The organism is Pelagovum pacificum, assembly GCF_016134045.1.
GTDB lineage: Bacteria > Pseudomonadota > Alphaproteobacteria > Rhodobacterales > Rhodobacteraceae > Oceanicola > Oceanicola pacificus_A.
Window position 1 is genome coordinate 828303 of the sequence record NZ_CP065915.1, and the last position, 55942, is coordinate 884244.

Below are 55942 nucleotides of genomic sequence, written 5' to 3' on the forward strand. Positions count from 1 at the left end.
CAGCTTCTTCAGCTCGGCCGCCGAGCAGCCAGGCAGGGTGCAGGACCAGTCGCCGTCGTTCACCGTGACCGCGCCCCGCGCGATCGGGTTGAGCCCGTTCAGCGCCCGAAGCAGTGTCGACTTGCCCGACCCGGAGAGGCCCATGAGCACGAGGATCTCGCCTTCCTCGATGGCGAGCGAACAATCGTGCACGCCGAGCACCTGTTCCGTCCGCGACTGGATCGTCGCCCGGTCGAGCCCCTCGTCCATCAGCGGCAGCGCCTTGTCGGGCTTGTTGCCGAAGACGATGGAGACCTTGTCGATGAGAACCGCGATATTGGTCATTTGCGGCTCCCCGCGTTGAGCATCCGGTCGAGCACGATGGCGACGACCACGATCACGAAGCCGGATTCGAAGCCGAGCGACGTGTTCACCGTGTTCAGCGCCCGGATCACCGGAACGCCGAGGCCGTCGGCACCGACGAGGGCGGCGATCACCACCATCGACAGCGACAGCATGATGGTCTGGTTCAGCCCCGCCATGATCTGCGGGAAGGCATAGGGCAGCTCCACCTTGCGCAGTGTCTGGCCGGGCGTCGCACCGAAGGCGCGGGCGGCTTCGAGCAGGGCAGGCGGCGTGGAGGAGATGCCGAGGTAGGTCAGCCGGATCGGAGCGGGCACGACGAAGATGACCGTCGCGATCAGGCCCGGCACCATGCCGATGCCGAAGAAGACGATGGCCGGGATCAGGTAGACGAAGGTCGGCAGCGTCTGCATCAGGTCGAGGACGGGCCGCATCCATGTGTAGAGCTTCGGGCGGTGGGCGGCGAGGATGCCGACCGGCACACCGATGCTCATGCAGACGAGGCAGGCGGCGAGGACGAGCGTCAGGCTCTCGGCGGTTTCCTCCCAGTAGCCCTGGTCGAGCACGAAGAGAAAGCCGACGGCGACCAGCAGGCAGGTCTTCCAGTTGCGCTGCAGCGCCCAGGTGATCGCCACGAAGGCGGCGATGACGAGGAAACGGTGCTGCGGCTCGTCCCAGAAGGGCAGGTAGGGTTCGAAGGATCGCCCGCTCATCCAGTTCACGCCCGGCGGGCGCATCAGGATCGACAGGATCAGGTCGATGATGAATTCGGTGACCGCGGCGAACCCGTCGAGGAACGCGCCGGCGGTGTTGCGGATGTAGTCGAACGCGGCGGCGAGCGTGTCGCCGACGGGGAGCTGTTCATCGGTCGCGCCGACGAGGCGTTGCGGCAGCCAGGTGATGAACCACCAGATGGCCGGGACCAGCCAGAGCAGGAAATCCCAGAGCGTGACGACGCACCATGCGACGGCCTGGTAGAGCGCGTTCAGGATCGTTCCCATGCGGTCGGGCCTCGGGTCTTCGGATCGGGAAGGATGGGTAGGATGGGTCGGTGACCCATCCTACAGTGACGGCATCAGCCTTCGAGCGCGGCGCTCACGGCTTCGACGGCGTCGCCGCCGTCCATCGTGGTCACGCCGTCGAGCCATGCGGTCCAGGCATCCGGGTTGGCGGCGAGCCATTCGGAGGCGGCGTCCGCCGGGTCGGCCCCGTCGTCGAGGATCGCGCCCATGATCTCGTTCTCCATCTCCAGCGAGAAGGAGAGGTTGTTCAGCAGCGTGCCGACGTTCGGGCACTCCTCGGCAAAGCCGGCGGTCGTGTTGGTGTAGACCGTCGCGCCGCCGAGGTCGGGGCCGAAGTAGTCGTCACCGCCCGTCAGGTAGGTGAGATCGTAGTTGGCGTTCATCGGGTGGGGCTCCCACGCGAGGAAGACGATCGGCTCGTCGCTGCCCGAGGCGCGGCCGACCTGCGCCAGCATGCCCTGCTCGGAGCTTTCGCGGACTTCGAAGTCGGACAGGCCGAAGGCGTCGGCCTCGATCATGTCCATGATCAGGCGGTTGCCGTCGTTGCCCGGCTCGATGCCGTAGATCGTCGCGTCCAGGGCGTCGATGTTGTCGACGATGTCGGCGAAATCGGCGATTCCCATCTCGGCGCCCGCGGCGTTGGTCGCCAGCGTGTACTTTGCGCCTTCGAGGTTGGCGCGCACGGTGTCGACCGTTCCGGCGTCGCGGTAGGGGGCGATGTCGCCTTCCATCGTCGGCATCCAGTTGCCGAGGAACACGTCCACGTCGCCCTCGGCGAGGCCGGTGTAGGTCACCGGCACGGACAGCACCTTGATCTCCGTGTCGTAGCCGAGTGCCTCGAGAACGGTGGTCGTGGCCGCAGTCGTCGCCGTGATGTCGGTCCAGCCGACGTCGGAGAAGATCACCGTTTCGCAGTCGGCGGCCGCCGCTCCGGCAGTCGCGATCGCAAGGGCGCATGTGGTGGTCAGCAGTTTCATTCCAGTCTCCCTGGTATCCCGCCGGCGAGGGCGGGTGTGGTGGATTTCGCCATTCGGCGAGTTATTGATTGACGGGTCAATTAGGCTCATCCTACGGTGCCTTGGCAACCCAAATCACCGACATGGATCACCAAGATGCCCGCTGAGCCCAAAAGGCGCGCACAACTCGTCGAGGCCACAATCAGCGAGATCGGGGCCAACGGCACTCTCAATATCACCGTAAGCCAGATTGCCAAACGTGCAGGAGTCTCTTCCGCGCTGGCATTCCACTACTTCGGTGACAAGGAGCAGATCTTCCTCGCCGCGATGCGCTACATCCTCACGCTCTACGGGGCGGAGGTGCGCGGCGCGCTCGCGGTGGCGGACGGTCCGCGCCAGCGGCTCGAGAGCCTCGTGCGGGCCAGCTTCTCGCCCTCGAACTTCCGGCGGGATGCGATCGCGGCGTGGCTGAACTTCTACGTGCTCGCCCAGACCTCGCCCGAGGCGCGGCGGCTGCTGTCGATCTACCAGCGGCGGCTGCAGTCGAATCTCGTCCACAACCTGCGGCCACTGGCCGGCGATGACGCCGCCGGGGTCGCACAGCGGATCGGCGGGCTGATCGACGGGCTCTACCTGCGCTTCGCGCTCGACACCGAGGCGACCGACGGGGCGAGCGCCGCAGCCCATGTCCTCCACGCAATCGACCGGGAAATCGGACACTCCAATTGACCTCTCCCAATATCCTCATCCTCATGGTGGACCAGCTGAACGGGACGCTGTTCCCCGACGGCCCCGCCGACTTCCTGCACGCCCCGAACCTCAAGAAGCTGGCGGAGCGCTCCACCCGATTCCGCAATTGCTACACCGCCTCGCCGCTCTGTGCGCCGGGCCGGGCGAGCTTCATGTCCGGGCAGCTGCCGTCGGTGAGCCGGGTCTACGACAACGCGGCGGAGTTCTCCTCCGACATTCCGACCTACGCGCACCACCTGCGCCGCGCGGGCTACTACACGTGCCTGTCGGGCAAGATGCACTTCGTCGGTCCCGACCAGATGCACGGCTTCGAGGAGCGGCTGACGACCGATATCTACCCCGCCGACTTCGGCTGGACGCCGGACTACCGCAAGCCGGGCGAGCGGATCGACTGGTGGTATCACAACATGGGATCGGTCACCGGGGCTGGGGTCGCCGAGATCTCCAACCAGATGGAGTACGACGACGAGGTCGCTTACAACGCCACGCACAAGCTCTACGATCTCGCCCGCGCCAAGGACCACCGGCCCTGGTGCCTGACGGTCAGCTTCACGCATCCGCACGATCCCTATGTCGCGCGCAAGAAGTTCTGGGATCTCTACGAGGATTGCGAACATCTGCAGCCCGAGATCGGCCCGATCCCCTACGAGCAGCAGGACAACCATTCCAAGCGTATCTTCGACGCGAACGACTGGAAGAGCTACGACATCTCGGACGAGGACGTGCGCCGGTCGCGCCGGGCCTACTTCGCTAACATCTCTTACCTCGACGAGAAGGTGGGCGAGATCCTCAACGTGCTGGAGCGCACCCGGCAGGAGGCGGTGATCCTCTTCGTGTCCGACCACGGCGACATGCTGGGTGAGCGGGGACTGTGGTTCAAGATGAGCTTCTACGAAGGCTCCGCCCGCGTGCCGATGATGATCTCCGCCCCGTCGATGGAGCCGGGACTGGTGACGGAGCCTGTCTCCAACATCGACGTCTGCCCGACGCTCTGCGACCTCGCCGGCGTGTCGATGGAGGAAGTCGCGCCCTGGACCACCGGCATCAGCCTGTTGCCCTACGGGCGGGGCGAAGTGCGCACCGCGCCTGTCGCACTGGAATACGCGGCAGAGGCCTCCTACGCGCCGATGATCTCGTTGCGCTCGGGCAAGTGGAAGCTGAACCTCTGCAAGCTGGACCCGGACCAGCTGTTCGACCTCGAAGCCGATCCGCATGAACTGGATAACCTCGCCGAGGATCCCGACCATGCGGAGGTGCTGGCCGAGCTGAAGGCCGAGGCCGACCGCCGCTGGGACCTCGACCGGTTCGACGCCGACGTCCGGCAGAGCCAGGCCCGCCGCTGGGTCGTCTACGAGGCGCTGCGCAACGGCAGCTACTACCCGTGGGACTTCCAGCCGCTCCAGAAGGCGTCAGAGCGGTACATGCGCAACCACATGGACCTGAACGTGGTGGAGGAGAACGCCCGCTTTCCGCGCGGCGAATAACCGGCCTCCACCGGGAGCCGCGGCCGGGGAGGGGCCGCGGTTCGATACCAGAACCTATCGCGCGGGGGACCGCCCCGGCGCACCGAAGAACCGAAGGATCGACATGCCCCTGCCCAAGGACACGCAACCGAAAGCCAGCCACTACATCAACGGCGCCTATGTCGAGGACACGGGCGGCACGCCGTTCGACGTGATCTATCCCGGCACCGGCGAAGTGATCGGCAAAGTCCATGCCGCAACGCCTGCCGTGATCGACGCCGCGCTCGAGGCCGCCCGCGCCGCGCAACCCGCGTGGGCCGCCATGTCGGGCACCGAGCGGGGCCGCATCCTGCGCCGCGCCGCCGACATCATTCGCGAGCGCAACCACGAGCTGTCGGTGCTGGAGACCTGCGATACCGGCAAGCCGCTGTCGGAGACGCTGGTCGCCGATGCGACCTCGGCGGCGGATGCGCTCGAATATTTCGGCGGGCTGGCGGGCACTCTGACCGGCGAGCATATCCAGCTGCCCGACGGTGATTTCGTCTACACCCGGCGCGAGGCGCTTGGCGTCTGCGTCGGCCTCGGCGCGTGGAACTACCCGACCCAGATCGCCGCGTGGAAGGGTGCGCCCGCGCTCGCCTGCGGGAACGCGATGATCTTCAAGCCGTCCGAGACGACGCCGCTATGCGCCCTGAAGGTCGCCGAGATCCTGACCGAGGCCGGCGCGCCTCCGGGCATCTTCAACGTGGTGCAGGGCATGGGCGAGGTCGGCTCCGCGCTCGTCACCGATCCGCGCGTCGCTAAGGTGTCGCTCACCGGCTCCGTGCCGACCGGTCGCAAGGTCTATGCCGCCGCCGCCGACGGGATGAAATACGTGACGATGGAACTTGGCGGCAAATCCCCCCTCGTCATCTTCGACGATGCCGACCTCGAAAGCGCAGTGTCCGCCGCGATCAACGGCAACTTCTATTCCACGGGTCAGATCTGCTCCAACGGGACTCGGGTCTTCGTCCAAAAGGGCATCAAGGAGAAGTTCCTCGCCCGGTTGGCAGAGCGCACGGCCAGTGCCACTCTCGGCGATCCGCTGGACGAGGCGACCAACCTCGGCCCGATGGTCAGCGCCGCGCAGCGCGAGATCGTGCTGCGCTACATCGAGACCGGCAAGGCGGAGGGCGCCCGGATGGTCTTCGGCGGCAAGGCGATCGAGGGCGACGGTTTCTGGATCGAGCCCGCAATTTTCGCCGACGTGACGGACGACATGGCGATCGCGCGGGAAGAGATCTTCGGCCCCGTTATGTCGGTCCTCGACTTCGACACGGAAGAAGAAGTCCTCGCCCGCGCCAACGATACCGAATTCGGGCTGTCCGCCGGGGTCTTCACTCGCGACATCACGCGCGCTCACCGGATGGCCGCGGGCTTCCGCGCCGGCTCGACCTGGATCAACACCTACAACCTGACGCCGGTCGAGGCGCCGTTCGGCGGATCCAAGATGTCCGGCGTCGGGCGTGAGAACTCCAGGGCGGCGATCGAGCACTTTTCGGAACGCAAGTCGGTCTATGTCTCGATGAATCCGACGGAGGCGCCCTTCTGATGGAAGCCGACTACGTCATCGTCGGGGCCGGGTCGGCCGGCTGCGCCATGGCCTACCGCCTGTCGGAGGCCGGCAAGTCGGTCATCGTGATCGAGTTCGGCGGCAGCGACGCCGGGCCGTTCATCCAGATGCCGGCCGCGCTGTCCTTTCCGATGAACATGCCGCGCTATGACTGGGGCTACTCGACCGAGCCCGAGCCGCACTTGGGCGGGCGCAAGCTGGTTGTGCCGCGCGGCAAGGTGATCGGCGGGTCGTCCTCGATCAATGGCATGATCTACGTGCGCGGCCATGCAAAGGACTACGACCACTGGGCCGGGCAGGGCGCCGATGGCTGGGGCTATGCCGACGTGCTGCCCTACTTCCAGCGGATGGAGCACTGGCACGACGGCGGCCACGGCGGCGACCCTGAGTGGCGCGGCACCGACGGTCCGCTGCATGTCACACGCGGGCCCCGGAAGAACCCGCTCACCCGCGCGTTCGTCGAGGCGGGCCGGCAGGCCGGCTATCAGGTCACCGGCGACTACAACGGCGAGCAGCAGGAGGGCTTCGGCCCCTTCGACTCGACCATCTGGCGCGGGCGCCGCTGGTCCGCCGCGAGCGCCTACCTCCGCCCCGCGCTGAAACGCGAGACCTGCACCCTCGTGCGGGGCCTCGCCCGCCGAGTGGTGATCGAGGAAGGCCGCGCCGTCGGCGTGGAACTCGACCGGGGCGGCCAGCGCGAGGTGATCCGCGCGCGGGCCGAGGTGATCCTTTCGGCCTCCTCGCTGAACTCACCGAAACTGTTGATGCTGTCAGGGATCGGTCCGGCCGCGCACCTCGCCGAGCATGGGATCGACGTGGTCGCCGACCGGCCCGGAGTCGGTCAGAACCTTCAGGACCATCTCGAGCTCTACATCCAGCAGGCCGCGACGAAGCCGGTCAGCCTCTACCGCTACTGGAACCTGTTCGGAAAGGCCGCGATCGGGGCGCAGTGGCTGTTCACCAAGACCGGCCTCGGCGCGTCGAACCAGTTCGAAAGCGCGGGTTTCATCCGCAGCCGCGCCGGCGTGGAATATCCCGATATCCAGTTTCATTTCCTGCCGATCGCCGTGCGCTACGACGGCAAGACGGCGGCAGAGGGCCACGGGTTCCAGGCCCACGTCGGGCCGATGCGCTCCGTCTCGCGGGGCGAGGTGACGCTGCGCTCCGGCAAACCGGAGGACGCGCCACGGATCGTCTTCAACTACATGTCCGACCCGTCCGACTGGGAGGACTTCCGCACCTGCATCCGCCTGACCCGCGAGATCCTCGCGCAGCCCGCCTTCGACGATTTCCGCGGCAAGGAGATCCAGCCCGGCGCGGACGCGCAGAGCGACGATGCGCTTGATGACTTCATCCGCGAACATGTGGAGAGTGCCTATCACCCCTGCGGCACTTGCCGGATGGGTCGAGCCGACGATCCGACGGCGGTCGTGGACCCGGAATGCCGGGTGATCGGCGTGGATGGCCTGCGGGTCGCGGACAGCTCGATCTTCCCGCGCATCACCAACGGCAACCTCAACGCGCCGTCGATCATGACGGGCGAGAAAGCGGCCGATCACGTGCTCGGAGGTCCGATGCTGGCACCATCGAACCGGCAGCCGTGGATCCATCCCGACTGGCAGACCAGCCAGCGATAAAGTGCCGGGAACGCGCCGACGGGCGGTGTCTCCCTTCTGAGTAGTGTAATGGAAGGCCCGCGCGGGACCGCCCTGGCGCGGGCCTTCGCGTGTCTGAAACAGACGCATTGACAAGTCCGACAATTTTGCTCAACTAATCATGTTCCGGGTCGGGACAGGTTGCGGAAAGGGACGGGAAGCCCGGCGCCGCAATCGGGCCAACCCGATCCGGGACACTTCACGCGACGCAGCCGGCATGGCCTGTCGCATCGGGCGCCGCACGACGGTCGCGAGGGGAGCACGGAGATGTCGGAGCAGCCTAGGCAACAGCGTGGCGGTGCGCCGGTCGGGTTCATGGACGAGCTGTCGGGGATCGAGGCGGGCGCCGTCGTCTGCCTGCGCCGCTGGTTCGACGGGCCCGAAGCCCGCGCCGGCGTCCGCGCCGACTTCGCCCGGATGCTCGGCACCGGGCACGGCAGCGCGGCGGCCAGTGCGCTCGAGGACATCTGCACGCTCTGCGCGCGGTTCGGCCGCAGACCCCTGATGCGTCATCACGCGACCTGCCGCTGCCTCGGCGCGGACGAAGCCTGCTTCGCCAACTTCATCGCCCTCGCCGCCGACGGCGACCGGGAGGACGCCATGCTCGTCGCGACCCTGCTGGTGCGCGCCGATATCGCGCCCTGCCTCGTCACGCTGGCCGAGAGTCTCGGCCTCGCCCTGCGGCGGCTGGACCGGACACCGTCGGTCCCCGAACCGGCATCCGACACGATTCACTGAAAGGACCCCTATGAAACTTCTGACCACCGCCGCGACCGCGCTTTGCCTGCCGCTGACCGCCGTTGCGCAGGAGGCGCCCTCGGAGGACGCCGTCCTCGCAACCTACGCCGACATCGCCCACGCGGCCTATTCCGACAGCCTCGTCACCGCGATGACACTGCAGGAGGCGGTGACTGCTCTGGTCGAGACGCCATCGGCCGAGACACTGCAGGCGGCGAAAGAGGCGTGGCTCGCGTCCCGCGTGCCCTACCAGCAGACCGAGGTCTTCCGCTTCGGCAACCCGATCGTCGATGATTGGGAAGGCAAGGTGAACGCCTGGCCGCTGGACGAAGGCCTGATCGACTACGTCGACGCCTCCTACGGCGGTCCGACGGACGAGAACGCCTTCGCGACGCTGAACGTCATCGCCAACCCGACGTTCGAACTGTCGGGCGAAGAGGTCGACGCCACCGAGATCTCGCCCACCCTGATCGAGAGCGTCCTGCAGGAGGCGGACGGGGTCGAGGCGAACGTCGCCTCCGGTTACCACGCAATCGAGTTCCTGCTCTGGGGGCAGGACCTGAACGGCCATGCTCCCGGTGCCGGCGCCCGGTCCTGGACCGACTTCGCCTCGGGCGAGGAATGCACCAACGACAATTGCGACCGCCGTGGCGCGTACCTCGTCGCCGCGACCGAGCTTCTGGTAGCCGACCTCGACTGGATGAAGGCCCAGTGGGCCGAGAGCGGCGAAGCCCGCCGCGCGCTTGGCGACGAAGGCATGGGGCTCGACGCGATCCTCACCGGCATGGGGTCGCTCTCTTACGGCGAACAGGCGGGCGAACGCATGCGCCTCGGCATCATGCTGAACGATCCCGAGGAAGAGCATGACTGCTTCTCCGACAACACGCACAACAGCCACTATTACGACGGGCTCGGCGTGCAGAACGTCTACCTCGGCGAATACCAGCGGGTCGACGGCTCCGTCGTCTCCGGCGCGTCGCTCTCCGACCTCGTCGCGGCGACCGATCCGGCGCTCGATACCGAGATGCAGGCCAAGCTTGCCCACACGATGCGTGAGCTGGGCCAGATCAAGCTCGCCGCCGAGGCCGGCTTCGCCTATGACCAGATGCTCGAGCGTGGCAATGCCGAGGGCGAGGCGCTAATCATGGGCGGCGTCGAGGCGCTGATCGACCAGACACGGACGATCGAGCGTGTCGTCGCGGCGCTCGGCACCGAGGGGATCGAGTTCGAGGGCTCCGACAGCCTCGACGACCCCGACGCCGTCTTTCAGTAAAGAGACCCGGCCGGGCGGGGGCGCTTCCGAGCTCTCTCGCCTGGCCTCAAATACCTCTCGGGGGTGAATGGGCCGAAGGCCCAGAGGGGGCAGACAGCCCCCTGATCCGCCCGACCGGAAGGGAGGGCTCCCAGGGCGCACCGCAGGTGCACCGCCGGAGAACGGGCCACAGCCCTTGTCCCGGTCACTGCGGCGGACCATCTGTCCGGGTCAGACACCCAGACGGACGAAAAGGCCCGAGATGGCGAAGACGAAACTGCCGAGCCCCTGCATCGATGTCTGCAAGTTCCGACGCGAAGGGCACTGCATCGGCTGCTCCATGACGAAGGGGCAGAAGAAGATGTTCAAATCGCTCAAGAAGCCGGAGTTCCAGGAGGAGTTCCTGCGGATGCTCGTCCACCAGCAGTCCGACATGGGCCGCTACACTCACTGGACACCGGCCTACCTGAAGAAGCTCAAGAAAAAGACCGGCAGGACGGTCCTGCCGGTCTGATCGTCACGTCGCTTGTGGCACGCTCAGACGAGGTGGGCGCGCAGCATCCAGGCGAATTTCTCGTGGGTCTGGCCGCGCGCGATGGCGAGGTCCTCGGTCAGCGTGTCGCCGTGATCGGCGGCGATCGCACCGGCGCCGCCAATGGTGGCCGCGAGCGTTTCCTGCGCTTCGAGCAGTGCCTTGATCATCACCTGCGCATCGAGGCCGTCGGACTCGGCATATTCGGACACCTTGGAGCGCTTCAGCATACCGGCGAGCGTCCCTTCGGCGTGGCCGCCAAGTGCGCGGATCCGTTCGGCGAGGTCGTCCTGCGCTATGAAGTGATCTTCGTAGATGGTCTGGAACAGCGCGTGCAGCGGGCCGAAGGCCATGCCGGTCACGTTCCAGTGGAAATTCTGGGCGAGCATCGTCGCGACGGCGGTTTCTGCAACGCTCTGGTTCAGGGCTTCGCAGATCGCGCTCTTGGCATCGGGGCCCAGGTCGACAGCAGTCTGTGTCATGACATCTATCCTCTGATCGTCGGCAAGGATGATTGTCAGGGGGGCCGCCGCCTTGCCGTCAGCCGGTCCCCATGTCGTCTGGGATTAGATTTAGAATAATTCTAAAACTTGTCAACGGCCCCCGCGGCAGAGCGCACAAGAAAGGCGATGTTGCGGCGGACATGAACCGGGACGCGCGAGCGGAGGAGGAATTCGAAGCTGTCGTCGTCCTCGGCCCGGATGGCGCGGAACAGGGCGACCAGCCATTGTTCATCGAAACTCGTCTCCTCGGTCCCCGGCCGGTGGAGGCGGGGCCGGTGCGGCAGCGCCTGCGCGAGGGTCCGCATCAGGACGCGTGCATGCGCCTCGGGGGCGCGTTCGCGGCTGATGGCAAGCGTGGCACAGGCCTCGAACAGGTCTGTGCGCGGCGCGGCCCGGCAGGCGAGGGCGGCGAGCCGCAGGTGTGCGAGGAACTCGCCCGACTCGCCGGCCGGCCGCTGAACGGGTGGCGGTGCGGTGTCGAAGCTGCGGAGAGCAATCGCCGTCATCAGTGCGCGCTTTCGTCTCAACGGAGACCCGAGGTTGGGGTCTTTATTCCTGACTTTATTTATAAGATAAGGGCGCCGAGCGCAATGCAGCAGGGACGCGGATGCGGCTGTTTCTTCCAACCATCACCGGGCTGATCGTCGCAGGTGCCGCCATCGCCGGTCCGTTCGATGAACCGCACCTCGACATCGTGCCCCGCACGGAGGCGGAGCAGGACCGCATTGATCAGGTCACGGCGCCGCCCACGGACTTCTCGCAACCGCAGTCTTTCGAAGTGAACAGCGCCGGTGCGACGACCGTGCGGGCGCGCGACAACGCCGATGCCTTCTCGCAGCCGTCGGCGAATATCGGCTTCGATGGCGAACTGGACTTCAAGGTCGGCAACGGGCTGTTCCGCAAGCTGTGGGTTTCCGCGCCGTCGTCGACACTGGCCTCCGACGGGCTCGGGCCGCTCTACAATGCGCGGTCGTGCCAGCGCTGCCACCTGAAGGACGGGCGCGGGCATCCGCCGGAGGGGCCGAGAGACAATGCGATTTCCATGTTCCTGAGGGTCTCGGTCGAGGGGCCGACGCCTGAGGACATGGCCGAGATCGAGGATTACCTCGGCACCGCGCCCGATCCGACCTATGGCACGCAGCTGCAGGACCACGCCCTCGCCGGGATCCCGGCAGAAGGGCAGATGCGGATCACTTACGAGGAGATCCCGGTCGAGCTGTCGGGCGGTGAGTCGGCCAGCCTGCGCGCGCCGACCTATGATGTGGTCGACCTCGGCTACGGGCCACTGGCGGAGGGGGCGATGCTCTCACCCAGGGTCGCGCCGCAGATGATCGGTCTTGGTCTGCTGGAAGCCATTCCGGCTGCCGACATCCTCGCCAATGTCGATCCCGAGGACGAGGACGGGGACGGCATTTCGGGCCGGGCCAACATCGTCTGGTCCGGCGAGTTCGGAATGCCGATGCTCGGCCGGTTCGGGCTGAAGGCCGGCATGGCGACCATCCGCGAACAATCGGCCGGCGCCTTCGCCGGAGACATCGGCATCTCCAACCCGCTGTTTCCCGATCCTTTCGGGGAGTGCTCCACGATCCAGGACGCCTGCCGCACAGCGCCCCATGGCGACGGCGATGACCGCGAGTTCGAGATCGATCAGACGGGGCTCGACCTCGTCACCTTCTATTCCCGCAACCTCGCCGTGCCCGCCCGGCGCGACGTCGACGACCGCGAGGTCCTTCGCGGCAAGGAGGTGTTCTTCCAGACCGGCTGTTCAGGCTGCCACCAGCCATCCTTCGTGACGCACCGCCTTGCCGGCGACCCGGTGCCGGCACAGAGCTTCCAGCTGATCTGGCCCTACACCGACATGCTGCTGCACGACATGGGCGAGGGGCTGGCGGACAACCGCCCCGAGGCCCGTGCGACGGGGCGCGAGTGGCGCACGCCTCCGCTCTGGGGCATCGGGCTGACCGAACAGGTGTCGGGCCACAGCTATTTCCTGCATGACGGTCGGGCGCGCTCCCTGCTCGAAGCGGTGCTCTGGCACGGTGGCGAAGCAGAAGCGCAACGTGACATGGTCGTCTCGATGACGCCCGAGGACCGCGCGGCCCTCATCCGATTCCTGGAGAGCCTATGATCCGTTCCCTCGCCCTGATCCTGTTCGCCACGCCCCTCGCCGCGGAAGTGCCGCTGCAACGTATCGTGGAGGACCATATTCTGCCCGGCTACGAGGCGCTCGCGACAGAGAGCGCTACGCTCGCCGACGTGGCAGAGGAGCATTGCGCCCCCGACGATGCCGTGCTGCGGGAGGCCTACAACGACGCCTTCGATGCCTGGATCGCCGTAAGCCACTTGCGCTTCGGTCCGTCCGAAGTCGGCGATCGGGCCTTCTCGCTCGCCTTCTGGCCCGACAGCCGGGGCGCGACCCCCTCCGCGCTGAACGGGCTGATTGCCGATGCCGATCCGGTGGTGGAGACGGAGGAGGGGTTCGCCGACGTTTCCGTCGCGGCGCGGGGCTTCTACGCGATGGAATTCCTGCTTTATGACGAAACGCTCTCGACCGCGGGCGACCCCGACTATCACTGCGCACTGGTCCAGGCCGTGGCGCGCGACATCGCCTCGGTCAGTGCGACCATCCGGCAGGACTGGACCGACGGCTACGGCACATTGATCGCGACGGCTGGAGAGAACGACACATACCGTTCCACCGAGGAAGCGGCGCAGGAGCTGTTCAAGGCGGTCAACTTCGGGCTGGAGTTCACGTCCGACACCCGGCTGGGCCGCCCGATGGGAACCTTCGACCGCCCCCGCCCGGCGCGGGCCGAGGCGTGGCGTTCGGGCCGGTCGCTACGACACGTCCGCATCTCGCTCGATGCAAATCGCGAACTTGCGCTGATGCTGGCAGCGGACGCGCCGGAAACGCAGGCGAACCTCGACGTCGCGCTGACCCGCGCGATCGAGAGGGCCGATGCGCTCGACGATCCGATCTTCGCCGGTGTCGAGGACCCGCAGGGCCGCTTCGCCATCGAGGCGCTGCAGACCGATATCCAGACCGCGCGGCGAGTGGTGTCGACCGAACTCGGCCCGGTGCTCGGCGTGGCGGCCGGGTTCAATTCGCTGGACGGGGACTGACATGACCACTCGGCGCGGATTTCTCGCCGGCCTCGCGGCCGCTGCCTCCTTTCCCCGGCCCACTTGGGCAGACGCGGGCAGCCCGGCCTACCTTGCCGCGGCGCAGGTGCCGGACGGCAGCTACCGCCTGTTCGGCCTGACGGCTGCGGGGGAGCGCCTGTTCGACCTGCCGCTGCCCGACCGGGGCCATGCCGCCGCTGCGCATCCGACCCGGCCGGAGGCAGTGGCCTTCGCTCGGCGTCCCGGCACCTTCGCGCTCGTGATCGACTGCGCCACAGGCACGGAAAAGGCGCGGCTCGAAAGCCCGGAGGGCCGGCACTTCTACGGCCACGGCGCCTTCTCTTCGGACGGTCACACGCTTTTCACGCCAGAGAACGACTACGAGGCGGGGCAGGGGGTGATCGGCGTGTGGGACACGCGCGCCGACTACACCCGCATTGATGAGTTCCCCTCGGGCGGGGTCGGCCCGCACGACGCGCGGCTGATGCCGGACCATGAGACGCTGGTCGTCGCCAACGGCGGCATCGACACCCATCCCGACAGCGGGCGCACCAAGCTGAACATTCCCCTGATGGAGCCGAACCTGACCTACGTGACGCTCGACGGTCGCATCTTGGAGCAGGTCGAACTGGACCGCGCGCTGCACAAGAATTCCATCCGCCACCTCGCCGTCTCACCGGACGGGCAGGTCGCCTTCGCGATGCAGTGGCAGGGCGATGTCGCCGACAATCCGCCGCTCGTCGGGTTGCACCGACGTGGCGAGGCGGCGCGGCTGCTGATCGCACCGGACGAGGCGCATCGCCGGATGGAAGGTTACGCCGGCAGCGTCGCGCTGTCGGGCGGCGTTGTCGCCATCACGTCGCCGCGCGGCGGACTGGCGCAGCGGTTCGATGCAGAGACGGGCGCATTTCTCGGCCAGCATGCGAGCGCGGATGTCTGCGGAGTCAGCGCCGCCGGGACCGGCTTCGCACTGACCACGGGCACTGGTCTGGTCGAAGGGATCGACGCCGACCGGACCGCATGGCAGGCGCGGCATGATTGCCGATGGGACAACCACCTCGTCGCGATCTGAACCGACCGACAGGCGAACAGGAAAAACCCCGGCCATCTTTCGATGACCGGGGTCTTTTAGTGTCAGCGACGGGTGCACCGTCGGCTCTCCGTCCTGTCAGGCGACCTTGAGGTCAGGCCGTTCCGACGAGTTTTCGGCGGAGAAGAACATGTCGTGGAGCGCCTTGATGGCGCGATCCATCTTCTCGCGTTCGACCACGAACTGGCAGTCGACCCGACGGGAGGTCTGCTGCGCGGCAATCACGTCGATGTCCTGCTCGTCCAGAGCGCGGAGACCGCGTGACAGCACGCGCAGACCCGTAAGATCGCGGCCGATGACCGAGACGAGCGAGAGCGCTCGCTCGGTCACCGTGGCCGAGGGGTAGAGGCCCTCGAGCTCTTCCACGACCCGCCTCACCTTGTCTCGCGTGGCGGAGACAAAGTGGGTGATAGTGTTCGCGTTCGACGACTTGGACACGATCCAGAGGTTGTGCTTGCTCAGCACCTCGAGGATGCGGGCGTCGTAGCCCTTCACCCCGACCATGTCCTGTTCGTACAATTCGATCGAGAAGATGTTCAGCCCGGTGACGATCTCGACACCCGGCGCGTCGGCCGGCTGGTCGTCGATCAGCGTGCCCGGATCTTCGGGTTCGAACGCGTTGGCGACGCGCAGCGGGACACCCGCCTGGCGCAGGGTCTTCGCCGCAGAGGGGTGGATCGCTTCCATCCCCATGTTCGACAGCTGGTCCGCCACGTCGTAATTCGTCCGGCCGAGCTTCACCACGTTCTCCGCGCCGACCGCCTTGGGATCGGCGGAGGACAGGTGGAACTCCTTGTGGATCACCGCTTCGGACGCTTGTGTGTGCGCCGCGATGCGGGAGAAGGTGACCTCGGAATAGCCGCGGTCGAATTCCTTCATGAGACCTTCGGAACACTGGGCGTAACCGGTGACGATCGGCAGCTCCTCGGAGAAGTCGATGTCGTCGAGGCCGGCCGCGATACGCTCTTCCAGCGTATGCTCCGCCTCGTCGCGCCAGCCGGTCAGGTCCACGAAGCGCGCGGCGACGCCGCGGCGCTGCAGCAGCAGCGAAGTGACGAAGGCGGAGTGCGCCTCGCCCAGCCCCGACAGGAGCTCGCGGATGACCATCAGTTGCGTCGACATCCGGAAGTGCCCGTACGAGCAGATCCTCTGGATGTCGAACAGGCAGGACCGCGCGCCCTCGATGCGTTCGCGGACGAAGTCGTCGGCGAGCTGCATGTCGGCCTTGTGCTCCAGCACGTCGGCATGGATGCGGCGCATCTCCTGGCTGACGGTGTTGAGCGCGTCGAGCCAGCCGTGATCGTCGTCGTCGTTGATGAAAAGGGCATAGACTCCTTGTTCACCCGACTTCTTGTGCTCGAGGAGGAGGTTCGTGATGCCACCGAAGGCGGAGACCACGAACACGCGGTTATAGATGTCGGCCTTGGCACGGTCCCCGATGAACATCGGGTCGAGCAGGTCGTGAACCTTGCTCATGGTCGTGCCACCGATCTTTTCGACGGAATGGTTCTTGGAACTCATGTGTGTCGTGACCGGGAGGATCTCCCTCCCGGATCCCTTAGCTGTCTTCGAGGGCGTAGGAGCCGTCTTCGCGGTGAACTTCCTTGCCGGTGACCGGCGGGTTGAAGCAGCAGGCCATGACCAGCTCTTCTTCCGCACGCAGCGTGTGCTTGTCGTGCTCGTTCAGCGCATACATGACGCCCGGCTTGATCTCGTGGGTCTCACCGGTGGCAAGGTCCGTGATCGAGCCCTTGCCCTGCATGCAATAGACGCTCTCGTAATGGTTCTTGTAGTGGAACGTATGTTCCGAACCGGGCTCGAGGAACGTGATGTGGAACGAGAAGCCCATCCCGTCATCAGCCAGCAGCATCCGCACGGAGGACCACTGGGCGTCGTTCACCACGCGGTCGCGTTCGTTCTTGATGATCTCGTTGAAGTCTCGGACGATCATGGGGTTACTCCGCTGCAATGCTGTTGTTGGACGTCACTTCGGACGCGGACTCGAGAAGGATCGACAGGCCCTTGCGGAACGTCTCGACCGGAGTCGTGAGCGGCGCGAGGATCTTGACCACTTCGTCGTTCGGACCGGAGGTCTCGACGATCAGGCCCTTCTCGAAAGCCTTGCCGCAGATTTCCGAGGCAAGCTCGCCGGTGCCGACGTCGACGCCGCGCATCATGCCACGGCCCTTGAGGTAGGCGCCCGGAACCATCGCCGCGAGCTTCTTCAGCTCACCTTCGAGGATCTCGGTCTTCTCGGCGATCTCACCCTTGAAGGTGTCGTCGCTCCAGAACTTCTCGATCGCGACCTTCGCGGTGACGAAGGCGTGGGTGTTGCCGCGGAACGTGCCGTTGTGCTCGGCCGGGCCGAAGATGTCGTGCTCGGGCTTGATGAGCATCAGCGCCATCGGCAGGCCGAAGCCGGAGGCCGATTTGGCCATCGTCACGATGTCGGGCTGCACGTCCCAGCCGTCGAAGCTGAAGAAGCTGCCGGTGCGGCCGCAGCCCGCCTGGATGTCGTCGATGATCAGCAGCGCGCCGTGTTCGTGCGCCAGTTTGCCGACCTTCTCGACCCATTCGCGGTTCGCGGCGTTCAGGCCGCCTTCGCCCTGGACGGTCTCGAGAATGATCGCGGCAGGCGCGTCGACGCCCGAGGACGCGTCATCGAGAACCTTGGCGATATAGTCCGTCGTGTCGACGCCTTCGCCCATGTAGCCATCGTAAGGCAGGCGGGAGACGCCGGACGGCGTCACGCCGGCGGCGCCACGGTGATAGCCGTTGCCGGTCGCGGCAAGCGCGCCGAGCGTTACGCCGTGGAAGCCGTTCGTGAAGGCGATGACGTTATGACGGCCGGTGACCTTGCGGGCCAGCTTCATCGCCGCCTCGACGGCGTTGGCGCCGGTCGGACCCATGAACATGACCTTGTGGTCCATGTCGCGCGGCTTGAGGATGTTCTCTTCGAACGCACCGAGGAAGGCGCCCTTCGCGTCGGTGTGCAGGTCGAGACCCATCGCAACGCCGTCGCGGCTGATGTGATCGATCAGCGCGGCTTTCATGTCGGGGTCGTTGTGGCCGTAGTTCAGCGAGGAACAGCCGGCGAGAAAGTCGATATAGGTGCGACCTTCCGCGTCGGTCATCTCGGTGCCGCTGGCCTTGGTGAATACGGTGTCGAAGCCGCGGCTGTAGCTGCGTGCTTCGGATTCGCGTCGGGTAAAGATAGCCTTATCAGACGAGTGTGTCGTCATGTCGTTTCCTTCGAATTTTGGGAGTGAACGGTGAGACCGTGGGGTCAGGCTGCCGCCTGACCCTGCCCGGCGCCGCGGCCGAGGTCGATCGTCACCATGTGTTCTGTATCGTGCTGACCGTTGAAGTGCTCCGACTTGATGAAGTGGGGCTCGTCAACGAGTTCGGTGCCGAACCGGCGGGCAAAGCGCCGGAAGAGCGACCAGGAGGGGTCATTGTCGCGCGTGATGGTCGTCTTGACCTGTTTCACGTCCTTGGAGACGTCACGCTCCACGATTGCGCGCAGCATCTTGGTGCCTAGGCCCTGACCACGTGCCTTCTCGGACACGGCGACCTGCCAGACGAAGAGCGTCTCCGGCTCGCTCGGCGGGATGTGTCCGGAAATCCAGCCAACAACGTCGCCATCCATCTCGGCGATGACGCAGGTTTCGCTGAAGTGGTCACATTGAACGAGGTTCATGTACATCGAGTTCTCGTCGAGCGGCTTACATTCCGCGACAAGTTCCCAGACGGCAGAACCGTCGTCTTTGGTCGGCGTCCTCAGGACAGCCGTCTTCTTAGTGGTGCGGGCACGTTCCAACGTATCAACCATGGAGCCTCTACCTCCTTAATTGCTTCGATAGACTAAGTAGTCCGAGCAGGGTGATACTTCAAGGGTCTAAGTAATTTTCTTCCCCGAGGTTGTTAAGCCCATGTAAATATGGTCTATGGATCTTCAATTCCTGATGGGGTGCTCTTAGGTGAGGCTAATGACAATGGCATCTGACATAGCATTGAGAGCGGATGGCAAACCTGCCAGTTTCACACGCGACCCCAAACGGCGGAGACGTATGGACAGGACTGACCAATCGCTGATCGCTCTGCGGCGCATCCTGCGCGCGACGGAGCAGTTCGGACGCGACCTCGCCACATCGGCGGGGCTTACGGCCGTGCAGTTCAGGGTTCTCCAGATCGTCGCGGAGAAGGGCAGTTGCACCGCAACCACCATCGCCGCGCAGATGCACGTGAGCCAGGCAACCGTCACGTCGCTCGTCGACAAGCTGGTGCGGCACGGGATGGTCGAGCGCGAACGGTCGAGCACCGACCGCCGGCAGATCAACATTACCGCGACGCCTGCGGGCCGTGCGGTTCTGTCGGACGCACCGGACGCGCTGCAACAGCGCTATGTCCGCAAGTTCGAGTCGCTGGAAGACTGGGAGCAGGCGCAGCTCGTCGCCACGCTGGAACGCGTCGCGGCGATGCTCGACGCGGCCGATCTGGACGCGGCCCCCGTGCTCGACGCCCGGGACATGCGCACGCACACTTAAGGTTTCGGCTTCAGAAGCGCCGGGATATGCGTCTCCGGCGCGTAGCCATCGAGCTGCGCGGTGAAGAAGCGCACCAGTTCGGATGACAGGTCGCTCGGCGCGCCTGAGCTTTCAAACATCGATTCGACGTAGCGGACGTCCTTGATCGCGTTGGCGAGGCTGAACTGCAGCCCGTCGTAGCTTCCCGCGACGACGCTCGGCATGATCATCATGAACGTGCCGGACCGGGATCCGCTGTTCGAGATCACCTCGACCATCTGGTCGCGGTCGATGCCGACCGCCTCGCAGCGGCGCATCGCCTCGATCGTGAGCGCCGCCTGTCCCTGCGTGATGAAGTTGTTGATAAGCTTCGCAGCGTGGCCCGCACCGGGCGGACCGAAGTGATGCACGGCCTTCGATGTGAGCCCGAGCAATGGCTTGACCTTTGAGAAGGCCTCCCCCGTTGCCCCGACCATCGAGACAAGATCGCCGTTCTCGGCATTGACCGGAATGCCGGTCACCGGGGCGTCGATGAAGGCGACGTCGCGGTCCGCAAGGGTGGCCGCGATGTCCCGCGTCGCCTTGGGCAGGGAGGTCGTTGTGTCCACCACCAGCGTGCCGGGCCGCAGGGCAGGGGAGAGATCGTCGACCACGGCCCGCACAACATCGGCGTTCGGAAGACAGAGAAAGACGGCGTCGGCGGTCGCGGCGGAGGTCCGTGCCTCGGCCGCGATCGAGACGCCGCCGTCGCGGAGCCGGCTCTCCGGCTCCCGGTTGCGGTGCAGGATCACCTCCACCTCGTGCTCACGCGCGAGGTTCAGCGCCATGCCGGTCCCCATGAGACCGGCGCCGATGAAGGTGATCCGCATCTCTTACCTCAGCAGTGCCTCGCCACTCTCCCGGGCGAACAGGTGCACGCGTTTGGGTTCGATGGCAACCGTGAGCTGTTGGCGCTCGATCCCCTCCATCCGGTCGGTGGACGAGACGGTGACCGGCGGATCGGTGTCGCTGACGACGTAGGACAGCGCGCCGGTCCGCTCGACCAGCGAGACGGGGATGGTCAGGCTGCTGCCGCTGCCACCGGGAAGCAGATGCTCGGGGCGCATGCCCACTTCGACCTTCTCGCCCGCCGGGCGGGTCCCTTCGAAGGCGATGATCGGATCGCCCGGCAGGGCCAGCTTCACCGACTTGCCGTCGGCCTCGATCGTGCCCTCGATGAAGTTCATCGCGGGCGAGCCGATGAAGCCCGCCACGAAGCGGTTCACCGGGCGGTCATACAGCTCGAGCGGCGCGCCCTGCTGTTCGATCACGCCGCCACGGAGGACGACGACGTGGTCGGCCATTGTCATGGCCTCGACCTGGTCGTGGGTGACGTAGACCGAGGTCGCGCCGAGCCGGTCGTGCAGTTTGCGCACTTCGGCCCGCATGTTCACCCGCAGCGCTGCGTCGAGGTTCGACAGCGGCTCGTCGAAGAGGAAGGCTTCGGGCTCGCGGATGACCGCGCGGCCCATCGCGACCCGCTGGCGCTGACCGCCCGACAGCTGCCGGGGCAGCCGGTCGAGCAGTTCTTCGAGGCCGGTGATCCGGGCGATCTCCTCGGCCTTCTTGCGTCGCTCCTTCTTGTTCACGCCCTTGATCCGCAGCGAGTACGCGAGGTTCTCGGCCACCGTCATGTGCGGGTAGAGCGCGTAGGACTGGAACACCATCGCGAGGTCCCGCTTGCGCGGCGGCATGTGACTGACGTCCTTGCCGGCGATGGCGATGTGCCCGTCGGAGATGCCCTCGAGCCCCGCGATCGTGCGCAGCAGCGTGGACTTGCCGCAGCCCGAAGGCCCGACGAGCGCCACGAACTGGCCCTTGGGAATGGTGAGGTCGATGGACTTCAGCGCGTGGAAGGCGCCGTAGTGTTTCTCCACCTTGTTGAGTTCGATCTGTGCGGTCATTTGAGCGCCCCCGAAGTGAGGCCGGCGACGATGCGGCGTTGAAGGATGACGAAGGTGGCGAGGATCGGCGTCACGTAGATCGCCGCGTAAGCCATGATGGAGTTCCAGTCGGTCGAGTTCGGACCGAGGAAGCCGGACAGGCCGACACTCGCGGGCTGCAGGGCAGGGGTCTGAATGATGGACTTGGAATAGATGTATTCCCCGAAGGCCTGCATGAAGGTCAGGATCGCGCAGACGAGCGTCCCGTTGCGGGCCAGCGGCAGCACTACGAAGAAGAACGCGCCCCAGCGGGAGTTGCCGTCCATCAGGGCGGCTTCCTCCAGCTCACGCGGGACCGTCATGAAGGTCGCCCGCACCAGCACCACGAAGAAGGGCATGGCCTTCGCCGCTGCGGCCAGGATCACCGCAAGGCGCGGGTAGTCCAGCAGCCCGACCACGTTGAAGCCGACGTAGAGCGGCGTCACCATGACCGAGGCCGGCAGAACCTGGAGCATCAGGATGAAGAACAACCCGAGGTCGATCCAGACGTTCCGGTAGCGCGACAGCACGTAGGCCGCGCCGGTCCCGAAGATCACCGTCAGGGTGGTGACCCCGAAGGCGATGACCAGCGAGTTCCACAGGTACGTGGACATCGTCCGCCGCTGCCAGACCTCCGGGAAGATCGACAGGTCCGTGTTGCGCGGGATGAAGGTCGGCGGGTTGGCGAAGATCTCCGAGCTGGATTTCAGCGAGGTGACGTACATCCAGTAGAGCGGGAACAGGTAGATCGCCGCCAGCGCCAGTGCCGCCACCAGCATGAGCCATTTGAGTGAAGGACTGGTCATCCGCGCACCTCGTGCCGGGTCGAGCGCACGTAGACGATCGAGGCGAAGAGGACGAGGACGAACATCATCACGGAGACGGTCGCGCCCTTGGCGAAGTCATAAAGCTGGAACGAGTATTGCCAGGACAGGTACTGCGCCACGTTGGACGAGTTCGCAGGGCCGCCCTCTGTCAGGGCCGGGAACAGGTCGAACTGCTGCAACGTCCCGATCAGGCCGAGCGCGAGGACCGCGCCGATCGTCGGGCGCATCATCGGCAGGGTGATCGTCCAGAACCGCTGGAAGGCATTCGCGCCGTCGAGTTCGGCTGCCTCGTAGAGGTCGCCGGGGATCGCGGCGAGGCCGACAGACAGCAGAAGCATGTTGAAGGCGAGGCCGAGCCAGATGTTGGCGATGATGACCGCCCACAGCGACAGCGCCGGGTCGGATTTCCAGAACAGGTTGGTGTCGATGACGCCGATGCCGCGCAGGATGACGTTGAGCACCCCGAAGTCACCGGCGAGGATCCAGCCCCAGATCGCGCCGACGACGAGGCCGGGCATCACCCACGAGACCAGGAACAGCCCCCGGATGGTCCCGGAGTAGGGGAATTTCTGCGCGAAGAAGATGGCGAGCGAGAAGCCGAGCACGAACTGCCCCGCCATCGAACCGACGACGAAGACCAGCGTGTTGATCATCACCGGCCAGAAGATCGGCTCTGCCAGCACCTCTCGGTAGTTCTCGAGGCCCACGAACGGCCGGAACAGCGAGCCCAGGGTGAACATGTCCACTTCCTGAAAACTCATCATTACGTTGTAGATCAGGGGCAGGCCGGCAAGCGCGATCAGGAAGAGCATCGAGGCCCCGATCAGCAGCATGTCGAATCCGACGCCGTCACGCAGGCTGCCAAGCATACGTCGCAACAGGTATCTCCTTCGGGCACGAGGGGAGGGTCCGACCCCCTGTCGCGCAGGGGGCCGGACGGTTGGTCGATTTACTCGACGATGTTGTCGATCGAGGCCTGGGCCTGCTCGAGAGCGGCGCGGGGCTCCATCTGGCCGGTCAGCGCGGACTGCATGCCGTCGTAGATCGCTTTCGAGATCTGCTGCCAGTCAGGGTGCGGACCACGCGGCTGCGCGTACTGCAGCTGCTCCTGGAACACGGCGAGCGCCTCGTCCTTCAGCGCGATGCCGCTCTCCGGCAGCTCGATGTCGGAGCGGGCCGGGATGTTGCCGAACTCGGGGAACATCCGGTCGTCCTGGCTGGCGTAGTACTCCAGGACCTGGAACGCCTCTTCGGGGTGCTCGGTCGTCGACATGATGCCGAGGTTGAAGCCACCGAGGGCCGACGAACGCTCGTCACCTTCCTCGAAGACCGGAAGCAGGGTCACGCCCCAGTCGAACTCGGCGTCCTCGACCATGCGGTCGATTTCCCACGGGCCCGAGATCGCCATCGCGGCGTTGCCGGAGTTGAACGTACCGGTGGAGTCCCACTGGCCGAGCGACAGGACGTCCTGCGATGCCCAGCCGTTGTCGATCATCCGCTTCATCATCTCGAGCGCTTCGACGGCGCCGTCGGTGACCACGTCCTCGTAGGACCCGCCCGACATCTGGATCAGCGGCAGGAACTGGAACGTGCCTTCTTCACCGGCGCGGGCCGAGAAGGTGGCGCCGTAGACGTTGTTCTCCGGGTCGGTCAGCCGCTCGGCGTAGTCTTCGAACTGCGCCCAGGTCTGCGGCGGTTCCTCGATGCCGGCGGCCTCGAACATGTCCTTGTTGTAGAACACGCCGATGGTGTCGGTGTATTTCGGGATGCCGTAGATCTTGCCGTCCCACATGACCGAGTTCATCGGCCCTTCGTAGTAGTTCTCGGCGTTGATGATGTCGGAGTTCTCGACCATCTCGGTGATGTCGAGCATCGCCCCGCGCGAACTGAACAGCGCGAAGTCGGGGTTGTCGAAGCTGACGATGTCGGGCGCGTTGCCGGTGGCGTAGGCGCGCAGCGTCTCGTTCACTAGTTCGTCGAACGCGACGATCCGGTAGTCGATCTGGATGTCGTCGTGCTGCTCGTTGAACTCGGCCGAGAACGTGTCCGAGATGCCGGGACGGTCATCGCCGTCGATCGACCAGACGGTCAGCGTGACCGGGTCCTGGGCAAACGCCGCCGTGCCGGCCAGCCCGAGGGCGAGCGCGACCGTGGACGTCAGGGTCTTGTTTGTCATGTCTTTCCTCCCAAATGCGGCGATTGCCGCGGTACGCACCTTCGGGGTCCTCTTTGCCCCTCCGGCGATTAATGGCGATCCGTTCGGCCACGTTGCCGCGGCCCGGCCGGATCATGCCGTCATTCTGTCCGGCCCTGCGCCTCCGCAGGACTCCCGCACGACGAGCGAACAGGGCAGGTGGCGGATGCCCGGTGCCACGTCCTCGCCGCTCGACAGGGCGAGGATCAGGCGTCCGGCCTGTCGTCCCAGCTCTGCCAGATTCATGTCGACCGAGGTCATCGGCGGGCGCGTCGCCCTCACCACCACGCCCCAGTTGTCGAAACCGATCACGCCGACCGCGCCGGGCACGTCGACGCCCCGTTCACGCAGCGCGTCGATGATGCCGCGGGCGATCTGGTCGTTGCCGCAGAAAATACCGTCGGGCCCGTTGCCGCCGTCCCAGAGCCGCGCCGCGGCCTCGTGGCCCCACGCCTCGCTCCAGTCGCCGAACAGCACCGGCGCGTCGGGGCCGGCGATCTCGCGGAAGGCAGCGGCGCGCACCTCGGCGGCGGCGAAGCCCTCCGGACCGGTCACGTGCGCCAGCCGACGCCGGCCGCTCCGGCGGAGCCACTCGGTCGCCTCGCGTGCGCCCTGCGCATCGTCAGGCATCAGGGTCACCGCGTCGTCCGGCCCCTTGGAGAAGGCGTAGACGACGGGGATCGGAAGCTCGGCCAGTTCCGCAGGCAGTTGCCGGTCGCCGCGCTTGCCGGTGGCGATGATCCCGTCGACCTGCTTGTCGAGCATCGCGTCGAGATGGATGCGGCCGAGCTCCGGGTCGTTCTCCACACCGCACATGAAGACCGAGACGCCCTTGCTGACGAGCGCCTCCGAAACACCGGACATGACCGGCATCGAGAAGCGCCCGTAGCTGTCGTTTGTGAGCAGCCCGACCGTGAAACTGCGCTGTGCGATCAGCGCGCGGGCATGGGTGTTGGGGCGGAAGCCGAGCTCGGACGCGGCATGCTGCACGCGCTGCCGTGTTTCGGTCGTCATCCGTCCCGTCCCGTTCAAAGCCTTGGAGGCCGTCGCGAGGCTGACGCCCGCCCTCTGGGCGACGTCGGAAAGACGCGTGCGCTCGGCTGCAACAGTCATGACGTCCTCCTCCCAAAGGTCCGCTCTGATGAATCGGAAACCGTTTTCCTTTGATGGAAAAAGGTTTTCCCAACTCTCGTCAAGCGTTGCCTTCCCTCGCTCTCGGAAAATTTCCCTGCCGGCCCTTCCGGGTCAGGTCAGGGACGGATCCCCGCCTTCGTATTGCGCCGTGATGTCGACGAAATCGCCGCCCCGGCACTCCTTCAGGTAGTTGAGCGCGCGCACCTGCCCGGTCATCTCGAGCGCATCGCGGTAGACCGGATCGTGCCAGCCTTCGATGTCGATCGAGCCCTTGTATCCGGCGAGTCGCAGCTCGCTGATGACGTCGACCCAGTTGCTGTCGCCGAAGCCCGGCGTGCGCATCCAGACGAAGTCCTCCTTGCCGAAGATCCCGTGCTCGCGGATCACTTCCCAGCGGATCGTCGCGTCCTTGCCGTGGACGTGGAAGATCTTGTCGGCCCACTTGCGGATCTGCGGCAGCGGGTCGATGAGGTAGACCATCTGGTGGCAGGGTTCCCACTCGAGCCCGATGTTGTCGTCGGGCGTCTCGTTGAACATCATCTCCCACGCGTCGGGATTGTGGGCGATGTTCCAGTCGCCGGTCTGCCAGTTGCCGTCCATCGCGCAGTTCTCGAAGGCGATTTTCACGCCCTTGTCAGCGGCGCGCTTGGCGAGCTCGCTCCAGACTTCCTTGTAGCGCGGCAGGCTCTCGGGCAGGGGCTTGCCCCGCAGGCGGCCGGTGAAGCCGGCGACGCAGGTCGCGCCGAAGTGGTGGGCGTTGTCGATGCAGTCCTTCCAGCCCTGCAGCGTCTCCTTGTCGATGTCCGTACCCTCGAGCGGGTTGCCGAACATGCCAAGCGTGTTGATCTCGATGTCGCGGTCGCCGATGGCGTCCTTGCAGCGCTTGCCGAGCTCGGCGAGGTCCTGGCCGTTGGTGGTCTGCCAGAAGAAGGGCTCGAAGCTCTCGAAGCCGAGGTGGCCGATCTGTTTGATCCGGTCGGCGGCTTCGCCCCCGCTGGCCGAGATCATGGTTCCGATGCGGATGTCTTTTGCGGCGTCGTTCACGTGTCCGGTATCCTTCAGATGTCGAGTTTCACCCGCGCCCCGGTCTCCGCGCTGTCGATCGCGGCGAAAACCATGGCGAGGCTCTTGATGTTGTCGGTGTTGGCGGTCAGCGCGGTGCGGCCTGTCTCCACGGCTTCGACGAAGTCGAGAATGACGCCGGCATGCGCTTCGGCCGGTAGCGTTTTCGGGTCGGGCAGGGCGACGGGTTCGACTGCGGGCATGAAGTCCGTCGCGCTGGTGGTGACGTTGGCGCTCAGGCCGTCGGTCGAACCGTCCCAGAGCGCGGTGCCCTTGGTGCCGATCGCCCGCCAGGAGCTTTCCCAGCTGGTGTTCGCGCCCTCGGCGACCCACGAGCCACGGTAGGTGAAGACCGAGCCGTCGGCGTTGTCGAACAGGGCGTTGGCGGCGGCACCGTGCTTGTACCACGACCCTTCCGGGTTGGTTTCCTGGCAGTAGACGCCGACCGGTTCGGAGGGCATCAGGAAGCGCGCGGCGTCGAACGTGTGGATCGCCATGTCGAGCAGCAGGACATGGTCCATCTCTTCGCGGAAGCCGCCGAAATGCGCGCCGATGTAGAAATCGGCGTGGAGCGCCGTCAGCTCGCCGATGGCGCCACTTTCGATGACGTCCTTCAGCCGTCTGATACCGGGCAGGTGCCTGCGGTTCTGGATGATGACATGCATCTTCCCCGCGTCCTGCGCGATCTGCAGAAGCTCCTTCGCCTCGGGCAGGGTGTTGGCCATCGGCTTTTCCGACAGCACGTGACAGCCGGCGTTGAGCGCCTGCGCGGCGACCTTGCGGCGCGCGCCGGGAATGACGAGGTCGAACACCGCGTCGGGCTTCGCCTCGGCGATCACCGCCTCGAGGTCGGATCCCGTCACGGCGGACGTGTATCCGTATTCGGACGCCTGTCGCTTCGCGGCGGTCTCGTCGAGATCGACGAAGCCCACCATATCTACCCGTTCGTTCAGCGCCGGTGTCTCGCGGATGGCCTTGAGCCAACCGTTCGACATGGCGCCGCAGCCGACCATGACTGCACGCATGTTCTGAAACTCCTCCCTTGGTGCCGTTGCCGGTCACCTGTCGCCGACCGTCGTGGGCCGTAAACGTTTCCGACCCTAGTGAGACGAGTCGGAATGTGTCAAACAGATTTTGGAAACGTTTACGGAGCGGCGCCGATGGCAGGGATCAGACAGCTGGCCGAGAGGCTCGACATCTCCATCGGGACCGTCTCGCGGGCCTTGAACAACAAGCCCGACGTCAAGAAAGAGACGCGGGAACGCGTGCTCAAGATGGCCCTGGAAATGGGCTATCGGCCCAACCAGATGGGCCGTGCCCTGCGCCGCGGATCGACCAACACGATCGGATTCGTGATGGAGATCGGCAATCCGAGCGCGCTTGGCGGCGACAACTTCTTCATGGGGCTTCTCGATTCGGTGCAGGAGGTTCTGGCGAAGTCGGGATTCGACCTCGTCCTGCTACCCTGCCGAAGCGCGGACGACCCGATCGAGTTCCTGCAGCGTCAGATCGCGCGCGGCGTTGCCGATGCGCTCGTCATCTCGGCCACACGACGCCACGATCCCCGCATCGAACTGCTGCTGAAGACCGGCACGCCGTTCCTGGCCCTCGGGCGAAGCGAGACCAAGGGCGACTATCCCTGGATCGACCTCGACTTCGAGGGCGTGGCTGGCCAGTCCGTCCGCCGGCTTGCCGCGATGGGACACAACCGTATCGCGATCGCGATGCCGCGCCGGTCGGTGAACCTCGCCCACCTGTTTCTGCAGGGATACCGTTCTGCGGTCGCCGATCTCGGTCTCGATCCCGACCCCGACCTGGTCCAGCGGGTCAGTTCGTCGGAGAACGGTGGCATGGCGCTCGCCAACCGGCTCATGTCACTCGACATACCGCCAACGGCGGTGATCCTCGCTCACGAACTGATGGCGAGCGGCCTCTACGACGGGCTGCAGCAGGGGGGGCTGAGGCCCGGTCACGATATGTCGATCATCGGTTTCCGGCAAAACCCGCAGTTGCGTTACCTGAGGCCATCGCTCGCCTGTCACGCACTTTCGCTGCAGGCACTCGGTCAGGCCGTCGGCAGGCGTGTTCTGGCCCTTGTCGACCCGCCTGAAAGCGATCCTCCGTCCCCGCTTGTGTGGGAGATGGACTACATCGAGGGCGACTCGGTTCGCCCCCTGATTCCAGTCGCTTAGCCGAATCATCGGGTGACGTAGGGGCCGAAATCCGAGTCTACTCGCCGGTCCGTGACGACCCCGTGACGCGCGCTGCCTATTTTTGCTGCAGTCGCGAAATTAACGACGCCTTCGGCGGCATCGCGCCGCTATCGTGCCTAGCATTTGTGCAAGAATCCGCCAAATAGTCCGACTCGTTCGGAACCTGCCTCGTCAGATGCAACCGATACGAAACAATTGCAGTTGTCAGCTCGATGACCCTGACGCACGGCGGAAGACATACCATGAAGAACGACCCGTCCGCGGGCCGCATAGCCTCGACCTACGACTATTCCCGCCGCGACACCCTCGCGCTGCTTGCCCTGTTCGGTATCGGTCTGCCCGCCGGGGCAGCGCGTGCACAGGACGATCCGGCGCAGGAGGAGACCGTCGAGGGCGAAGGGGAGCCGTCGGGAGAACCTTTCTCTTACGACATCCTGTCGGACATGATGCGCACCCGTGCCGAGGCCGCTTACGAGGCACCCGCGCCGGTCGATCTTCGCCCCGCTGCCGACAGCTACGACGCCTACCGGATGATCAGTTTCCGCTCCGACCACGCCCGCTGGTCGGAGGAACCGTCGAACGCATTCCAGGTTCACGCCTTTCACATGGGCTGGCTCTTCCAGGAGCCGGTGCGCCTGTTCGAAGTGTCGGACGGCATGTCGACCGAAGTGATCTTCACCACGGACGATTTCGAATATCGCGGCCCGCTGGAAGACGAAGTCGGACCGGAGCACGCGTTGCCCGGCATCGCCGGCTTCCGCCTCAACACCCGCCTCAACCGGCCCGACCGCTTCGACGAGCTGGTATCGTTCCTCGGCGCCAGCTACTTCCGCGCGCTCGGCCGTGACAACGCCTACGGCCTGTCGGCTCGCGGCGTCGCCATCGACACGGCGACCGAGCGGGCAGAGGAATTCCCCCGTTTCTCCGAGTTCTGGCTGAGCCGCGACGAGGTTCCCGGCGCGGTCGTGGTCTATGCCGCGCTCGACAGCCAGAGCCTGACCGGCGCCTACCGCATGGTGCTGTCCCCCGGCGCGACGACCGTGATGGATGTCACCGCGCGCCTGTTCGCGCGCCGCGATATCGGTCAGCTCGGCATCGCGCCCCTGACCTCGATGTTCCTCTACTCCGAAAAGAATCGCTCGGAATTCGACGATTATCGCCCCGCCGTTCACGACAGCGACGGCCTGCTGATCGAGCGTCGGGACGGCGACCACATCTGGCGTCCGCTGAACAATCCGCCCAACCTCTCAGGTGCGTTCCTGGCCGAGGAAAACCCGGTATCGTTCGGGCTGTACCAGCGGGACCGTGACTTCGAGAACTACCAGGACAGCGAGGCGAACTACGAGCGCCGCCCCTCCCTGAAGGTCGAGCCGCTCGCGGACTGGGGCAGGGGCACCGTCCGGCTCATCGAGATCCCGACCCGGCTCGAGGCGAACGACAACATCGTTGCCTTCTGGACGCCGGAAGAACCGCTTGAGGCCGGCGACGAGGCGGAATTCGCCTACCGGCTGCACTGGGGCGATCTGTCACCTGAACCGAACGGCGAGCTTGCCTATGTCTTCGAGACGCGGGCCGGCGCCGGCGGTTTCTCCGGCGTGGAGAGCAGCGAGAACGCCCGCAAGTTCGTTGTGGATTTCGCGGGCGGGATGCTGTCGCGGCTGCCGCCGCAGGCCGCGTTCCCCTCCGCGCCCGAAGACGACCCGGACGGGGAGCCGATCCCTCCGGTGATCACGCTGGTCGCATCCGCCGGAGGAGGCGAGATCACGACCGCGACGCTGCACAAGGTGGAGGAGACCGGGCAGTGGCGCGCCGCGTTTGACGTGGAAGCGGAAGACGGGGCGATCGTGGAGCTCAATGCCCATATCGCCGGCTACGGGAGGAAACTGACGGAAATCTGGCTCTACCAATGGATCAATGCCTGATGAGTAACGACATGGATCAGTCCCAAGCCCTCGGCGATCGCCTTGTGCGGCGTGCGCCCGGATCCGCCAACCTGCCGTATGCGCCGCTCGCCATGCCTGATCAGGCTGTCTATCGCTCGCGCGAGGTCGGCACGATCTGGTCGATGGTGAGCCGCGTCTTCAGGTTCCGGTCGCGCGCAGCATGATCAAGGCGCCCTACGACACATGGCTTTCCCGCGCGTTCGCGGTGGTTTTCAGCCTCGGCATGGCCGTGGCCGCGGTCTGGTTGAACCGATTCAACGGGTCCGCCGGCGACGGGGCCTTCGCCCAGGTTGCAGCCGTCGCGATCTTCGGGGCGACCTTCTGGCTGTCGTGGGGCGCCGCCCTCGTCCTGATCGGACTGTTCCCGCGGCGGGCCATTGTCACGCCGGTGCCGGTCGAGCTTGATGAGGACGCCCGATGCGTCGTGATGGTGCCGGTCTGTAACGAGGATCCGGTCGCGACATTTTCCCGTATCGCGGCGATGGATGCCGCGCTCGAACAGCACCCCGAGGGCCATCGCTTCCAGTTCGCCATCCTGTCGGACACCAGCGACGAGCTGACGGCGACCCGCGAGGAGCGGATGTTCGCGCGGCTGCTCGAGGACCGGGAGGCCGAGGGTCGCATCTTCTACCGCCGCCGGACCGAGAATGTCGGACGCAAGGCCGGTAACCTGCGCGAGTTCATCGAGACCTCGGGCGCGGCGTGGGATTATGCGCTGATCCTCGATGCCGACAGCCTGATGGAGCCCGGCACGATGGTCGAGATGCTGCGCCGCATGGTCGCCGAACCCCGGCTCGGCCTGCTGCAGACGCTGCCCGTGGTGGTGGGCGCGTCGACGCTGTTCGGTCGGGTCATGCAGTTCGGCGCGGCGATCTACTCACCCGTCTATGCGCGCGGCGCGGCACGGATGCAGGGCGAGACCGGCCCGTTCTGGGGCCACAACGCGATGATCCGCATCAAGGCTTTCGCCGAATGCTGTGGCCTGCCGGCCCTGCCGGGCAAGCCGCCGTTCGGCGGTCCCATCCTGAGCCACGACTATGTCGAGGCCGCGCTGCTGGCGCGGGGTGGCTGGATCGTGCGACTGGATGAGGACATTTCGGGCTCCTACGAGGAAAGTCCGGCCAACATCCTCGAACATTCCAAGCGCGACCGCCGCTGGTGCCAGGGCAACCTTCAGCACGCCCGGCTGATCGGCGCCCCGAAGCTGCGCTCCTGGAGCCGCTTCGTCTTCCTGCAGGGAATCCTCGCCTACGTCGCCTCGATCTTCTGGCTCGGCTACCTGTTCGCGACCCTCGCCGCCGCCGCGATGCCCGAGACGGTGAATTACTTCCCCGTCGAGAACTGGCCCGCGCCGGTCCTGCCCGCGCTGCAGGAAAGCAAAGCGATGGAGCTGGCGGTCGGGGTTATCGGCCTTCTGCTGCTGCCCAAGATCCTGGTGCTGGTCGAGGCCGTCTTCAGCGGTCGCATCCGCACGTTCGGCGGCGTAGGGCGCACGTTCCTCTCCTCGCTCGCGGAACTCGGCATCGCCTGCCTGATCGCGCCGGTGCTGCTCATGTACCAGACACGCTCGATCCTGCAGATCCTGCTGGGCCGCGACAGTGGCTGGCCGACGGGCCGGGCAGGAGACGGCAGCGTCTCGCTGTCCGAAGCCTGGAACGCCGCCGGGTGGATCACGCTCGCCGGACTGATCCTGTTCGTGGCCGCCTTCGCGGCTTCTCCGGCGCTCGTGCCGTGGCTCGTGCCGATCGCGGCGCCGATGCTGTTCGCCCCCGTGATCGTCGCACGCACGTCGCGGCCGATGACCCGGCGCGCCCTGTTCCTGACGCCCGCCGAAGTGCGTCCCCCGGCAGTGATGGAAACGCAGGAGCGTATCCAGTCCGACTGGACCGCTGCCATGCCGCGCCCGTCGACCACCGCCAACGGCGTGGCGGAGACCCCGGCGCTCGCCGGCGGCGCGGCTGGCGTGAGGCATGGCTGACCCCGCTGTCGCCCCGGCCCTTCGCAAGCGCGATGCGAGGCTCGATGTCTTCCGTGGCATGGCGCTGGTGACGATCTTCGTCACGCACGCGCCCGGCAATTTCTACGAGAATTACACGATCCGGTCCTGGGGCTTCTCGGACGCCGCGGAGGCATTCGTGCTGATGTCGGGGATCTCGGCCGGGATCGCCTATTCGCCATCGTTCCGCGCAAAGGGCGCGGCGCTGTTGTCGGCAGCCGGACGGGTCTGGAAGAGGGCGTGGACCCTCTACCTCGTTCAGATGCTCATAACGCTGGCGGCGCTGGCCGTCGCGGCGGGGGCCGCGCGGTTCCTGCAGGCGCCGGATCTGATGTACAAGCACGGCATCGCGACGCTCTTCCGCGATCCGCTCGGCTTCCTCATCGGGGTGCCGCTGCTGACCCACCAGCTTGGCTATATCAACATCCTGCCGCTCTACATCGTGCTGCTGCTGGTGGCGCCGGTGCTGATCTTCGTCGGCATGCGCTGGCCCGTCTGGCTGCTGGCGGGGTCGGCGCTGCTCTGGGGGGTTGCGGGGCACTACCAGTGGAGCCTGCCGAGCTATCCGGGTGGCGGTGGTTGGTTCCTGAACCCGATGACGTGGCAGATGATCTTCGTCGTCGGTCTGATCGTCGGCTTCCGCACGCGGTCGGGCCTTGGCCCGTGGCGGCACCTGAAGTGGCTCAGGTGGGTGGCACTGGCATTCCTGCTGCTGTCGCTGGCGTGGCGCGAGTGGCCGGCGCTCGGCACGATGGGCAACCACGGGCTCTGGCTGGCCAACGAAGCCGGGCTGAGCCGGGTCTTCACCTCGTTCTCGAAGAACTACCTTGCCGCACCGCGCCTGTTCCACGCGATCGCCCTGCTGGGCGTCGTGTCCGGCTTCGCGCTGTTCCGCTGGATCGCGGAGCGGAAGGTGATGTTTCCCTTCGCCCTGCTCGGCAAGCAGTCTCTGGCGGTCTTCGCGCTCGGCTCCGTGCTCGATTATGCGATCCAGGCGATCAAGAGCATCACGGGCGAGGACATCGTGATGGACAGCCTGCTGCTCGGCGGTGGGCTCATCATCCTCGTCGCGTTCGCGGCCTCGATCACCTACTGGCCGAAGCCGCCCAAGCCGACGCCCGCCCCGGCCCCGACGGCGGCGACAGCGCCTTCCGCCATGCCGCAGCAGACTCCGCAACCGGCCCCGGCGGCCGCGCCGCGCCCCGCGCCAGTCACGGCCACGGTCGAAGCGGCTGCGCCGCGCTGGCCGCTGCTTGTCCGGGCGTTGAACGGTTTGCGACCAAAACAGACGTTTTGAGACAATCGACGGATTCGGGCCGGACCTAACCATGGGTCATGTCCGATGATCCGCTGCTTCAGCCGTACCGCCTCAAGCACCTGACCCTGAAGAACCGGGTCATGGTCACCTCTCACGAACCTGCCTATCCCGAAGACGGCATGCCACGAGAGCGCTACCGCGACTATCACGAGGCGCGGGCGAAGGGCGGGGTGGCGCTGACCATGACGGCGGGTTCGGCCATCGTCTCTGCCGACAGCCCGCCGGCCTTCAACAACGTGCTCGCCTACAAGGACGAGGTGGTGCCATGGATGCGCGACCTCGCCGACGCCTGCCATGCGCACGACTGCGCGGTAATGATCCAGCTGACGCACCTAGGGCGGCGGTCCCGGTGGGACGGTGGCGACTGGCTTCCGACCGTGGCGCCCACCCGTATGCGGGAGCCCGCGCACCGCGCCTACCCGAAGCTAATCGAGGACTGGGACATCGCCCGGATCATCGCCGACTACGCCGATGCGGCGGAGCGGATGCAGGCGGCCGGCCTCGACGGGATCGAGCTCGAATCCTACGGCCACCTGATGGATGCTTTCTGGTCTCCTCGCCTGAACGAGCTGGACGAGCCATGGAACGGCAGTCTCGACAACCGGATGCGGTTCTCGACCGAGGTGCTGCAAGCGATCCGTGACCGGGTAGGGCCGGACTTCATCGTCGGCATCCGCATGGTTGCTGACGAGGACATCGCCGGCGGTATCGGTCGGGAGGAGGGGGTGGAGATCGCCCGCCGCCTGCGCGACAGCGGGCTGGTCGACTTTCTCAACATCATCCGGGGCCGGATCGACACGGACGCCGCGCTCACTGACGTCATCCCGGTTCAGGGGATGCGCAGTGCGCCGCACCTCGACTTCGCCGGAGAGGTCCGGGCGGCGACCGGTGTGCCGACCTTCCACGCCGCCCGCATCCAGGATGTCGCGACCGCGCGGCACGCCATTGCGGAAGGGAAGCTCGACATGGTCGGCATGACCCGCGCCCACATGACCGATCCGCAGATCGTGCGGAAGGTGATGGAAAAGCGCGAGGACCAAATCCGCCCCTGCGTCGGCGCGAACTATTGCCTCGACCGGATTTACCAAGGGGGCGCGGCCTTCTGCATCCATAACGCTGCCACCGGCCGCGAGCTGACGATGCCGCATGACATCGTTCCCGCCGAGACGCCCCTCCGGGTGACCATCATCGGCGCCGGCCCCGCCGGGCTCGAAGCTGCACGCGTTGCCGCAGAGCGCGGTCACGCCGTCACCGTTCACGAGGCCGCGGCCGAGGCCGGCGGGCAGGTGCGCCTCGCCTCCCTGACCGAGAGGCGGCGCGAGCTGATCCAGATCGTCGACTGGCGACTGGCCGAGTGCGAACGGCTCGGCGTGACGATCCGCTACAACAGCTACGTCGATGCCTCCGACATCCTCGACGAGGCGGCCGACGTCGTCATCGTCGCGACAGGCGGCCTGCCCAACACCGACGTGCTCGACGGCGCGGACCTCACCGTGTCGAGCTGGGACCTGATCTCGGGCGATGTGAAGCCGGGGCAGGAGGTGCTGGTCTATGACGACGCCGGCGATGCGGCAGGTCTGCAGGCTGCCGAAAAGGCCGCGCAGAGCGGCGCGTCGGTCGAGGTGATGACGCCCGACCGGACCTTCGCAGCCGAGGTCATGGGCATGAGCCTCGTCCCCGCGATGCGCAAGTTGCAGACGCTCGATACGACCTTCACCGTGACCTGGCGCGTGCTGGCGGCCCGGCGCGAGGGCAACCGTCTCGCCGTCACGATCGGCAGCGACTACGGCGACGTCACGCGCGAGCGTCTGGTCGACCAGCTCGTGGTGAACCACGGAATCCTGCCGCTGGATGAGCTGTATCTCGAGCTGAAAGAGCATTCGGTGAACCGGGGCGAGGTCGATCAGGCCGCCCTGATCGACGGGCGTCCGCAGACGATCGCCACGAACCCCGACGGCCGGTTCCGGCTGTTCCGGATCGGCGATGCCGTCGCCTCGCGCAACATCCACGCGGCGATCTACGATGCGCTGCGGCTGGTGAAGGACCTCTAGCGCGGTGGCGTGATCGACCCGGCGATCCTGTCGGCGAGGGTCGACGCTGCCTCGAGAACGGCGGCGACGGACTTCCCGTCGAGCGACAGGTCCATGACCCCCGGCGGCCCGACCAGACCGATCACGCAGCTGACCCGTTTCTGGTAATCGAAAACCGGCACCGCGATGGCGCTCGACGCGGGACGGGCGAGCAGGTCCGACGTCGCGCAGCCTTGTTCGCGCACGCGTCGGCGGATCTCGTCCATCTTCTCTTCCGCCACCCGCTCCACGAAGGCGGCGGCGCGCCCCGACGCGCCTGCACGCTCCCGCGCGATCGCCTCGTCGAGCTCAGGCCCATCAAGCATGGAAACATAGACCAGCCCCGCCACGGTGCTGAGCAGAGGGACCACGCCGCCGAGCCTCAGTGCTACGGGAAAGATGCTCTCGGCGCTCTCCGACTTCTGCACCAGCACGGGGGACAGGCCGGACCAGACGGAGACGTAGCAATTGTACCCGGTCCGTGCCGAGAGCGCGTCGATCACCTCCTGGCTGAGGTCGAGCACGTCCATCCGGCGCATCGCCCCGAGGCCGAGCCGCAGTGCCGTGGGGCCGAGCGAATAGCTCCCCGTCCTGCTGTCATGAAGCAGCAGGCCCTCTCCCGCGAAGCTGACGAGGTAGAGGTGCGCCTGTCCGGTCGGCATCCCCGCCGCGCGGGACAGTTCGGTCAGGGTCATCGGGCGATCGGCGTCAAGAAGTGCGCGGATCAACCTGAAACCGACGCGGATCGAATTGATTCCGCGTTTTTCTTTCGGTTCGGACGTGTCCGAGCCTACCGAAACTGACATGAAGTTCCCCCCGCCTGCTCCACACGCTATGCGTGAGGCGAGCGGACGGTCAAGTGCGCACTCGGGGAAGCGCGGCGGTGACGTCGGAGGCGCTTTGCGACCTTGCGCCGCTGGTCCGTGACGGGAAATATCCGGAAAGACCAAGCGCGCTGCCGAGGACACGATGACCCGCCAACCGGAGCTGCCGGACCACCTTCCGGAAATCCTCGCCCGCGCCACCGAGTCGATCGAGGCGGGCTTCGAGCGGATCACGCGGGAGCGTCACGACCTGTCGCGGACCGAATGGCGCGTGCTGGCCCATCTCGGCAGCCACGGAGAGCTGACGGCCGCGCGGATCGGCGAGATGAGTGGCCTGCACAAGACGAAGCTGTCCCGTGCCGTCGGTCTGTTGCGGGGGCGTGGGCTGATCGTGCGGCAGGTGATCCCCGCCGACCGGCGCAACGCGCGGCTGTCGCTGTCGCCCGAGGGGCAGATCGTGCACGACGATCTCGCGGCCGAGGCCGCACGCTTCGAGGAGACGTTGCTGCTGCGATTGTCGGAGGAAGAGCGGCGCACACTTGCCGCCGCTCTTCGCAATCTGGTCCTGCCGGAACCGGCCTGAGCCGGCGCCAGGTTACTCGCCGGGCTGGCGCGTCGCCCAGTGCATGCCGCGCCGCAGGATCGTCTTCATCTGCGGCACCTCGAACTCGTGCGCCTTGTGGCCGAGCGCGGAGTAGAAGACCCGCGCCTTGCCGTAGCGTCGCTTCCAGACGACCGGCATCACGACACCGTCGATCCAGTGGGCATGTTCGCCCGTGAAGGTCGTGGTGGCCAGAACCTCGTTCGAGGGATCGGTGTGCAGGTAATATTGCTCCGAATGGTAGGGGAAATCCTCGATCCCCTCCATCACCGGATCATCGGGCCGGGTGACGTTGACGGTGTAGTCGATCACGTCGCCGGGATGCGCGACCCATTGGCCGCCGACCATGAACTGGTACTCGGTCGCCTGCCGGAAGCTGTCGCCCATGCCGCCGTGATAGCCGGCAAGGCCGGTGCCCGCCCTCACCGCCTCGGTCAGCGGCTTCAGCTCTTCGTCCTTGATGGAAGACATCGTGACGATCGGCACGATCAGGTCGAACGAGGGCAGGTCGGCCTCGGTCAGGATGCCGGTGCCCTCGGCGCGGGTGACGTCGTAGCCGTCCTCGGTCAGCATCTGCTCGACGATCTCGCCGCCCTCTTTCGGGTCGTGGCCGTCCCAGCCGCCCCAGAAAACCAGTGCCTTGCTCATGTGGTGTCTCCTCCTGTGTCGATGCGGCTGGCCGAGAGCGGGTCCGGCCGGTCGCAGGTGGTCGTCATCTCGAGCACGCGTCCCTCATCGGACGCGCGTCCGATACCCTCCATCACTTCGAGAACGTGCAGCGCCATGGCGCCGTTCGCCCGGTGCGGCCGTCCCTCGCGGATCGCGTGCGCCATGTCGGCGAGGCCGAGCGAGCGGTAGTTGCCGTCGGCGAAGGGCAGGGTGACGGTCTGCTCCGTCCATTCGCCTCGTGCGGGCAGCAGGACGGGCGCGCCGTCGAAGCGGTTCGGGTCGGGGACGACCATCGCGCCCTCGGTGCCCCAGAGCTCGATGTTGGGGTGGCGGGTGCCTTCGACGTCGAAGGTCATGGTGATCTGCACCACCGCGCCATTTTTGAATTCCATCATGCCGGCGATGTGGGTCGGTACCTTCACCTCGATCTCCTGGCCGTTCAATGGCTCGGAGGTGATCGTCCGCGTCGCCCGCGGCGTCTTGGCGAAGCCCGAGACGCGGGCCACCGGCCCCAGCAGGTTGACGAGGTCGGTGATGTAGTAGGGGCCCATGTCCAGCATCGGCCCGCCGCCGTGGTCGTAGTAGAAGGCGGGCGAGGGATGCCAGCGCTCGTGGCCCGGGCTGACCATCGTGGCCGAGCCGCCGACCGGCGCGCCGATGGCACCGTCGTCGACCAGCGCCCGCGCCGCCTGGTGGCTGCCGCCGAGGAACGTGTCCGGCGCGCAACCGACGCGCAGGTTGGCGTAGCTCGCCGCGTCGATCAGCCGTTTCGCCTCGGTGAAGTCGATGCCGAGCGGCTTTTCGGAATAGACGTGCCTGCCGGAGCCGATCGCCGCCAGCCCCACCTCGACGTGGGCGCGCGGGATCGTGAGGTTCAGGATGATCTCGACCTCGGGGTCCTCGTAGATCTCCTCCAGCGGGACGGCGCGCACGCCGTATTCCGCGCCCTTCGCCTTCGCGAGCTCGTGGTTCAGGTCCGCGACCGCCACGATGTCGAGAATGGGAAAGTTCTTCGCCGCCTTGAAATAGGCTGCCGAAATATTGCCGAGACCGATGATCCCGATACCGACCTTGTCCATGGTCCTCCCCCCATGTTGCTGCCGTTCGCGCCGATGGTTGGCACGTTCCTGCACGAGTGACCAGTGGCTCCGGGCAGATCGGCAATGGTTTTCTGAAAACGATTACGGCGCGTGTCCGAAACCGGACATCCGTCACCCGCCGCTCTCCTCATCTGGCCCCAAATACCTTCGGGGTCCGGGGCAGCGCCCCGGCGGATCGACGGGCCGAAGGCACGGCGAGCCAGAAAAGGAAACGCGCCCGGCGATCACCGGGCGCGTCCAGTCGCATGATGTCAGCCGATCACTCGGGCATGGTCACGTCGCGGAAGTAGGGCACGTTCAGCGAGGAGCGCCAGAAGCCTTCGACCTCGGGCGACATCATCATGTAGTTGTAACGGTGGTACATCGGCAGGATGACGTGGTCGTTCATCAGGATGGCCTCCGCCTCGCGCATCGACGCCAGGCTCTCCGCCTCGTCGTCCGTGGACTTTGCCGCGGCGATCGCGTCGGCATATGCCTCGTTTTCCCAGCCGGCGAGGTTGTTGGGCGAGCCGGGCAGGAAGATGTCGAGGAACGTCATCGGGTGCGGATAGTCCGCGCCCCAGCCCATCTGGGCGATCTGGTATTCGATCTTCTGAACCTCGGGATAGTAGACCTGCCACTCGGTCGCCTGGATCTCGACGTCGATGTTGAGGTTCTCCTTCCACATCTGCTGGATCGCCTCGAGCAGCTTCTCGATCGGCGGCGAGGTGTAGGTGACGAAGACCGTCTCGGGGAAGCCCTCACCGTCCGGGTAGCCGGCTTCGGCGAGCAGCTCCGCCGCCGCCTCCGGCTGCGCCTCGGTGGCGAGGCCGAAGGTGTCGGTCCCATCGCGGAAATCCTCGCCCGCCAGCGTCAGCCCGTAGGGAACGAGGCCGGTCGCCGGGCGGTCGGCGGACTGGAGCACGAAGTCGACGAGATCCTGCCGGTCGACGGCCATCGACAGCGCCTGGCGCACCCGCACGTCGTCGAGCGGCGCTGCGGCGGGGTTGAAGAAGGCGTAGGTGGTGCCGAGCGCGGGGATCACCATGAAGGCGTCGCTTTCGGCCATCAGGCGTGGGATTTCCGGGGCGGGCACCGCCTCGATCCCGTCGACCTGGCCCGATTCCATCGCCGTCAGCGCGGTTGCCTGGTCGGGGATCAGCCGGAAGGTGAGCGTGTCGAGCGACACGGCATCGGCGTCGTAATATTCATCGTTCTTCTCGAAGACGACGGATTCACCGAAGTTGAACTCGCTGACCTTGAAGGGGCCATTTCCGACGAAGGTTTCCGGGTCGCGGGTCCAGCCGTCGGGGTCGGCCTCCACCACGTCCTGCCGGACGGGGAAGAAGTTGGTGTAGGTGAGCATCTGCAACATGTAGGGGACGCGCTGCGCCAGCGTGAAGGTGAAGGTCTTGTCGTCGGGCGCGCTGATCGCGACCTCGCCCTCGCCGTCGTTGGCATAGAAGTCCTCCGCCCCGTCGATGAGGTAGAACATCGCCGGGTTCATCGCGCCCGCCGCCGGGTCGAGCACCCGCTTCCACGCATAGACAAAGTCCTCCGCGGTGACCGGCTGGCCGTCGGACCAGTTCGCGTCGCGCAGGGTGAAGGTGTAGGTCAGCCCGTCCTCGCTGACCTCCCAGCTCTCGGCCATTGCCGGGACGATCTCGCCCGACTCGTCGAAGCGCACGAGACCCTCGAACGTATTGCCGATGATCGGCGCGGCGAAGGTTTCGGAGGTGAGGCCCGGGTCGTAGGTGGCGCTCTCGTTGTTCACCACGTAGACGAGGTCGCCCGCGGCGAGCGCGGGGCCCGCGGCGAACGCCGCGACTGCGGCGGTCATCATCAGCTTACGCATGTGTTCTCTCCTTGTCGGACTTGGGTCCCGTCTCTTCCGGCGGGATCGGGTGGTGGCAGGCGACCATGTGGCCGTCGCCGGTTTCGTTCAGGGCGGGCTCGACTTCGGCGCAGAGCGCGCTGGCCCGGGGGCAGCGGGTGCGGAAGCGGCAGCCCGAGGGCAGGTCGAGCGGGCTCGGCACTTCGCCGGTCTCGACAGGACCGTCGGCGCGGGCGGCCGGGTCCGGTACCGGGATCGAGGACCAGAGCAGGCGCGTGTAGGGATGGCGCGGCGCGGCGTGGAGCGCATCGGAGGACGCGATCTCGACCAGCTTGCCGAGGTACATCACCCCGATCCGGTCGGCGATGTGGCGCAGCATCGACAGATCGTGCGTGATGAAGAGGTAGGCGAGCCCGCGCTCCGCCTTCAGGCGGGCAAGCATGTTGACCACCTGCGCCTGAATCGAGACGTCGAGGGCGCTGATCGGCTCGTCGCAGATCACGAGGTCGGGGTTCAGCGCGATGGCACGGGCGATGCCGATCCGCTGGCGTTGCCCGCCGGAGAAGGCATGCGGGTAGCGCGCTGCGGCGTCGGCGGGCAGGCCGACGGTCTCCAGCAGCTCGCGCACGGTGGCGGCGCGGGACTTGCGATTGCCGACCTTCGCGATCTCGAGCGGTTCGGCGATCAGTTCCGCCACCGTCATCCGTCCGTCGAGCGCGGCGACCGGGTCCTGGAAGATCATCTGCATCCGACGGCGGTGCGGCCGCAGGCGGCGCTCGTCCATCGACGTGATGTCGGTCCCGTCCAGCAGGATGCGTCCCGCGCTCGGCTGGTGCAGCCGGATCAGGGTGCGGGCGAGCGTGGACTTGCCGCAGCCGGACTCGCCGACGAGGCCGAGCGTTTCCCCTCGCGCGATGGTCAGCGAGATTCCGTCGACCGCCTTCAGCACACCGCCCCGGACGGGAAAGTGCATCGCGAGGTCGTCGAGTTCCACGAGCGGGGTCATCGGGTCGTCTCCCGTAGGATGGGGTCTTCACCCCATCCTACCCTCGGGGCAGAGGGGTCGAGCAGCCAGCAGCGCGCACGATGCGCCGCGCTCACCTCGTAGACCGGTGACGGGTCGAGGCACTGGCGCCGCGCCTCGGGACAGCGGGGCGCGAAGGGGCACCCCGGGGGCGGCGCGCGCATGTCCGGCGGTGTGCCGGGGATCGGGGCGAGCGCCTCGCCCGCGCGGCGCGGGTCGGGAATCGCGGCCATCAGGCCCCGCGTGTAGGGGTGGCGCGGCGCGGCAAACAGGTCGGCCACCGGCGCTTCCTCCATCACCTGCCCGCCGTAGAGCACCATCACCCGGTCCGCCGTCTCGGCGATCACGCCGAGGTCGTGGGTCACGAGGATGATCGCCATGCCAAGCCGGTCGCGCAGCTCCTTCAGCAGCGCGAGGATCTGGCGCTGGATCGTGACGTCGAGCGCGGTCGTCGGCTCGTCCGCGATCAGCAGCGCCGGCTCGCAGGCCAACGCCATCGCGATCATGACCCGCTGGCGCATCCCGCCCGAGAACTCGTGCGGGTAGCTGTCGATCCGCGCCGCGGGGGAGGGGATGCGCACCAGCCCGAACAGCTCCACCGCGCGGGCGCGCGCCTCGGCGCGGGTCATCCTGCGGTGGCGCAGCAGCACTTCGGTGATCTGGCGGCCTACGGTCATCGTCGGGTTCAGCGCCGACATCGGGTCCTGGAACACCACGCCGACCCGGTCGCCGCGCAGCCGGGCGAGCTTGCCCTCGGGCATCGCCAGCAGGTCCTCGCCCTCGAAGTAGGCTGTGCCACCTTCGATCCGGCCGCCACGCTTCAGCAGCCTGAGCAGCGACATGCAGGTCACCGACTTGCCCGATCCGCTTTCGCCGACGAGGCCCAGGATCTCGCCCCGCTCCAGCCGCAGGTCGACGCCGCGCACCGACTGCACCCGGCCGCGCCGCGTGTGATAGGCCGTGGTCAGGCCGGTGACCTCGAGCAGGCTCATTGCGACAACCTCGGGTCCAGCGCGTCCCGAAGGCCATCGCCGAGGAAGTTGAACGCCAGCATGGTCAGCGAGATCGCGAGCGCCGGGAAGAACAGCTGGTGGGGATAGGTGCGCAGCGTCTCGACCGCTTCGGAGGTCAGCGTGCCCCAGCTGGCCTGCGGTGGTGTCACGCCAAGGCCGATGAAGGACATGAAGCTCTCGATGAAGATCGCCGAGGGGATCAGCATCGTCAGCGTCACGAGGATCGGCCCGAAGGCGTTCGGCAGCAGATGGCGGAACAGGATGCGGCTGGTCGGGGCCCCCATCGTGCGGGCGGCGGCCACGTAATCCTGCGCCTTCAGGGTCAGGATCTGGCCGCGCACGATCCGGGCCATGTCGACCCAGTAGACCGATCCGATGGCGAGGATCACCGACCAGAGGCCGGATTGCAGCACGACCATCATCAGGATCACGTAGAGCGTCAGCGGAATGGTCGCGACGATCTCGACGATGCGCATCATCACGGTATCGACCCGACCGCCGAGGTAGCCCGAGATCCCGCCGTAGAGCACGCCGATCACGAAGTTCGTCAGCACCGCCGCCGCCGCGACCATCAGCGAGATCCGCGCCCCGTAGAGCTGGCGCACCAGCACGTCCCGGCCGAGCTGGTCGGTCCCGAACGGGTGCGCGCGGTTCAGGGTGCGGCCCTCCTGCTCGGCGGGGGCGCCGTCGACGGTCAGGATCGCGGGACGGACGGAGTAGTCGAGCACGACCTCGCGCCCGTCGATCGCCCAGATCGACCGGCGGTTTATCATGTCCCGCTCGTCCGGCCGGATCAGCGCGGTGATTGAGCCGTCCTCGCCGACTTCGTAGAGGCCGAGGTTGCCGGAATTGACGAAGACCCGCTGGTCCCCCACGCGATAGGGGCTGTGCACTGGCGGCAGGTTCGACAGTTCGAGATCCTGCTCGAAGTACGTCCAGGGCGAGGCGGCCGGCCCGAAGATCGCCGCCGTGATGAGCACGACGATGAAGACGAGCCCGGCCATCGCCGGCTTGTGCCGCACCAGCCGCGCCGCCGCACCGGCCCAGAAGCCCTGCACCGGGCCGCTTTCGGCAGGACGCTCGGCCTCTTTCGGGAGCGGCTCCCACATCTCTGGCGCGATGCTCATCGGCGGCTCCCGTAGGAAATGCGGGGGTCGAGCCAGAGGTAGAGGATGTCGACGATCAGGATCATCAGCATCAGGAAGGCGGCGTAGAAGATCGTGATCCCCATGATCGCGGTGTAATCCCGGTTGGTGATCGACAGCACGAAATGCCGCCCGATGCCGGGCAGGGCGAAGATCTGTTCGATCACGAAGCTGCCGGTAAGCAGGTTTGCCACCACGGGGCCCAGAACCGTGACCACAGGGATCAGCGAGTTGCGCAGCCCGTGGCGCATCAGGATCGTGCCCGGCGTCAGGCCCTTGGCGCGGGCGGTGACGATGTAGTCCTGTTCCATCGTTTCGAGCAGGCTCGACCGGGTGAGCCGGGCGACGAAGGACAGCCAGAAGCCCGACAGCGCGAAGACCGGCAACAGGTAGCCGCGCCAGTCGTCCAGCCCGAACGCCGGCACCCAGCCGAGCCTGAGCGCGAATACATAGAGCGCGACGGTTGCCAGCACGTAGGACGGGATCGCGACGCCGAGCGTGGCGAGGAACATCACCCCGGTGTCCGGCCACCGCCCCCGGTTCAGTGCGGCGATGATGCCGGCCGGAACGCCGAGCGCGACAACGCAGATCACCGCCAGCAGCCCGGTCTGCGCGGTGACGGAAATGCCGTCGGCGATCATCTGGTTCACCGTGACGCCGGGATACTTGAATGACGGGCCGAGGTCGAAGGTCGCCACGCCGCCGAGGTAGTTGAGATATTGCCGCCAGAGCGGCTGATCGAGGCCGAACTTCGCGTTCAGCGCCGCCTCGATCTCGGGCGCGAGCATCTTCTCGGACACGAAGGGGCCGCCGGGGACCGCGTGCATCAGCAGGAAGGTCAGCGTGATGATCGCCCAGAGCGTCACCAGCATCAGGCCGAGCCGCCGCGCCAGCCAGTCGAGGGGCAGGCGGCGCTCAGCCATTGCCGCTTTCCGCGTCGGGCCGCAGCCTGAGAGCCGGCGCGTTGCCGAGCCACGTGATGACGACTTCCTCGTCGTAGGGATTGCTCGCCTGGTGGCGCATGTCGGAGCGGAAGTGAAGCGCGTCGCCGGGGCCGAGGTCGTGTCTGGTGCCGTCGACTTCGAAGATGAAGCGGCCGGAGCGGACCTGCACGAACTCCTCGCCCTCGTGGTTGTCGACCTCGCCGACGAACCCGGGCGGCAGCGTGATGATGTAGGCGGAGAAGGTCGCGCCGGGGAACTCGGCGTGCAGCCGTTCGTAGGTCATCCCGCCCTTGCGGATCCAGGTCGTCTCCCGCTCGTGCGCCCTGCTGACGAGACCGCGCGGCCCCTCGTTCGACATGAAGTGGCCGAGTTCGAGCCCAAGCGCGTGGGCGATGCGTGTGAGGGAGCCGATGGAGGGAATCGCGATGTCGCGCTCGATCTGGCTGAGGTAACCGACTGACAGATCAACTTTATGCCCCAGCTCCTGAAGGGTCATGTTCCGTGCCCGCCGGCGTGTCCGCACGAGGGCGCCAACGGCGATACCGGGCTGGTCGGCGGGCGAGGAAGTGGATGAGTTGGCGTGCGACATGAGCGTGTCCCTTGTCCGCTCATGCTCTCATCTAAAAAATTTTACTTCAACCTTAATCGCGGCTCTGGCGGTGTCTCGCGAAGTCGCTGCCGCATGAGTGAGCACTCCGTCGACCGGTCATGTCCGGCCCGCTCAACCGTCGAGCGCCGCTTTCCAGCGTGCGGCATAGGCGGTGAGTGCCTCGGCGTTGGCGGGCGTCGGAACGCGCTCCGGCTCAGGCAGAGCGGTTCCGCCGTCCGGCGCGAACAGAAGCGCTGCACCGAGGCTGGTGCCGGTGGCGGAGCGGCTCTGCTGAACGTCCCGACCGGTCGCTGCCGCAAGCATCGCGAGGTAGCGGGCGTTTCGCGCGAAAGGCCCCTCCACGATGGTCGACCCCCGTGCCCCGGCAAGGTCCAGACAGGTGTCCGTCATCAGCGCGAGGTAGAAGGACAGCGCCGCCGCGCGCTGGCCCGACCCCTCGGGCGGTTCCACGCCCTGCCACCGCATCGCACGACCGGGGAACGGGCCGCTGGTCGGTTCGACCGCAGGCAGCAGCATCAGGCCCGAGGCGAGCACCTCGGCGACATCCTCTTCTGTCGCGGACAGGTCTTTTCCGGCGCGGACGATCTCGTACTCCCGCCCGCCCATGAAGCGGGCCGACGGCACCGCATCGCCCCGCGCGGAGACATTGATGAGCGTGTCGCGCGCGGGGTCGAGCGTGACGTCCGCGCCGCCGATGGCCATCGCGATGACCCATGTGCCGGTGGAGACGACCGAGAATGGCGGGCGCTGCGACAGCAGGTGAGGATAGAGAGAGGCGTTGGAATCGTGGATCCCGCAGACGACCGGCGTCTTCGGGGCGAGGCCGGTCGCCTCCGCGATTTCGGGCAGAACGGGGCCGAGCACGTCCGCCGACTTGCGCACCGGGGCGACCTTTCCGGCGATGCCGAGTGCCCCGGCGAGATCGGAGAAGGTCCGCTCGCGCGGGTTCCAGAGGTCGGTGTGACAGCCCATCGAACTCACGTCGCTCGACACATCTCCCGTCAGGCGGAAGGCCCAGTATTGCGGGTAGGTGAGGACATGGGCCGTGCGCTCCAGCAGGCCGGGGTCGGTCGCGAACTGCCAGTGCAGCTGCGCGCCAAGGTTCAGCCCCATGCCGAGCCGGGGCGACCCGGTCTGCGCGAAGGGCGGCCGGATCGCGTCGTAGGCGTCGGCCATATCATCGGGGCCGGTATGCTCGTAATCGAGGATCGGCGCGGCAAGCCTTCCGTTCGCGTCGAGCAGAACCGCCGATGCGCCGTGCGTCGTGACCGAGATCGCGTCGATCCCGTGCTCACGGTGAAAGCGGGACAGGGCGCTCAGGAAGAAATTCCAGTGTGCCTCGGTATCGAAATGCGGCCACGGCGGTCCGCGGCGCACCTCGTTCGGGCGGGTCACCACGTCGATTTCGGTCAGCGTCTGAAGGTCGACGAGCGCGAGCTTGGCGTTCGTCTTGCCGACGTCGATGACGGCGATGTGGCGTGGCGCGGTCATGGCATGTGAAACAGTCTGGGCAGCGTGACGGCGACCGGCTCGTTGTCCGGGGCGGTCTCCATCAGGTCGGCCATGTGCGCCCACCAGCGCTGCATCACCGGATGCGACGGCAGGTCGTCCATGCCGTGATCCTCGGGACGCAGCAGGATGCCGATGAGCAGGCCGGTCTCCGCATCGTAGTGGATCGAGTAATCCTGCACGCCGGCCCCGCGCAGCAGCTCGACCAGTTCGGGCCAGATCTCGTCATGGCGGCGCTGGTACTCGGCCTCCATGCCGGGGTTCAGGCGCATCCGGAAGACGTGGCGTTGCATCATGGCGTTCTCCGTTTGGCGCGGGCCATCGCCCAGAGGCGGGGCAGGGCGATCACTCCGATGAGGAGGAGGCCGATGAAGATCGACATGACGATCCCCGGCACGTTGAGCAGGCCGAGGCCGAACGTGACGAGACCCATCACGAAGGCCGCGATGACGACGCCGGGAATGGACCCGGACCCGCCGAGAATGCTCACGCCGCCGAGCACCACCATCGTGACGACTTCCAGCTCCATCCCGTAGGCGATGGACGGGCGCGTCGAGCCAAGCCGCGCCGTCAGGCAGATCGCCGCGACGCCGGACATCAGCCCGGTCAGCAGGAACAGGATGAACTTCACCCGTGCCACGCGGATGCCGCTGAACAGGGCGCCGGTCGGGTTGTTGCCGATGGCGTAGACTGCGCGGCCGAAGTTCGTGGTGTGCAGCAGGATGCCGAAGATCACGGCGAGCACGGTGAAGATCACCATCTCGACCGTGATGACCCAGAAGACGTAGCCCTGTCCGAACCATGCGAAGCCCGAAGGGTAGCCCCGGAACGCCTCGTCGCCGAGGACGATATAGCTGATGCCGCGAAACAGGCTCATGGTGCCGATCGTCACCACGATGGACGGCAGGCCGAGCACGGTGACGAAGACCGCGTTGAAGGCCCCGCAGGCCAGACCGGTGCCGAGGCCGATCATCACCAGCACCGCAACGGAAGGCTCGTACGGCAGCGCGAGGCCCATGGCCGTGCTCGCCAACGCGATGATCGAGGCGACGGAGAGGTCGATCTCGCCCGCGATGATGAGCAGCGCCATGGCGAAGGCGATCATCGCCTTCTCGGTGAAGTTGAAGGTCGCGTCGCTCAGGTTCCAGGCGTTCAGGAAGTAGGGTGAGGCGAAGCTGTTGAGGACGAAAATCGCGATCGCGACGGCGAGCAGCAGCGATTCCCACGACGTCAGCACGCCGACGGTTCGGGAGCGGAGCCGGTCGGGGATGTGCCGCCCGGTTGCGGATGTCATGTCGCTCATGTCCGGACCTCCGCGTCCTTGAGGATGATCCGGCCCTTCGCGCGGCCCGAGCTCGCATTGAAGGCGACGGCGATCAGGATCGCGCTGCCCGAGATGGCGAGTTGCCAGAAGGGCGAGATGTTGATGACCGGCAGCGCGTTCTTCACCACGCCGAGGAACAGCGCGCCGAGCAGCGCGCCACTGACCGAGCCAATCCCCCCGGCGATGGAAATGCCGCCGATCACGCAGGCCGCCACGACCTCCAGCTCGAAGCCACCGGCGATGTCGACGTAGGCCACCGCGTAGCGCGCGACCCAGAGGTAGCCGGTCAGCCCGGCGAGCGCGCCCGACAGCACGAAGGCGAAGAACTGCGTCCGCCCGACATCGATGCCGGTGTAGACCGCCGCGTTCGGGTTTCCGCCGACCGCGAAGATCGACCGGCCGAGCGCGGTGCGCGACATCATCAGCCCGAACACCGCCACGGCGAGGATCGCCACCCACGACAGCACCGGCAGGCCGAGCAGCTCGGTCCGGGGCAGGCCGGTGAAGGCGCCGCTCATCTCGTGGCTGTTCACCCACTTGCCGCCCGAGATCAGGAAGATGATGCCCCGGTAGATCGTCATGGTGCCGAGCGTCACGACGATCGGCGGGATCCTCAGCTTCCAGACGAGGATGCCGTTGAACGCGCCCATCACCGCACCGAGCACCAGCGCGACGGCGAGGATCACCGGGATCGGCATGCCGGGATAGGCGACGTTCAGCATGGCGCAGACCATGCCGCTCAGCGCGAGGTTCGCCGCGACGGAGAGGTCGATGCAGCGGGTCAGGATCACGACCATCTGCCCGAGGGCGAGGATGATAAGCGGCGCGGTGTCGTTGAACACGCGGGCGAGGTTGGCCGGCTCGATGAAGCCCGGAAACCGGACCGAGATCAGGCCCAGCAGGATGACGATCGCCGCGCCGAGGATCGCCTCGCGCAGCGGGAAGGTATGGCGGAGCTGTTTCATGCGGCCTCCGTTCCGGCACCGATGCCGGCGGCGTGGCGCACCAGCGTCTCGGGGGAAAGATCGTCGCGGTCGAGCTCGGCCGCGATGCGGCCGTCGCGCATGACGATGACACGGTCGGACATGCCGATGACCTCCGGAATTTCGGAGCTGACCATGATGACCGACAGCCCCTCTGCGGCGAGTTCCGCCATGAACTCATGGACCGCCGCCTTGGAGCCGATGTCGATGCCCTTGGTCGGCTCGTCGAGGATGATGACCTGCGGCTTCGTCGCGAGCCACTTGGCGATGACGACCTTCTGCTGGTTGCCGCCCGACAGGTTCCCGACGTCCTGGTCGAGCGCGGCTGCCCGCAGGTCGAGCCGGCGGGAATAGTCGCGGGCGAGCTTGAACTCCTCCGCCATGCGCAGGAAGCCGGAGCGTGACGTCCGCGACAGCGAGGGCAGGGTGACGTTCTGCACGATCGGCAGCCCGATGATCGCGCCCTGCCGGCCCCGGTCCTCGGGGACATAGACGATGCCCGCCCCGATCGCGTCGGCCGGCGAGCGGATCGCCTTCGCGCTGCCGCCGAGCGTCAGTGTCCCGCCCGAGGGCCGGGTGATGCCGAACAGCGCCTGCATAAGCTCCGACCGGCCAGCGCCGACGAGGCCGTAGAAGCCGAGGATCTCGCCGCGCCTGAGCGTGAAGGAGATGTCGGCGAACTCGGTCGGGTGAGCGTAGTCGCTGACGACCAGCACTTCGTCCCCGGCGGAACTGTCACGCTCGGGGAAGATCTGCTCGACCGAACGACCGACCATCATCCGCACGAGCGTGTCCTCGTCGATGTCGCCGATGCGTCCGTCTCCGACGAAGGCGCCGTCGCGGAACACGGCGTAGCGGTCGGCGATGCGGAAGATCTCGTCGAACTTGTGAGAGATGAAGAGGATCGCCTTGCCCTGCGCCTTGAGGCTCTCGATCAGCTCGTAGAGCTCGGTGATCTCCTTGTGGGACAGCGCGGCGGTGGGTTCGTCCATGATGACCACGCGGGCGTCGACCGACAGGGCGCGGGCGATCGCGACGAGGTGCTTGCTGGCGATGCCGAGCTCGCGCAGCCGGGTCTCGGGCGCGAAGGGCGCATCGACGGAGCGGAGCAGCGCGGCGGCATCGCGGTTCATGCGGGCACGGTCGATCAGGCCGAACCGGGTCCGGGGCGCATGACCGATGTAGATGTTCTCGGCCACCGACAGCTCGTCGAAGAGCACGGTTTCCTGGTGGATGGCGGTGATGCCGGCGGCGGTGGCGGCATTGGCGCTGTCGAGCGTGACCGGCGCGCCGTCGATGCGGATCGTGCCGGCGTCGGGCTGGTAGATGCCGGTCAGGATCTTCACGGTCGTGGACTTGCCTGCGCCGTTCTCTCCCACCAGTGCGGTGACTTCGCCGGGATAGAGGTCGAGCCGGACGGAATCGAGCGCCTTCACGCCGGGGAAGACCTTGGTGATGTCGTCCATCGACAGGATCGGGGTGGGGTCCGACATGGGGCATTGTCCACTGGGAGAGGGGGTAGGATGGGTCGGTGACCCATCCTACGTCTGCCGACTTCAGAAGATGTCCTTGAAGTCGTCGATGTTGCTGGCGTCGTAGACGAACGGATCGGCCATCGCGCCTTCGTTGTTGTCGTCGAGCGTCAGCGTGCCCATCCGGCCCATCGGTATCTCCGCGCCCGGCTCCGCCTCGGCCACGTCGGTGGCGAGGTTGTAGGCGAGCATCGTGGCGGAATAGCCGAGGTCGATCGGGTTCCAGATCGCGAAGCTCTTGGACGCACCGCTTTCGATCGCGCCGGCCATCTCGGACGGCAGGCCGAGGCCGGTGACGTTCACTTCACCCACCTTGCCGGCGTCGACCACGGCCTGTGCGGCAGCGACGATCCCGACGGAGGTCGGCGCGATGATCGCGTCGAGGTCCGGATAGCTCTGCATCAGGCCCTGGGCTTCGCGGTAGGACTTGTCGGCAAGGTCGTCGCCATAGACCGTCGCCACCACCTCGATGTCGGGATAGTCGCCCATCACCTTGTTCATCTCCTCGATCCAGATGTTCTGGTTCGTGGAGGTGGTGGTCGCCGACAGCACCGCCACGTCGCCGCCCTCGGGCAGTTCATCGGCGGCGAGCTTGATGATCATGTTGCCGATCAGCGCGTTGCTTGACGGGTTGAGGTGCAGCTCCCGGCCGGCGGGTGCGACACCGCTGTCCCACGAGATCACGGTGATGCCGCGCTGCATGGCCCGCTCCAGGGCAGGAACCAGCGCGTCGGTGTCGTTGGCGGAAACCGCGATCGCGTCGACCTGCTGGGCGATCAGCGAGTTGATGACCTCGATCTGGCCCTCTGCGGTCGTGTCGGTGGGGCCGGTGTAGATGATCTCCACGTTGCCGAGTTCGGCGGCGGCTTCCTCTGCGCCCTCCGCGGCGGCCTCGAAGAAGCCGATGCCGAGCGCCTTGGCGACGAGCGCGATGCGCACTTCGTCCTGTGCCATGGCCGGTCCGGCCACCATGACGGCCGCAAGCGCTGCCGTCGTCGTCAGTCTATTTAGTGCACTCATCTTGTCCTCCCTTGAGTGTACGTTTTCCTCTGGTCGTCTCAGGACGCGGCCTCCGCCCTCCTTCCGCCGGCTTCGGCCACGATCAGACGGATCTCCGCGGCATCGAGCATCGCGGCGGTCCGGTCGTCTATTCCGTCATCGGTGATGAGCACGTCGATCCGCGACAGCGGGCAGAGCACGAGGCTCGACCGGTTCGCGAATTTCGAGCTGTCCACCAGCACGACCAGTTCCTCCGCCTGGCCGATGAGCTTCTGTTCCGCCTGGATCAGCAGGGGGTCCTGCTCCATCAGGCCGAGCGGCCCGATCCCCTGCGCGCCCATGAACATCCGGCGGGCATAGAAATTGCGCGTCACGTCGTTCTCGAACGGCGAGAGCACGATGTTCTGTTCGCGGTAGATGATCCCGCCTGAAAGCAGCACCGTGTTGCGGCTGTTCTTCAGCAGGTGTTCGGCGATCGGGAAGGAGTTGGTGAAGACCTGCAACTGCCGCGTCGCGAGCGGGTGCACCATCTGGAAGGTGGTCGTGCCGCCGTTAATGATGATCGGTTCGCCGTCGTCGCAGAGTTCCGCGGCCGCCGCGGCGATCGCCTGCTTTTCCGAGATGTTCATCGTCTCGTTGACCGAGAACGGCCGCCCCGCGAGGCCCGCGAACGGCGCGGAGGCGATTGCTTCGGCCCCGCCGCGCACCCGGCGCAGCCGCTTCAGCCGGTCGAGCGTGTTGATGTCGCGCCGGATCGTTGCCTCGGACGCACCGGTGAGGGCGCAGAGGTCGACCACCGTGACGAGCCCGCGATCCTGCACGGCCGACAGGATGATCCTCTGCCTGTCTTTCTCGTGCATCTGGCCTCCCCTCCAAGTTCCAGCCATCTGGTCCGAGTCGCGACAAGTTGTCAATCATGTTCCGTCATGTTCGATCGTTTGCAGGCGCAGCATGATCGAACGTGATCGGTAGTGATTGACTTCGGAGCGTGTCAGGCGCACGGTCGCGCCGACAAAGCGCCGGACCGACGCGCCAGGAGGAGACACCCGATGAGCCAGCCCGCCACCCCCGATCGCCTTGAGAACAAATGGGATTCCGCGCGGGCTGACGGCATGACGGAGCCCGAGAAGCTGCTCTATCGGTCCAACCTGCTCGGCTCGGACAAGAGAATCACGAACTACGGCGGCGGCAACACGTCCGCCAAGGTCAGCCAGAAGGACCCGCTCACCGGCGAGACGGTCGAGGTGCTCTGGGTGAAGGGGTCCGGCGGGGACGTCGGCTCCATCGGGATGGACGGCTTCGCGACGCTGTACATGGACAAGTTGAACGCGCTGAAGGGGCTTTATCGCGGGGTGGAATACGAGGACGAGATGGTCGGCTACCTGCCGCACTGCACGTTCAACCTGAACCCGCGCGCGGCCTCGATCGACACGCCGCTGCATGCCTACGTGCCGAAGAAGCACGTGGACCATATGCACCCCGACGCGATCATTGCCATCGCGGCGGCCAACGACAGCAAAGCCCTGACGCAGCAGATTTTCGGCGACGAGATCGGCTGGCTGCCCTGGAAGCGGCCCGGCTACGAACTGGGACTTTGGCTCGAGGATTTCTGCAGAAAGAACCCCGAGGCGAAGGGCGTCGTGCTGGAAAGCCACGGCCTATTCACCTGGGACGACGACGCCAGGGCCTGCTACGAGCTGACGCTCGAGATCATCCAGAAGGCCTCCGACTGGTTCGTCGAGCAGACCGCCGGCAAGGAAGCCTTCGGCGGAGCGGCGCACCAGAGCCTGTCCGCCGACGACCGCCGCGCGGCTGCGGCGACGCTGATGCCGGCGATCCGGGGCTTCGTGTCGGGCAACCAGCACATGGTCGGCCACTTCACCGACAGCGACGCAGTGCTCGAATTCGTCAACGCCCGGGACATGCCGCGCCTCGCCGCGCTGGGCACCTCCTGCCCGGATCACTTCCTGCGCACCAAGATCCGCCCGCTCGTCGTCGATTTCGACCCGGCCAAGCCGGACGTCGCCGCCACCGTCGCTGGCCTGTCCGATGCAATCGCGGCCTATCGCGACGATTACGCCGCCTATTACGGGCGCTGCAAACGCGACGATTCCCCCCCGATGCGGGACCCGAACGCGGTCGTCTACCTCGTGCCCGGTGTCGGCATGATCACCTTCGCCAAGGACAAGGCGACAGCCCGGATCTCGGGTGAGTTCTACGTCAACGCCATCAACGTGATGCGGGGCGCCGACGCGGTCTCCGAGTACCAGGGCCTGCCGGAGCAGGAAGCCTTCGACATCGAGTACTGGCTGCTCGAGGAGGCGAAGCTCCAGCGCATGCCCAAGCCGAAGTCGATGGCTGGCCGTGTCGCGCTCATCACCGGCGGGGCCGGGGGGATCGGGTCGGCCACGGCCGAGCGCTACCTGCGCGAAGGCGCCTGCGTCATGCTCGCCGACATCGACGACGGCGCGCTGGCGAAGACGGCCGAACAGCTGTCCGGCCTCTTCAGCCAGGATGTCGTGCGCACGGTGAACATGAACGTCACCGACGAGGACGCGGTCGCGGCGGCCTATACCGAGGTTTCGGCCGAGTTCGGCGGCATCGACATCCTCGTCTCCAACGCCGGCATCGCGAGCTCCGCGCCGGTCGAGGAGACGACGCTCGACCTCTGGAACAAGAACATGTCGATCCTGTCGACAGGCTATTTCCTCGTCAGCCGGGAGGCCTTCAAGGTGATGAAGGCGCAAGGCATCGGCGGCGCGATTGTGTTCGTCGCCTCCAAGAACGGCCTTGCCGCCTCGCCGAACGCCTCGGCCTACTGCACGGCGAAAGCGTCGGAAATCCACCTCGCCCGCTGCCTCGCGCTGGAAGGCGCGCCGGACGGCATCCGCGTGAATGTGGTGAACCCGGACGCCGTGCTGAAGGGATCGAAGATCTGGGAAGGCGAGTGGCTGGAACAGCGCGCCGGCACCTACAATACCGACAAGGAGGGGCTGGAGGAGATGTATCGCAACCGCTCCATGCTGAAGCGCTCGGTCCTGCCCGAGGACATTGCCGAGGCGGCCTACTTCCTTGCCTCCGACCTGTCGGCCAAGTCGACCGGCAACATCATCAACGTGGACGCCGGCAACGTTCAGGCTTTCACGCGCTGATCGGGAGAGGGCCCTTGTTCTCGCTGGAAGGTCAGACGGCGCTGGTCGTCGGCATCGCGAACGAAAACTCCATCGCCTGGGGCTGCGCGAAGGCGCTCCGGGCGCAGGGGGCGCGCGTGGCGGTCACCTATCTGAACGCCAAGGCGGAGCCTCATGTCCGGCCCCTCGCCGAGGAACTCGGGGCCGATCTGATCCTGCCGCTCGACGTGTCGAAACCCGGTGAGCTGGAGGCGGTCTTCGAGGCGGTGACGGATCACTGGGGCAAGCTCGATACGGTGCTGCACTCGATCGCCTTCGCTCCGAAGGAGGACCTGCATGGCCGGGTCGTCGATTGCTCGGCCGAGGGGTTCGGCATGGCGATGGACATCTCCGTCCATTCGTTCCTGCGAATGATCCGGCTGGCGGAGCCGCTGATGCCC

Annotated in this window: 53 protein-coding genes (2 of these 53 only partly in view); 20 read left to right on the plus strand and 33 right to left on the minus strand. The window is 66.6% G+C overall.

Annotated features, from left to right (window positions below; genetic code table 11):
- From choV to choX, 3 genes are all read right to left on the minus strand, one after another.
- Window positions 1-324, minus strand: partial view of a choline ABC transporter ATP-binding protein gene (gene choV / locus I8N54_RS04245; protein ID WP_140193760.1) — the 5' portion only. It extends 708 nt beyond the left edge of the window; 324 of the gene's 1032 nt are visible here — the first part of the coding sequence; it begins with the start codon at window positions 322-324; its stop codon lies off the left edge, out of view.
- On the minus strand, window positions 321-1343 hold the full coding sequence (choW, locus tag I8N54_RS04250; protein ID WP_140193759.1) for a choline ABC transporter permease subunit: 1023 nt from the start codon (window positions 1341-1343) through the stop codon (window positions 321-323). Before choW ends, choV begins: the two co-directional genes overlap by 4 nt.
- A gap of 74 nt (window positions 1344-1417) precedes the next feature.
- Window positions 1418-2341, minus strand: coding sequence for a choline ABC transporter substrate-binding protein (gene choX / locus I8N54_RS04255; RefSeq protein ID WP_140193758.1), 924 nt, complete (start codon window positions 2339-2341; stop codon window positions 1418-1420).
- 135 nt (window positions 2342-2476) lie between these two features.
- Here choX and betI point away from each other — a divergent pair, with 135 nt between their 5' ends.
- The 7 genes from betI (at window position 2477) to I8N54_RS04290 (ending at window position 10304) form a co-directional block, all read left to right on the plus strand.
- A complete protein-coding gene (betI, locus tag I8N54_RS04260; RefSeq protein ID WP_140193757.1) occupies window positions 2477-3049 on the plus strand; it encodes a choline-binding transcriptional repressor BetI in 573 nt (190 codons plus the stop codon).
- Window positions 3046-4554 (plus strand): choline-sulfatase, encoded by a 1509-nt coding sequence (gene betC / locus I8N54_RS04265; RefSeq protein ID WP_140193756.1) that lies wholly within the window; start codon window positions 3046-3048, stop codon window positions 4552-4554. The genes betI and betC overlap by 4 nt, the downstream gene beginning before the upstream one ends.
- A gap of 103 nt (window positions 4555-4657) precedes the next feature.
- Window positions 4658-6124, plus strand: coding sequence for a betaine-aldehyde dehydrogenase (gene betB / locus I8N54_RS04270; RefSeq protein ID WP_140193755.1), 1467 nt, complete (start codon window positions 4658-4660; stop codon window positions 6122-6124).
- Complete coding sequence (betA, locus tag I8N54_RS04275) at window positions 6124-7782, plus strand: choline dehydrogenase (RefSeq protein WP_140193754.1); 1659 nt, start codon at window positions 6124-6126, stop codon at window positions 7780-7782. Before betB ends, betA begins: the two co-directional genes overlap by 1 nt.
- Before the next feature lie 285 nt (window positions 7783-8067).
- Window positions 8068-8538, plus strand: coding sequence for a hypothetical protein (locus tag I8N54_RS04280; RefSeq protein ID WP_140193753.1), 471 nt, complete (start codon window positions 8068-8070; stop codon window positions 8536-8538).
- A 10-nt stretch (window positions 8539-8548) separates the two neighbouring features.
- A complete protein-coding gene (locus tag I8N54_RS04285; RefSeq protein WP_140193752.1) occupies window positions 8549-9811 on the plus strand; it encodes an imelysin family protein in 1263 nt (420 codons plus the stop codon).
- Between the two features lie 241 nt (window positions 9812-10052).
- Window positions 10053-10304 (plus strand): DUF1289 domain-containing protein, encoded by a 252-nt coding sequence (locus I8N54_RS04290; protein ID WP_140193751.1) that lies wholly within the window; start codon window positions 10053-10055, stop codon window positions 10302-10304.
- A gap of 23 nt (window positions 10305-10327) precedes the next feature.
- On the opposite strand, the gene I8N54_RS04295 is transcribed toward I8N54_RS04290, so the two are convergent.
- The gene (locus I8N54_RS04295) at window positions 10328-10804 is read right to left on the minus strand and encodes a Dps family protein (RefSeq protein ID WP_140193750.1); all 477 of its coding nucleotides are present in this window, start codon (window positions 10802-10804) and stop codon (window positions 10328-10330) included.
- 101 nt (window positions 10805-10905) lie between these two features.
- On the minus strand, window positions 10906-11331 hold the full coding sequence (locus I8N54_RS04300; RefSeq protein WP_140193749.1) for a hypothetical protein: 426 nt from the start codon (window positions 11329-11331) through the stop codon (window positions 10906-10908).
- A 101-nt stretch (window positions 11332-11432) separates the two neighbouring features.
- Between I8N54_RS04300 and I8N54_RS04305 the strand changes: the two genes are divergently transcribed.
- Genes I8N54_RS04305 through I8N54_RS04315 form a run of 3 tightly spaced genes read left to right on the plus strand, consistent with a single transcriptional unit; the run spans window position 11433 to window position 15020 of the window.
- Window positions 11433-12953: a di-heme oxidoreductase family protein gene (locus I8N54_RS04305; protein ID WP_140193748.1), complete on the plus strand. Its 1521-nt coding sequence runs from the start codon at window positions 11433-11435 to the stop codon at window positions 12951-12953.
- Window positions 12950-13948: an imelysin family protein gene (locus I8N54_RS04310; protein WP_140193747.1), complete on the plus strand. Its 999-nt coding sequence runs from the start codon at window positions 12950-12952 to the stop codon at window positions 13946-13948. Before I8N54_RS04305 ends, I8N54_RS04310 begins: the two co-directional genes overlap by 4 nt.
- 1 nt (window position 13949) lies before the next feature.
- A complete protein-coding gene (locus I8N54_RS04315) occupies window positions 13950-15020 on the plus strand; it encodes a DUF1513 domain-containing protein (protein ID WP_140193746.1) in 1071 nt (356 codons plus the stop codon).
- A gap of 96 nt (window positions 15021-15116) precedes the next feature.
- Here the strand turns inward: I8N54_RS04315 and I8N54_RS04320 are convergent, their stop codons facing one another.
- The 4 genes from I8N54_RS04320 to ectA are packed head-to-tail and all read right to left on the minus strand — an operon-like array spanning window position 15117 to window position 18870.
- A complete protein-coding gene (locus tag I8N54_RS04320; RefSeq protein WP_140193745.1) occupies window positions 15117-16559 on the minus strand; it encodes an aspartate kinase in 1443 nt (480 codons plus the stop codon).
- 37 nt (window positions 16560-16596) lie between these two features.
- The gene (locus I8N54_RS04325; protein ID WP_140193744.1) at window positions 16597-16989 is read right to left on the minus strand and encodes an ectoine synthase; all 393 of its coding nucleotides are present in this window, start codon (window positions 16987-16989) and stop codon (window positions 16597-16599) included.
- Window positions 16990-16993: 4 nt separating this feature from the next.
- Window positions 16994-18280, minus strand: coding sequence for a diaminobutyrate--2-oxoglutarate transaminase (gene ectB, locus I8N54_RS04330; RefSeq protein WP_140193743.1), 1287 nt, complete (start codon window positions 18278-18280; stop codon window positions 16994-16996).
- A 44-nt stretch (window positions 18281-18324) separates the two neighbouring features.
- Window positions 18325-18870 carry a diaminobutyrate acetyltransferase gene (ectA, locus tag I8N54_RS04335; RefSeq protein ID WP_140193742.1) on the minus strand — a complete coding sequence of 182 codons (546 nt, stop codon included), beginning with the start codon at window positions 18868-18870 and terminating at the stop codon, window positions 18325-18327.
- 238 nt (window positions 18871-19108) lie between these two features.
- Between ectA and I8N54_RS04340 the strand changes: the two genes are divergently transcribed.
- Window positions 19109-19585, plus strand: coding sequence for a MarR family winged helix-turn-helix transcriptional regulator (locus I8N54_RS04340; protein WP_140193741.1), 477 nt, complete (start codon window positions 19109-19111; stop codon window positions 19583-19585).
- On the opposite strand, the gene I8N54_RS04345 is transcribed toward I8N54_RS04340, so the two are convergent.
- From I8N54_RS04345 to I8N54_RS04380, 8 genes are all read right to left on the minus strand, one after another.
- Window positions 19582-20433, minus strand: coding sequence for an NAD(P)-dependent oxidoreductase (locus tag I8N54_RS04345; RefSeq protein ID WP_140193740.1), 852 nt, complete (start codon window positions 20431-20433; stop codon window positions 19582-19584). The genes I8N54_RS04340 and I8N54_RS04345 overlap by 4 nt on opposite strands.
- 3 nt (window positions 20434-20436) lie before the next feature.
- Complete coding sequence (locus I8N54_RS04350; RefSeq protein ID WP_140193739.1) at window positions 20437-21507, minus strand: ABC transporter ATP-binding protein; 1071 nt, start codon at window positions 21505-21507, stop codon at window positions 20437-20439.
- Window positions 21504-22331: a carbohydrate ABC transporter permease gene (locus tag I8N54_RS04355; protein ID WP_140193738.1), complete on the minus strand. Its 828-nt coding sequence runs from the start codon at window positions 22329-22331 to the stop codon at window positions 21504-21506. Before I8N54_RS04355 ends, I8N54_RS04350 begins: the two co-directional genes overlap by 4 nt.
- The gene (locus I8N54_RS04360) at window positions 22328-23221 is read right to left on the minus strand and encodes a carbohydrate ABC transporter permease (protein ID WP_231592650.1); all 894 of its coding nucleotides are present in this window, start codon (window positions 23219-23221) and stop codon (window positions 22328-22330) included. The genes I8N54_RS04355 and I8N54_RS04360 overlap by 4 nt, the downstream gene beginning before the upstream one ends.
- A gap of 80 nt (window positions 23222-23301) precedes the next feature.
- Window positions 23302-24528 carry an ABC transporter substrate-binding protein gene (locus I8N54_RS04365; protein ID WP_140193736.1) on the minus strand — a complete coding sequence of 409 codons (1227 nt, stop codon included), beginning with the start codon at window positions 24526-24528 and terminating at the stop codon, window positions 23302-23304.
- Between the two features lie 111 nt (window positions 24529-24639).
- Window positions 24640-25659, minus strand: coding sequence for a LacI family DNA-binding transcriptional regulator (locus tag I8N54_RS04370; RefSeq protein ID WP_140193735.1), 1020 nt, complete (start codon window positions 25657-25659; stop codon window positions 24640-24642).
- Window positions 25660-25791: 132 nt separating this feature from the next.
- Window positions 25792-26724: a sugar phosphate isomerase/epimerase family protein gene (locus I8N54_RS04375; RefSeq protein WP_140193734.1), complete on the minus strand. Its 933-nt coding sequence runs from the start codon at window positions 26722-26724 to the stop codon at window positions 25792-25794.
- A 14-nt stretch (window positions 26725-26738) separates the two neighbouring features.
- Window positions 26739-27767: a Gfo/Idh/MocA family protein gene (locus I8N54_RS04380; protein WP_140193733.1), complete on the minus strand. Its 1029-nt coding sequence runs from the start codon at window positions 27765-27767 to the stop codon at window positions 26739-26741.
- A 135-nt stretch (window positions 27768-27902) separates the two neighbouring features.
- On the opposite strand from I8N54_RS04380, the gene I8N54_RS04385 reads away from it, so the two are divergent.
- From I8N54_RS04385 to I8N54_RS04410, 6 genes are all read left to right on the plus strand, one after another.
- Window positions 27903-28934 carry a substrate-binding domain-containing protein gene (locus I8N54_RS04385; RefSeq protein WP_140193732.1) on the plus strand — a complete coding sequence of 344 codons (1032 nt, stop codon included), beginning with the start codon at window positions 27903-27905 and terminating at the stop codon, window positions 28932-28934.
- Window positions 28935-29197: 263 nt separating this feature from the next.
- The gene (locus I8N54_RS04390) at window positions 29198-30877 is read left to right on the plus strand and encodes a glucan biosynthesis protein (protein ID WP_140193731.1); all 1680 of its coding nucleotides are present in this window, start codon (window positions 29198-29200) and stop codon (window positions 30875-30877) included.
- Window positions 30877-31062: a hypothetical protein gene (locus tag I8N54_RS04395; protein WP_140193730.1), complete on the plus strand. Its 186-nt coding sequence runs from the start codon at window positions 30877-30879 to the stop codon at window positions 31060-31062. Before I8N54_RS04390 ends, I8N54_RS04395 begins: the two co-directional genes overlap by 1 nt.
- Window positions 31059-32876 (plus strand): glucans biosynthesis glucosyltransferase MdoH, encoded by a 1818-nt coding sequence (mdoH, locus tag I8N54_RS04400; protein ID WP_140193729.1) that lies wholly within the window; start codon window positions 31059-31061, stop codon window positions 32874-32876. Before I8N54_RS04395 ends, mdoH begins: the two co-directional genes overlap by 4 nt.
- Window positions 32869-34191, plus strand: coding sequence for an OpgC family protein (locus I8N54_RS04405; protein WP_140193728.1), 1323 nt, complete (start codon window positions 32869-32871; stop codon window positions 34189-34191). The genes mdoH and I8N54_RS04405 overlap by 8 nt, the downstream gene beginning before the upstream one ends.
- 38 nt (window positions 34192-34229) lie before the next feature.
- Window positions 34230-36263 carry an NADH:flavin oxidoreductase gene (locus I8N54_RS04410; protein WP_140193727.1) on the plus strand — a complete coding sequence of 678 codons (2034 nt, stop codon included), beginning with the start codon at window positions 34230-34232 and terminating at the stop codon, window positions 36261-36263.
- On the opposite strand, the gene I8N54_RS04415 is transcribed toward I8N54_RS04410, so the two are convergent.
- On the minus strand, window positions 36260-37087 hold the full coding sequence (locus I8N54_RS04415; protein ID WP_140193726.1) for an IclR family transcriptional regulator: 828 nt from the start codon (window positions 37085-37087) through the stop codon (window positions 36260-36262). The two genes, I8N54_RS04410 and I8N54_RS04415, sit on opposite strands and share 4 nt — an antisense overlap.
- A 163-nt stretch (window positions 37088-37250) precedes the next feature.
- Between I8N54_RS04415 and I8N54_RS04420 the strand changes: the two genes are divergently transcribed.
- Window positions 37251-37688, plus strand: coding sequence for a MarR family winged helix-turn-helix transcriptional regulator (locus tag I8N54_RS04420; RefSeq protein WP_140193725.1), 438 nt, complete (start codon window positions 37251-37253; stop codon window positions 37686-37688).
- A gap of 12 nt (window positions 37689-37700) precedes the next feature.
- Here the strand turns inward: I8N54_RS04420 and I8N54_RS04425 are convergent, their stop codons facing one another.
- From I8N54_RS04425 to I8N54_RS04495, 15 genes are all read right to left on the minus strand, one after another.
- Complete coding sequence (locus I8N54_RS04425; RefSeq protein WP_140193724.1) at window positions 37701-38354, minus strand: ThuA domain-containing protein; 654 nt, start codon at window positions 38352-38354, stop codon at window positions 37701-37703.
- The gene (locus I8N54_RS04430) at window positions 38351-39454 is read right to left on the minus strand and encodes a Gfo/Idh/MocA family protein (RefSeq protein ID WP_140193723.1); all 1104 of its coding nucleotides are present in this window, start codon (window positions 39452-39454) and stop codon (window positions 38351-38353) included. Before I8N54_RS04430 ends, I8N54_RS04425 begins: the two co-directional genes overlap by 4 nt.
- A 280-nt stretch (window positions 39455-39734) precedes the next feature.
- The gene (locus I8N54_RS04435; RefSeq protein WP_140193722.1) at window positions 39735-41309 is read right to left on the minus strand and encodes a peptide ABC transporter substrate-binding protein; all 1575 of its coding nucleotides are present in this window, start codon (window positions 41307-41309) and stop codon (window positions 39735-39737) included.
- A complete protein-coding gene (locus I8N54_RS04440; protein WP_140193721.1) occupies window positions 41302-42294 on the minus strand; it encodes an ABC transporter ATP-binding protein in 993 nt (330 codons plus the stop codon). Before I8N54_RS04440 ends, I8N54_RS04435 begins: the two co-directional genes overlap by 8 nt.
- Window positions 42291-43304 (minus strand): ABC transporter ATP-binding protein, encoded by a 1014-nt coding sequence (locus tag I8N54_RS04445; protein ID WP_140193720.1) that lies wholly within the window; start codon window positions 43302-43304, stop codon window positions 42291-42293. Before I8N54_RS04445 ends, I8N54_RS04440 begins: the two co-directional genes overlap by 4 nt.
- Window positions 43301-44452, minus strand: coding sequence for an ABC transporter permease (locus I8N54_RS04450; RefSeq protein WP_140193719.1), 1152 nt, complete (start codon window positions 44450-44452; stop codon window positions 43301-43303). Before I8N54_RS04450 ends, I8N54_RS04445 begins: the two co-directional genes overlap by 4 nt.
- Window positions 44449-45393 (minus strand): ABC transporter permease, encoded by a 945-nt coding sequence (locus I8N54_RS04455; RefSeq protein ID WP_140193718.1) that lies wholly within the window; start codon window positions 45391-45393, stop codon window positions 44449-44451. Before I8N54_RS04455 ends, I8N54_RS04450 begins: the two co-directional genes overlap by 4 nt.
- Window positions 45386-46003 carry a helix-turn-helix domain-containing protein gene (locus I8N54_RS04460; RefSeq protein ID WP_140193717.1) on the minus strand — a complete coding sequence of 206 codons (618 nt, stop codon included), beginning with the start codon at window positions 46001-46003 and terminating at the stop codon, window positions 45386-45388. Before I8N54_RS04460 ends, I8N54_RS04455 begins: the two co-directional genes overlap by 8 nt.
- Before the next feature lie 132 nt (window positions 46004-46135).
- Window positions 46136-47515, minus strand: a complete 1380-nt coding sequence (locus tag I8N54_RS04465) for an FGGY-family carbohydrate kinase (protein ID WP_140193716.1) — start codon at window positions 47513-47515, stop codon at window positions 46136-46138.
- Entirely contained in the window at window positions 47512-47829 is a 318-nt protein-coding gene (locus tag I8N54_RS04470) for an L-rhamnose mutarotase (RefSeq protein WP_140193715.1), read from the minus strand. Before I8N54_RS04470 ends, I8N54_RS04465 begins: the two co-directional genes overlap by 4 nt.
- A complete protein-coding gene (locus I8N54_RS04475) occupies window positions 47826-48827 on the minus strand; it encodes an ABC transporter permease (protein WP_408635369.1) in 1002 nt (333 codons plus the stop codon). Before I8N54_RS04475 ends, I8N54_RS04470 begins: the two co-directional genes overlap by 4 nt.
- A 5-nt stretch (window positions 48828-48832) precedes the next feature.
- Window positions 48833-49822: an ABC transporter permease gene (locus tag I8N54_RS04480; protein ID WP_140193713.1), complete on the minus strand. Its 990-nt coding sequence runs from the start codon at window positions 49820-49822 to the stop codon at window positions 48833-48835.
- Window positions 49819-51333: a sugar ABC transporter ATP-binding protein gene (locus I8N54_RS04485; protein WP_140193712.1), complete on the minus strand. Its 1515-nt coding sequence runs from the start codon at window positions 51331-51333 to the stop codon at window positions 49819-49821. Before I8N54_RS04485 ends, I8N54_RS04480 begins: the two co-directional genes overlap by 4 nt.
- Window positions 51334-51396: 63 nt before the next feature.
- A complete protein-coding gene (gene rhaS, locus I8N54_RS04490) occupies window positions 51397-52392 on the minus strand; it encodes a rhamnose ABC transporter substrate-binding protein (protein ID WP_140193711.1) in 996 nt (331 codons plus the stop codon).
- Window positions 52393-52430: 38 nt separating this feature from the next.
- Window positions 52431-53231, minus strand: coding sequence for a DeoR/GlpR family DNA-binding transcription regulator (locus tag I8N54_RS04495; protein ID WP_140193710.1), 801 nt, complete (start codon window positions 53229-53231; stop codon window positions 52431-52433).
- Between the two features lie 189 nt (window positions 53232-53420).
- Between I8N54_RS04495 and I8N54_RS04500 the strand changes: the two genes are divergently transcribed.
- Together I8N54_RS04500 and fabI are read left to right on the plus strand one after the other, a co-directional pair.
- On the plus strand, window positions 53421-55523 hold the full coding sequence (locus I8N54_RS04500) for a bifunctional rhamnulose-1-phosphate aldolase/short-chain dehydrogenase (RefSeq protein WP_140193709.1): 2103 nt from the start codon (window positions 53421-53423) through the stop codon (window positions 55521-55523).
- Between the two features lie 14 nt (window positions 55524-55537).
- On the plus strand, window positions 55538-55942 hold the 5' portion of the coding sequence (gene fabI / locus I8N54_RS04505; RefSeq protein WP_140193708.1) for an enoyl-ACP reductase FabI. Its footprint extends 360 nt past the window's final position; 405 of the gene's 765 nt are visible here — the first part of the coding sequence; the start codon lies at window positions 55538-55540; its stop codon lies off the right edge, out of view.

Coding starts and splice junctions, on each gene's coding strand:
- choW (WP_140193759.1), bottom strand. CDS start 1,343: ATGGGAACGATCCTGAACGCGCTCTACCAGGCCGTCGCATGGTGCGTC.
- choX (WP_140193758.1), bottom strand. CDS start 2,341: ATGAAACTGCTGACCACCACATGCGCCCTTGCGATCGCGACTGCCGGA.
- betI (WP_140193757.1), top strand. CDS start 2,477: ATGCCCGCTGAGCCCAAAAGGCGCGCACAACTCGTCGAGGCCACAATC.
- betB (WP_140193755.1), top strand. CDS start 4,658: ATGCCCCTGCCCAAGGACACGCAACCGAAAGCCAGCCACTACATCAAC.
- betA (WP_140193754.1), top strand. CDS start 6,124: ATGGAAGCCGACTACGTCATCGTCGGGGCCGGGTCGGCCGGCTGCGCC.
- I8N54_RS04280 (WP_140193753.1), top strand. CDS start 8,068: ATGTCGGAGCAGCCTAGGCAACAGCGTGGCGGTGCGCCGGTCGGGTTC.
- I8N54_RS04285 (WP_140193752.1), top strand. CDS start 8,549: ATGAAACTTCTGACCACCGCCGCGACCGCGCTTTGCCTGCCGCTGACC.
- I8N54_RS04290 (WP_140193751.1), top strand. CDS start 10,053: ATGGCGAAGACGAAACTGCCGAGCCCCTGCATCGATGTCTGCAAGTTC.
- I8N54_RS04295 (WP_140193750.1), bottom strand. CDS start 10,804: ATGACACAGACTGCTGTCGACCTGGGCCCCGATGCCAAGAGCGCGATC.
- I8N54_RS04300 (WP_140193749.1), bottom strand. CDS start 11,331: ATGACGGCGATTGCTCTCCGCAGCTTCGACACCGCACCGCCACCCGTT.
- I8N54_RS04305 (WP_140193748.1), top strand. CDS start 11,433: ATGCGGCTGTTTCTTCCAACCATCACCGGGCTGATCGTCGCAGGTGCC.
- I8N54_RS04310 (WP_140193747.1), top strand. CDS start 12,950: ATGATCCGTTCCCTCGCCCTGATCCTGTTCGCCACGCCCCTCGCCGCG.
- I8N54_RS04315 (WP_140193746.1), top strand. CDS start 13,950: ATGACCACTCGGCGCGGATTTCTCGCCGGCCTCGCGGCCGCTGCCTCC.
- I8N54_RS04320 (WP_140193745.1), bottom strand. CDS start 16,559: ATGAGTTCCAAGAACCATTCCGTCGAAAAGATCGGTGGCACGACCATG.
- I8N54_RS04325 (WP_140193744.1), bottom strand. CDS start 16,989: ATGATCGTCCGAGACTTCAACGAGATCATCAAGAACGAACGCGACCGC.
- ectB (WP_140193743.1), bottom strand. CDS start 18,280: ATGACGACACACTCGTCTGATAAGGCTATCTTTACCCGACGCGAATCC.
- ectA (WP_140193742.1), bottom strand. CDS start 18,870: ATGGTTGATACGTTGGAACGTGCCCGCACCACTAAGAAGACGGCTGTC.
- I8N54_RS04340 (WP_140193741.1), top strand. CDS start 19,109: ATGGACAGGACTGACCAATCGCTGATCGCTCTGCGGCGCATCCTGCGC.
- I8N54_RS04345 (WP_140193740.1), bottom strand. CDS start 20,433: ATGCGGATCACCTTCATCGGCGCCGGTCTCATGGGGACCGGCATGGCG.
- I8N54_RS04350 (WP_140193739.1), bottom strand. CDS start 21,507: ATGACCGCACAGATCGAACTCAACAAGGTGGAGAAACACTACGGCGCC.
- I8N54_RS04355 (WP_140193738.1), bottom strand. CDS start 22,331: ATGACCAGTCCTTCACTCAAATGGCTCATGCTGGTGGCGGCACTGGCG.
- I8N54_RS04360 (WP_231592650.1), bottom strand. CDS start 23,221: ATGCTTGGCAGCCTGCGTGACGGCGTCGGATTCGACATGCTGCTGATC.
- I8N54_RS04365 (WP_140193736.1), bottom strand. CDS start 24,528: ATGACAAACAAGACCCTGACGTCCACGGTCGCGCTCGCCCTCGGGCTG.
- I8N54_RS04370 (WP_140193735.1), bottom strand. CDS start 25,659: ATGACTGTTGCAGCCGAGCGCACGCGTCTTTCCGACGTCGCCCAGAGG.
- I8N54_RS04380 (WP_140193733.1), bottom strand. CDS start 27,767: ATGCGTGCAGTCATGGTCGGCTGCGGCGCCATGTCGAACGGTTGGCTC.
- I8N54_RS04385 (WP_140193732.1), top strand. CDS start 27,903: ATGGCAGGGATCAGACAGCTGGCCGAGAGGCTCGACATCTCCATCGGG.
- I8N54_RS04390 (WP_140193731.1), top strand. CDS start 29,198: ATGAAGAACGACCCGTCCGCGGGCCGCATAGCCTCGACCTACGACTAT.
- I8N54_RS04395 (WP_140193730.1), top strand. CDS start 30,877: ATGAGTAACGACATGGATCAGTCCCAAGCCCTCGGCGATCGCCTTGTG.
- mdoH (WP_140193729.1), top strand. CDS start 31,059: ATGATCAAGGCGCCCTACGACACATGGCTTTCCCGCGCGTTCGCGGTG.
- I8N54_RS04405 (WP_140193728.1), top strand. CDS start 32,869: ATGGCTGACCCCGCTGTCGCCCCGGCCCTTCGCAAGCGCGATGCGAGG.
- I8N54_RS04410 (WP_140193727.1), top strand. CDS start 34,230: ATGTCCGATGATCCGCTGCTTCAGCCGTACCGCCTCAAGCACCTGACC.
- I8N54_RS04415 (WP_140193726.1), bottom strand. CDS start 37,087: ATGTCAGTTTCGGTAGGCTCGGACACGTCCGAACCGAAAGAAAAACGC.
- I8N54_RS04420 (WP_140193725.1), top strand. CDS start 37,251: ATGACCCGCCAACCGGAGCTGCCGGACCACCTTCCGGAAATCCTCGCC.
- I8N54_RS04425 (WP_140193724.1), bottom strand. CDS start 38,354: ATGAGCAAGGCACTGGTTTTCTGGGGCGGCTGGGACGGCCACGACCCG.
- I8N54_RS04430 (WP_140193723.1), bottom strand. CDS start 39,454: ATGGACAAGGTCGGTATCGGGATCATCGGTCTCGGCAATATTTCGGCA.
- I8N54_RS04435 (WP_140193722.1), bottom strand. CDS start 41,309: ATGCGTAAGCTGATGATGACCGCCGCAGTCGCGGCGTTCGCCGCGGGC.
- I8N54_RS04440 (WP_140193721.1), bottom strand. CDS start 42,294: ATGACCCCGCTCGTGGAACTCGACGACCTCGCGATGCACTTTCCCGTC.
- I8N54_RS04445 (WP_140193720.1), bottom strand. CDS start 43,304: ATGAGCCTGCTCGAGGTCACCGGCCTGACCACGGCCTATCACACGCGG.
- I8N54_RS04450 (WP_140193719.1), bottom strand. CDS start 44,452: ATGAGCATCGCGCCAGAGATGTGGGAGCCGCTCCCGAAAGAGGCCGAG.
- I8N54_RS04455 (WP_140193718.1), bottom strand. CDS start 45,393: ATGGCTGAGCGCCGCCTGCCCCTCGACTGGCTGGCGCGGCGGCTCGGC.
- I8N54_RS04460 (WP_140193717.1), bottom strand. CDS start 46,003: ATGTCGCACGCCAACTCATCCACTTCCTCGCCCGCCGACCAGCCCGGT.
- I8N54_RS04465 (WP_140193716.1), bottom strand. CDS start 47,515: ATGACCGCGCCACGCCACATCGCCGTCATCGACGTCGGCAAGACGAAC.
- I8N54_RS04470 (WP_140193715.1), bottom strand. CDS start 47,829: ATGATGCAACGCCACGTCTTCCGGATGCGCCTGAACCCCGGCATGGAG.
- I8N54_RS04475 (WP_408635369.1), bottom strand. CDS start 48,827: ATGACATCCGCAACCGGGCGGCACATCCCCGACCGGCTCCGCTCCCGA.
- I8N54_RS04480 (WP_140193713.1), bottom strand. CDS start 49,822: ATGAAACAGCTCCGCCATACCTTCCCGCTGCGCGAGGCGATCCTCGGC.
- I8N54_RS04485 (WP_140193712.1), bottom strand. CDS start 51,333: ATGTCGGACCCCACCCCGATCCTGTCGATGGACGACATCACCAAGGTC.
- rhaS (WP_140193711.1), bottom strand. CDS start 52,392: ATGAGTGCACTAAATAGACTGACGACGACGGCAGCGCTTGCGGCCGTC.
- I8N54_RS04495 (WP_140193710.1), bottom strand. CDS start 53,231: ATGCACGAGAAAGACAGGCAGAGGATCATCCTGTCGGCCGTGCAGGAT.
- I8N54_RS04500 (WP_140193709.1), top strand. CDS start 53,421: ATGAGCCAGCCCGCCACCCCCGATCGCCTTGAGAACAAATGGGATTCC.